The organism is Achromobacter insuavis (assembly GCF_902859645.1).
GTDB classification, from domain to species: domain Bacteria; phylum Pseudomonadota; class Gammaproteobacteria; order Burkholderiales; family Burkholderiaceae_B; genus Achromobacter; species Achromobacter insuavis.
In genome coordinates, this window is sequence record NZ_CADIJR010000051.1 from 1 (window position 1) to 45,765 (window position 45,765).

At 67.1% G+C, this 45,765-nt stretch carries 44 protein-coding genes and 1 tRNA gene; 22 read left to right on the forward strand and 23 right to left on the reverse strand.

The features are described 5' to 3' along the window. Positions 1-242, reverse strand: a 242-nt coding sequence (locus H0523_RS32415) for a hypothetical protein (protein ID WP_306670207.1), incomplete at its 3' end; no start/stop codon positions are given. Positions 243-373: 131 nt separating this feature from the next. On the opposite strand from H0523_RS32415, the gene H0523_RS32420 reads away from it, so the two are divergent. The 6 genes from H0523_RS32420 to H0523_RS21995 all read left to right on the forward strand — a co-directional run bounded on the left by H0523_RS32420 (position 374) and on the right by H0523_RS21995 (position 5,984). Then, the gene (locus tag H0523_RS32420) at positions 374-751 is read left to right on the forward strand and encodes a hypothetical protein (protein WP_306670208.1); all 378 of its coding nucleotides are present in this window, start codon (positions 374-376) and stop codon (positions 749-751) included. 3 nt (positions 752-754) lie between these two features. Beyond that, positions 755-1,576, forward strand: a complete 822-nt coding sequence (truA, locus tag H0523_RS21975; RefSeq protein ID WP_054432448.1) for a tRNA pseudouridine(38-40) synthase TruA — start codon at positions 755-757, stop codon at positions 1,574-1,576. Between the two features lie 36 nt (positions 1,577-1,612). Beyond that, on the forward strand, positions 1,613-2,707 hold the full coding sequence (locus H0523_RS21980; RefSeq protein ID WP_054432447.1) for a TRAP transporter substrate-binding protein: 1,095 nt from the start codon (positions 1,613-1,615) through the stop codon (positions 2,705-2,707). A 101-nt stretch (positions 2,708-2,808) separates the two neighbouring features. After that, complete coding sequence (locus H0523_RS21985) at positions 2,809-3,471, forward strand: phosphoribosylanthranilate isomerase (protein WP_082380352.1); 663 nt, start codon at positions 2,809-2,811, stop codon at positions 3,469-3,471. A 175-nt stretch (positions 3,472-3,646) separates the two neighbouring features. Further along, positions 3,647-3,723 (forward strand) — tRNA-Val (locus H0523_RS21990). A 245-nt stretch (positions 3,724-3,968) separates the two neighbouring features. Beyond that, positions 3,969-5,984 carry an acyltransferase family protein gene (locus tag H0523_RS21995; RefSeq protein ID WP_054432383.1) on the forward strand — a complete coding sequence of 672 codons (2,016 nt, stop codon included), beginning with the start codon at positions 3,969-3,971 and terminating at the stop codon, positions 5,982-5,984. Between the two features lie 84 nt (positions 5,985-6,068). Here the strand turns inward: H0523_RS21995 and H0523_RS22000 are convergent, their stop codons facing one another. Beyond that, positions 6,069-6,602 carry a phosphonate degradation HD-domain oxygenase gene (locus H0523_RS22000; RefSeq protein WP_054432382.1) on the reverse strand — a complete coding sequence of 178 codons (534 nt, stop codon included), beginning with the start codon at positions 6,600-6,602 and terminating at the stop codon, positions 6,069-6,071. 133 nt (positions 6,603-6,735) lie between these two features. On the opposite strand from H0523_RS22000, the gene H0523_RS22005 reads away from it, so the two are divergent. Beyond that, the gene (locus tag H0523_RS22005) at positions 6,736-7,449 is read left to right on the forward strand and encodes a tetratricopeptide repeat protein (RefSeq protein WP_054432381.1); all 714 of its coding nucleotides are present in this window, start codon (positions 6,736-6,738) and stop codon (positions 7,447-7,449) included. A gap of 118 nt (positions 7,450-7,567) precedes the next feature. Here H0523_RS22005 and H0523_RS22010 read toward each other — a convergent pair whose 3' ends face one another. After that, entirely contained in the window at positions 7,568-7,774 is a 207-nt protein-coding gene (locus tag H0523_RS22010; protein WP_054432380.1) for a hypothetical protein, read from the reverse strand. Between the two features lie 155 nt (positions 7,775-7,929). On the opposite strand from H0523_RS22010, the gene H0523_RS22015 reads away from it, so the two are divergent. Both H0523_RS22015 and H0523_RS22020 read left to right on the forward strand, forming a co-directional pair. Beyond that, complete coding sequence (locus tag H0523_RS22015; RefSeq protein ID WP_197286455.1) at positions 7,930-8,349, forward strand: YbaN family protein; 420 nt, start codon at positions 7,930-7,932, stop codon at positions 8,347-8,349. A 158-nt stretch (positions 8,350-8,507) separates the two neighbouring features. Beyond that, on the forward strand, positions 8,508-9,455 hold the full coding sequence (locus tag H0523_RS22020; RefSeq protein WP_054432379.1) for an alpha/beta hydrolase: 948 nt from the start codon (positions 8,508-8,510) through the stop codon (positions 9,453-9,455). A gap of 10 nt (positions 9,456-9,465) precedes the next feature. Here H0523_RS22020 and H0523_RS22025 read toward each other — a convergent pair whose 3' ends face one another. The 4 genes from H0523_RS22025 to H0523_RS22040 form a co-directional block, all read right to left on the reverse strand. Continuing rightward, entirely contained in the window at positions 9,466-11,247 is a 1,782-nt protein-coding gene (locus H0523_RS22025) for an IlvD/Edd family dehydratase (protein ID WP_054432378.1), read from the reverse strand. Between the two features lie 71 nt (positions 11,248-11,318). Next, positions 11,319-12,335 carry a TRAP transporter substrate-binding protein gene (locus H0523_RS22030; protein ID WP_054432377.1) on the reverse strand — a complete coding sequence of 339 codons (1,017 nt, stop codon included), beginning with the start codon at positions 12,333-12,335 and terminating at the stop codon, positions 11,319-11,321. Between the two features lie 58 nt (positions 12,336-12,393). Beyond that, entirely contained in the window at positions 12,394-13,674 is a 1,281-nt protein-coding gene (locus tag H0523_RS22035; protein ID WP_054432376.1) for a TRAP transporter large permease, read from the reverse strand. A gap of 30 nt (positions 13,675-13,704) precedes the next feature. Then, entirely contained in the window at positions 13,705-14,247 is a 543-nt protein-coding gene (locus H0523_RS22040) for a TRAP transporter small permease (protein ID WP_054432375.1), read from the reverse strand. 133 nt (positions 14,248-14,380) lie between these two features. On the opposite strand from H0523_RS22040, the gene gntR reads away from it, so the two are divergent. Then, complete coding sequence (gene gntR, locus H0523_RS22045; protein WP_054432374.1) at positions 14,381-15,406, forward strand: HTH-type transcriptional regulator GntR; 1,026 nt, start codon at positions 14,381-14,383, stop codon at positions 15,404-15,406. Between the two features lie 8 nt (positions 15,407-15,414). Here the strand turns inward: gntR and H0523_RS22050 are convergent, their stop codons facing one another. From H0523_RS22050 to H0523_RS22100, 11 genes are all read right to left on the reverse strand, one after another. After that, positions 15,415-16,311, reverse strand: coding sequence for a DMT family transporter (locus H0523_RS22050; protein WP_054432373.1), 897 nt, complete (start codon positions 16,309-16,311; stop codon positions 15,415-15,417). An 8-nt stretch (positions 16,312-16,319) separates the two neighbouring features. Beyond that, entirely contained in the window at positions 16,320-17,378 is a 1,059-nt protein-coding gene (locus H0523_RS22055; protein ID WP_054432372.1) for a histone deacetylase family protein, read from the reverse strand. 16 nt (positions 17,379-17,394) lie between these two features. Further along, entirely contained in the window at positions 17,395-17,715 is a 321-nt protein-coding gene (locus tag H0523_RS22060) for a cupin domain-containing protein (RefSeq protein WP_006394039.1), read from the reverse strand. A 27-nt stretch (positions 17,716-17,742) separates the two neighbouring features. Beyond that, the gene (locus tag H0523_RS22065) at positions 17,743-19,377 is read right to left on the reverse strand and encodes an ABC transporter ATP-binding protein (RefSeq protein WP_054432371.1); all 1,635 of its coding nucleotides are present in this window, start codon (positions 19,375-19,377) and stop codon (positions 17,743-17,745) included. 9 nt (positions 19,378-19,386) lie between these two features. Beyond that, a complete protein-coding gene (locus tag H0523_RS22070; RefSeq protein ID WP_054432370.1) occupies positions 19,387-20,226 on the reverse strand; it encodes an ABC transporter permease in 840 nt (279 codons plus the stop codon). After that, complete coding sequence (locus H0523_RS22075; RefSeq protein ID WP_025135337.1) at positions 20,223-21,230, reverse strand: ABC transporter permease; 1,008 nt, start codon at positions 21,228-21,230, stop codon at positions 20,223-20,225. The genes H0523_RS22070 and H0523_RS22075 overlap by 4 nt, the downstream gene beginning before the upstream one ends. A gap of 90 nt (positions 21,231-21,320) precedes the next feature. After that, on the reverse strand, positions 21,321-22,895 hold the full coding sequence (locus tag H0523_RS22080) for an ABC transporter substrate-binding protein (RefSeq protein WP_054432369.1): 1,575 nt from the start codon (positions 22,893-22,895) through the stop codon (positions 21,321-21,323). Between the two features lie 194 nt (positions 22,896-23,089). Continuing rightward, the gene (locus H0523_RS22085) at positions 23,090-24,589 is read right to left on the reverse strand and encodes an aldehyde dehydrogenase (RefSeq protein ID WP_054432368.1); all 1,500 of its coding nucleotides are present in this window, start codon (positions 24,587-24,589) and stop codon (positions 23,090-23,092) included. Between the two features lie 15 nt (positions 24,590-24,604). After that, positions 24,605-25,846, reverse strand: coding sequence for a Zn-dependent hydrolase (locus H0523_RS22090; RefSeq protein WP_054432367.1), 1,242 nt, complete (start codon positions 25,844-25,846; stop codon positions 24,605-24,607). 18 nt (positions 25,847-25,864) lie between these two features. Further along, positions 25,865-27,580, reverse strand: a complete 1,716-nt coding sequence (locus H0523_RS22095) for a thiamine pyrophosphate-binding protein (protein ID WP_054432366.1) — start codon at positions 27,578-27,580, stop codon at positions 25,865-25,867. Between the two features lie 96 nt (positions 27,581-27,676). Then, positions 27,677-28,411 (reverse strand): FadR/GntR family transcriptional regulator, encoded by a 735-nt coding sequence (locus H0523_RS22100; RefSeq protein WP_054432365.1) that lies wholly within the window; start codon positions 28,409-28,411, stop codon positions 27,677-27,679. A 298-nt stretch (positions 28,412-28,709) separates the two neighbouring features. Between H0523_RS22100 and H0523_RS22105 the strand changes: the two genes are divergently transcribed. Continuing rightward, the gene (locus tag H0523_RS22105) at positions 28,710-30,221 is read left to right on the forward strand and encodes a glycosyltransferase family 39 protein (protein ID WP_231689928.1); all 1,512 of its coding nucleotides are present in this window, start codon (positions 28,710-28,712) and stop codon (positions 30,219-30,221) included. A gap of 43 nt (positions 30,222-30,264) precedes the next feature. On the opposite strand, the gene H0523_RS22110 is transcribed toward H0523_RS22105, so the two are convergent. Both H0523_RS22110 and H0523_RS22115 read right to left on the reverse strand, forming a co-directional pair. Continuing rightward, a complete protein-coding gene (locus H0523_RS22110) occupies positions 30,265-30,564 on the reverse strand; it encodes a hypothetical protein (protein WP_231689927.1) in 300 nt (99 codons plus the stop codon). 51 nt (positions 30,565-30,615) lie between these two features. Then, the gene (locus H0523_RS22115) at positions 30,616-31,632 is read right to left on the reverse strand and encodes a MerR family transcriptional regulator (RefSeq protein ID WP_054432363.1); all 1,017 of its coding nucleotides are present in this window, start codon (positions 31,630-31,632) and stop codon (positions 30,616-30,618) included. 170 nt (positions 31,633-31,802) lie between these two features. On the opposite strand from H0523_RS22115, the gene hemN reads away from it, so the two are divergent. Next, positions 31,803-33,230, forward strand: a complete 1,428-nt coding sequence (hemN, locus tag H0523_RS22120) for an oxygen-independent coproporphyrinogen III oxidase (RefSeq protein ID WP_180180144.1) — start codon at positions 31,803-31,805, stop codon at positions 33,228-33,230. A gap of 55 nt (positions 33,231-33,285) precedes the next feature. Here the strand turns inward: hemN and H0523_RS22125 are convergent, their stop codons facing one another. Continuing rightward, positions 33,286-34,020 (reverse strand): response regulator transcription factor, encoded by a 735-nt coding sequence (locus tag H0523_RS22125; RefSeq protein ID WP_054432362.1) that lies wholly within the window; start codon positions 34,018-34,020, stop codon positions 33,286-33,288. A 290-nt stretch (positions 34,021-34,310) separates the two neighbouring features. Between H0523_RS22125 and rfbD the strand changes: the two genes are divergently transcribed. The 7 genes from rfbD (at position 34,311) to ptsP (ending at position 41,869) form a co-directional block, all read left to right on the forward strand. After that, positions 34,311-35,225 (forward strand): dTDP-4-dehydrorhamnose reductase, encoded by a 915-nt coding sequence (gene rfbD / locus H0523_RS22130; protein ID WP_054432489.1) that lies wholly within the window; start codon positions 34,311-34,313, stop codon positions 35,223-35,225. 368 nt (positions 35,226-35,593) lie between these two features. Further along, complete coding sequence (gene thrS, locus H0523_RS22135) at positions 35,594-37,546, forward strand: threonine--tRNA ligase (protein WP_054432361.1); 1,953 nt, start codon at positions 35,594-35,596, stop codon at positions 37,544-37,546. A gap of 20 nt (positions 37,547-37,566) precedes the next feature. Then, positions 37,567-38,118, forward strand: a complete 552-nt coding sequence (gene infC / locus H0523_RS22140) for a translation initiation factor IF-3 (protein WP_076410237.1) — start codon at positions 37,567-37,569, stop codon at positions 38,116-38,118. A gap of 163 nt (positions 38,119-38,281) precedes the next feature. Beyond that, positions 38,282-39,250 carry a glutathione synthase gene (gene gshB, locus H0523_RS22145; protein WP_054432360.1) on the forward strand — a complete coding sequence of 323 codons (969 nt, stop codon included), beginning with the start codon at positions 38,282-38,284 and terminating at the stop codon, positions 39,248-39,250. Between the two features lie 18 nt (positions 39,251-39,268). Further along, positions 39,269-39,670, forward strand: a complete 402-nt coding sequence (locus H0523_RS22150; protein WP_054432359.1) for a PTS sugar transporter subunit IIA — start codon at positions 39,269-39,271, stop codon at positions 39,668-39,670. A 110-nt stretch (positions 39,671-39,780) separates the two neighbouring features. Beyond that, positions 39,781-40,050: an HPr family phosphocarrier protein gene (locus H0523_RS22155; RefSeq protein ID WP_006387993.1), complete on the forward strand. Its 270-nt coding sequence runs from the start codon at positions 39,781-39,783 to the stop codon at positions 40,048-40,050. Positions 40,051-40,093: 43 nt separating this feature from the next. Then, the gene (gene ptsP, locus H0523_RS22160; protein ID WP_054432358.1) at positions 40,094-41,869 is read left to right on the forward strand and encodes a phosphoenolpyruvate--protein phosphotransferase; all 1,776 of its coding nucleotides are present in this window, start codon (positions 40,094-40,096) and stop codon (positions 41,867-41,869) included. Between the two features lie 140 nt (positions 41,870-42,009). Here ptsP and amt read toward each other — a convergent pair whose 3' ends face one another. Together amt and H0523_RS22170 are read right to left on the reverse strand one after the other, a co-directional pair. Next, positions 42,010-43,248 carry an ammonium transporter gene (gene amt / locus H0523_RS22165; RefSeq protein WP_054432357.1) on the reverse strand — a complete coding sequence of 413 codons (1,239 nt, stop codon included), beginning with the start codon at positions 43,246-43,248 and terminating at the stop codon, positions 42,010-42,012. Positions 43,249-43,279: 31 nt separating this feature from the next. Continuing rightward, complete coding sequence (locus H0523_RS22170) at positions 43,280-43,618, reverse strand: P-II family nitrogen regulator (RefSeq protein ID WP_006218735.1); 339 nt, start codon at positions 43,616-43,618, stop codon at positions 43,280-43,282. Between the two features lie 546 nt (positions 43,619-44,164). Here H0523_RS22170 and H0523_RS22175 point away from each other — a divergent pair. The 3 genes from H0523_RS22175 to H0523_RS22185 form a co-directional block, all read left to right on the forward strand. Beyond that, a complete protein-coding gene (locus H0523_RS22175) occupies positions 44,165-44,602 on the forward strand; it encodes a DUF5339 family protein (protein ID WP_054432356.1) in 438 nt (145 codons plus the stop codon). Positions 44,603-44,752: 150 nt separating this feature from the next. Beyond that, complete coding sequence (locus H0523_RS22180; protein WP_006394062.1) at positions 44,753-45,004, forward strand: accessory factor UbiK family protein; 252 nt, start codon at positions 44,753-44,755, stop codon at positions 45,002-45,004. Positions 45,005-45,090: 86 nt separating this feature from the next. Then, positions 45,091-45,765 (forward strand): magnesium chelatase domain-containing protein (locus tag H0523_RS22185; protein ID WP_180180145.1); only part of this gene is annotated, 675 nt, incomplete at its 3' end.

Genomic DNA, 45,765 nt, shown 5'->3' on the forward strand with positions numbered 1-45,765 from the left:
GGGTTCGCCGGGTGCAACAGGCGCAGCGGGTGCTGCGGGCGCGACCGGCACGCCGGGCGCGACGGGTACCGCCGGTGCGCCGGGGGCAGCAGGTGCAAGCGGTGCAGCAGGCGTCCCGGGCGCGGCAGGCGCAGGCGGGGCAGCAGGTGCTTCGGGCGCGGCAGGCGCAAGCGGGGTAGCAGGTGCTTCGGGTGCGGCAGGCGCAACGGGCGCAACGGGCGCAACAGGCGCAACAGGCGCAACAGGCGCTGCGGGCGCTACGGGTGCAGCGGGTGCGACCGGCGCCGCCGGGGCAACTGGCGCCACGGGAACCACAGGGGCCACGGGCGCAACCGGTGCCACGGGCGCGGCAGGCGCCCCGGGAGCGGCGGGCATGCCCGCCGCCTCGGGCGCTCCGGGCGCCAACGGCGCCGCCGGCGCCTCGACGGCCGCCACGCAACAAGACAAGGCCGCCGCGGATGCGGCGGCGAGCAACACCAAGGATAAGGATTTGACTTCTTCCATGCCGGCCTGGCTGGCCGACAATCTACTCGTCATCGTCACCGCCGTCCTGGCGCTGATCGCCTTCGCCATCGCCTGGGTGCTGCGGCGCGCGGGCGCGCGGCGCGGCGACGACGATGAGGAAACCTATGCCTACAACGAGCCGGCGCTGGACACGGCGGCGCTGAATCGCAAGCTCGATTCCATCAGCCTCGACCTGGATGAACCGCCCACGGACGAACCGCGCCCGGTCGGCGGTCCTCGGGTTTGAGCGATGTCTAGAGTTGCATTGGGGCTGGCCTATGACGGCTCCGCCTGGCAGGGTTGGCAGACCCAGCCGCACCGGCAGACGGTGCAGGACACGCTGGAAGCCGCGCTGGCGCAGTTTTGCGGGGTCGCGGAGGCGGTACCCACCATCTGCGCCGGCCGCACCGATACCGGCGTGCATGGCGCGATGCAGGTGATTCATCTGGACACGCCCCTCGAACGCCGCATGGAATCGTGGGTGCGTGGCGTCAACGCGTTCCTGCCGCCGACCATTTCCGTACAATGGGCCAAGGCGGTGTCGGACGATTTTCACGCCCGTTTCTCCGCCCGTGCCCGCACCTACGTCTATCTGCTGTGGCGCGGGCGCGTGCGGCCCGCGCTGTGGGCCGGCCGCGCCGGCTGGTGCCATCACCCGCTGGATGTCGAGGCGATGCGCGCGGCCGCGGGCGCGCTGCTGGGCGAGCACGATTTCTCCAGTTTCCGTTCCTCGCAGTGCCAGGCCAAGCATCCGGTGCGTGTCATGCACCGGCTCGATATCGAAGAGCGCGGCCCATTCCTGGTATTCACGCTGCGCGCCAACGCGTTCCTGCATCACATGGTGCGCAACATCATGGGGGCGCTGCTGCAGATCGGGCAGGGCCGCGAGTCGGTGGACTGGATGGCGCAGTTGTTGTCATGGCGCGACCGCCGACGCGGCGCGCCCACGTTTTCTCCCGATGGCCTGTATCTGTCGGCCATCGACTATCCGGACGAATTCGGCCTGGACGAATTGGATGGCGGGGCCGTGCTGCTGGCGCCCTTTACCCAAGCGCCGGGCAGCCCGTCCTAGCCGGACGCTTGCCGGCGCCCACTGGAGGCCTGTCTCATGCAACGCCGTGCGTTTTTGAAACGAACCGCCCTGGGGGCCGCGAGCGGCGCCGCGATCGCCGCGCCGGTCTACGCACAGGAAGCGCCCGCCGTGTCGTGGCGGCTGGCTTCCAGCTTTCCGAATGAGTCGCCGACCCTGTTCGCCGGCGCCGAGGACGTGGCGCGCTACGTCAGCGACGTCACCGACGGCAAGTTCCGCATCGAGATCTTCTCGGCCGGCGACCTGGTGGACGCTGGCCAGGTGCTGGACGCGGTCCAGCATCGCATCGTCGATTGCGGGCACACCGCATCGACGCGGTTCTTCGATACCGATCCAGCGCTGTGTTTCGATGCCGGCGTGCCGTTCGGCCTGAACACCCGGCAGATGAACGCCTGGATGCTCCAGGGCGAGGGACTGGCGCTGACGCGGGTGTTGTTCGACAAATACGGCATCCTGAATTTTCCCTGCGGGTTCACCGGCGCGCAGATGGGCGGCTGGTTCCGCGGCGAGGTCAAGACGCTGGACGACCTGCGCGGCCTGAAGATCAAGGCCGGCGGCTTCGCCCGCCAGGTGCTGGCCCGCATGGGCGCCGAGCCCGTCGACCTGCCTATCGCCGATACCTACGCGGCGCTGGAGCAGGGCGGCGTCGACGCGGTGGCCTGGATTGGCCCGCACGACGATGAGAGCCTGGCGCTCTACAAGGTCGCGCGCAACTACTACTTTCCCGGCTGGTGGGCGGGCACGCTGCAGCTGTCGCTCTATGTGAACCAGGCCGCGCACGACGAGTTGCCCAAGCCCTACCAGGCGGCGCTCGGGCTGGCCGCGCGCATGGCCACCGCCAACATGATCGCCAAGTACGACGCCGGCAACCCCGACGCGCTGCGCCGGCTGGTGCAGCGCGGCGCGCAGCTCAAGGCCTTTCCCCGGCCGATGCTGCAGGCCGCGCACGAGGCCGCGCTCAAGCTCTACCAGGAACTGAGCGCGAAAGACCCCATGTTCAAGAAGCTGTACGAGAGCATGACCGCCTTTCGCGACAAGGAAATCCCCTGGTTCCGCGTGGCCGAGGGCGGATTCGATTCGCTCATGGCCAACCTGGGGCAGCCGCAGGCGTGAAGCCTGGCGCGTCGCCCTCGCCGGCCGCGCGCCGGGGGACGCAAGCGCGGGGCGGGCTCGCCTTATACTGATTGCATCCGTCGCGCTGGGCGACGCAAGCGATGAATTCCATGCGCACACGCATCAAGATCTGCGGCCTGACCCGCGAAGAAGACATCGACGCCGCTGTCTCGGCCGGCGTCGATGCGATCGGCTTCGTCTTCTACCCCAAGAGCAAGCGCTACGTCACGCCGACCCGCGCCGCCCAATTGCGCCGCGCGGTGCCGGCATTCGTCGACGTGGTGGCGTTGTTCGTGAACCCCGAGCCGGCCGAGGTGCAGGCCGTGCTGGACGAGGTTGGTCCCGAGCTGCTGCAGTTCCACGGCGATGAGACGCCGCAGGCCTGCGCCCGCTATGGCCATCGCTACCTGCGCGCATTCCGCGCGGGCGCGCCGGGCCTGGCGACGGCCGAAGAACTGGCCTCGTATTGCCGCGCCTATGGCGAGGCGGCCGGCTGGCTGTTCGACAGCTACAGCGCGGGCTACGGCGGCAGCGGTCATGGCTTTGACTACAGCCTGCTCGCCGACGTGAAGGCCGATTCCGTGTCGCGCCCGCTCATCCTGTCGGGCGGCCTGACCCCGGACAATGTTGCCAGCGCGGTGCAATCCGTGCGTCCGTGGGCGGTCGATGTGAGCAGCGGCGTCGAGGTCGAGCAAGGAATAAAAAGTTCTGATAGAATCTCGTTCTTCGTTGCTGCGGTGCAAGCCGCAGACGCGAAGAGATAGGGAAGTTTGTGGTGCTTGGCCGGTGTGGGAAATGCGTTTTCAGCCCCGGTCGTTGCGGCAAAAGAATAATGTGAATGAAAGTTCGCAAAATTCTGGAACGCAACAAAAACAGCAAAAAATCTGAAAAGACGATTTGCAGAGTTTAAAAAAGCACTATATAATTCTTCTTCTTTGCAGGCGGTTAGCTCAGCTGGTTAGAGCGCCACGTTGACATCGTGGAGGTCGTTGGTTCGATTCCAATACCGCCTACCAAATTCCTGCAAAGTGAGTGCTTGATCGAGCTAATCAAGCATCACCTGAAAAGCCGCGACAGTCTATGACTTTCGCGGCTTTTTGCTTTGTGTCACGCGCAATGTGTGACACGCTGGAATCTGGCACACCATTCGCCACCAGTCTACGAATCAGCGATTCGTTGCAAGACACGGTTGCGGCAAGGGAGTGTCGTTACTTGACGACACAATGTAGAATCGCTGCCCTGAGAAGACAACCGTGCGGTGATGATGTTTAGCTATAGACGTGAACTTGATGGCATACGCGCCATTGCGGTACTTGCCGTGCTGCTGTTTCACGCGGGGTTTCATGCTTTTCCGGGCGGTTTTGTCGGTGTCGACATATTTTTCGTATTGTCTGGCTATCTGATAACGTCCATCCTCTCGGAGGAGGCCCGGTCGGGTGCGTTCTCGTTCAAGGCGTTCTATGAACGCAGGGTTCGACGCTTGTTGCCGCCCCTGGTGCCCGTATTGCTGCTGAGCACTACGGCGGGCTTTATCCTCCTTGGCAGTAAGCAGTTCGTTGACATGACCGAGAGCCTGCTGGCTTCTCTTGGTCTGGCTTCCAACTGGTATTTTCTTTCGAGCGTGGGCTACTTCGACGGTCCTGGCGAATTCACGCCGTTGCTCCATATGTGGTCGTTATCCATCGAGGAACAGTTCTACCTGGTATTTCCCTGCTTGTTGGTGTTAAGCCGTCATTGGAAGAGACAATGGTTGTTGCTCGCGTGCGGGGTGCTGCTGCTGCTTTCCATAGGACTATCGGAAATGCTGCTGCGCGTGAATCAAAAAGATGCCGCGTTCTACAACTCTTTCGGTCGATTCTGGGAGCTGCTGCTGGGTGCCTTTGTGGCATTGGCAAAGTGGTCCGAGCCACGGCGCCTTCTGGCCAACTTGCTGGAACTGATTGGCATCAGCATGATTTTCGCCGGAGTGCTGTTGTATGCACCGACCACGCCTTTTCCTGGTATTTTTGCTCTGTTACCCACTGTGGGTACGGTGCTGCTCATTGTTGCCGCGGGTCGGGGGCATATCGTCTCGCCACTGCTCAAATCGAACGCCGCAGTGGCCGTCGGATTGATTTCCTACGCATTGTATCTTTGGCATTGGCCGATTATTGTTTTCCTTAGGATTGTGAATCCCGTGGCGGGACCGAAAGCGATGGCTATCGCACTCGGCGCGACCTTCCTCTTGGCCACGGCTTCCTATTTCCTGATTGAAACGCCAATTCGTCGCAAGCGCGTTTTCACGAGTCGACGAGTGGTCTATGCCTCGGCGGCGACTGCGATCGCCATGATGGCGATTGTGGCAGTCGTCGCCAGCAGCGAAATGCTCAATCCGGTACGAGCTGTGGTGGCGGAGAAAGCACTTGGGGCCATGTATGACACGAGGCGATCGGCCGCCATTTCGACTCTCAAAGCAGCAGAAGAGTTCTACCAGAAGAATCTCAATCTGAATTACACGGGGCGTTCGGGACCCTACGACGCCAAAGCATTTGCCGGACGCCATACTTGCAGTTATGACGAGGGCAATACAATCTCACGCCTCTATGACTGCCTGGTCGGGCAAGCCCAAACGCATAATGTACTGGTGCTTGGGGACAGCATCGGGCGTGATACGTTGTGGGCCTTGCGGAGGGCCTATCCAGAACAGAGTTTCCTGATGCTGCACCAGTCCGGATGTCCGCCGAGTGATTGGCATCGAGCAGGCGATGCCATTGGCTGTTTTACGGGCGCGGCTGACTTGTTGGCCCGTGTCCGTGACAAGGTTCAGATTGATGGTGTGATCGTAGCATTCAGATATCGACCCTCTGACTGGGCCGAGGTGGAGGCTGGCTTGGATATGGCAAAAACGATCAGCCCGAACGTCATCCTGCTGGGGGTGTCGGCTGTTTTTACACAACCTGTAGCCAGTTTCCTCAAGTCTCTTCCGAAGGGAACGCCCGTCCCGCGGGCGATCAGCAAAAGCGATGCGAGTATGGTGGAGTGGGACTACAGCGCTATCGCCGAACAAGCAAAGCTAATGGCGGATCGGCATAGTGTTGCATTTGCAAACACTTCGTCTTTCTACTGCAAGGTGCAAGAGTGCGCGCTTTGGAAGGAAAACTCGTACAAGATGCCGATATATTGGGACAACCAGCATCTCACGGATTTCGGTATAGACGCCTTTGCCCAGTTTCTGGGCACACAGGCAGATATGGCGCATTTTTCTGCGCGGGTAGACATGACCAGAAGGGCTAACTAGCCTAGAAGGCCGCCGTCGTGCGTGGCTTTTTCCTTGCCTGTCCTCTTGATGGCGACGTGGGCGTTGAGCGGGGAGTCGGCGGGCTCAATCCGCCCGCAGGCAGCGCCCCGCCATTTCCATATAGTGTCCCAACCCTGGCGTCGACAAACCGACCACCTTGGCCAGGTCGTCATAGCGGCGCAGCCGCACCGCCGCCAGCGCGTGCAACTGGGTGGCGAAGGCGTCGGCCTGCGCCGGCGTGAAGACGCCGCCTTGCAGTTCCAGGCTTTGCACCGAGGCGGGCGACAAGGTGTCCAGATAGGCGGGTTCGATCGCGCCCAGGTAGCGCTTGGCGGCGACGTGCAGGCGCACCGGGGTGGTGACATCGTCGCCGAACAGGTGGGCCAGGGCGTCGGCGGCGACTTCCTGGTGACGCATGTCGGTGGTGATGCTTTCGGCGAGCATGAGGTGGCCGATGTCGTGCAGCAGCGCGGCGACGATCACGGCTTCCGGCTCGCCGGCCTGTTCGGCCAGCTGCGCGCATTGCAGCGCGTGCTCGGTCTGGCTGATGGCTTCGCCGCCGTAGTAGGCGGCGCCATGGTGGGCGAACAGGTTCTCGATGGTGGGCAGGGTGAGCATGGGATGCCTTCGTGGACAGGGACCGTCAGCGACGATATCGCCCCATGGTGACATCTAGATGACTAGAGCATATTCAGCGCGATCCGTGCGTGCCGGTTTCGGTGATAGTCTTGGGCCTCACCTGGGAGAATCGATGCGCGTCCTACCGTTCAAGCTTGCCGTCGTCAGCGCCTGCCTGTCGCTGGCGGGATGTCTGGCCACCGCGCCGGTCGAGCAGCGGCCGCGCGCGGACGAGATTCCAATGTATGGCGGCGCGGACCGTTCCGTGCCGGCCGTGCAGGCGGCGGACGACAAGCTGATCGCGGAGGCGACGAGCGCCTTCGGTTCGCGCGCCAATGCGGCGCAGGCGTGGGTGGAGCAGGGCTTCCGGTTCTACCAGGCCGACCAGCTGGGCATGGCCACGCGGCGGTTCAACCAGGCGTGGCTGCTGAACCCGGACAACCCAAGCGTCTATACGGGCTTCGCGGCGGTGCTGCACGACCAGGACAAATTCTGCGATGCGATGAAGATGATGGAGAAGGCGCTGAGCCTGAAGCCGCCGTCGTTCCAGGGCATCTATGCCGATGCCGGGCGCATCGCCGCGCGTTGCGCGGCGCAGGACACGACGCTGACCGGCCCCGAGCGCGCGGCCATGATCGCGCGTTCGGACGCGCTCTATCGCAATGGCGAGCGGGTGGAGCCGGACAAGGCCTATCTCTACAACTCGTGGGCCACGGCGTATTACTGGAACGGCCAGTATGCGGATGCCTGGACCATGATCGGCAAGGCGCGTCAGGCCGGCGGGCGCGGCAGTCCGCAATTCCTGGAGATGCTGCGGGCGAAGATGCCGGAGCCCGCGCAGCATTGACGGCGTCGCGTTGTGGCGCTTTGCGTCGTGGCGTGTCGCGTTGCGTCGCGTCGCGGCCAGCCGAACTGAACTGAGGTGAGGTGAGTTGGTCCCGCTCCATCCCGCCAAGGAAAGGCCGTTAGCTGCAGGTCAGGATATTGATCCAGGCGATGGCGCTGGCCAGCAGGCCCGCGGCCTGGATGCGTTCCGGCGTCTGGCGGCCGGCCTGCAATTGGGCCAGGGCTTTTTTCATGTGGGTCAGCGGCGTCATTTCCGGGGCGGCGGGCGTGGCGACGAGCGCGGTGCCGGGCCGCGGCGGCTTGGCGTGGGGCGTTTCTTGGGTCAAGGGTGTCTCCTGGGGCAATGCCGGTCGTGGCGCGAGGGGATCTGACCGAAGGCGGCGGCAAATGTTCCGGGTGCCTTGGTATCCGGAAGGCGGCCTGGGCCACGCGTCGGCGGGATCCACGGTACGCGCGCGCAACTGCTATCCTGCACCCCATCATGATGAGAGCACTGTGGCTGATCCTGGGTTGCGCGATGCTGGCGCTGGGCGTGATCGGCGCCTTCCTGCCGGTGATGCCGACGACGATTTTCCTGATCCTGGCGGTGGGCTGCTTTTCGCGTTCGTCGCCGCGGCTGGAGCGCTGGCTGCTGGACAGTCCGACCTACGGGCCGTCGCTGCGCGCCTGGCGCGAGCAGGGCGCGGTGTCGCGCAAGGGCAAGTGCTATGCGTCGCTTGGCATGGCGGTGGGCTATGGCCTGTTCTGGTGGGGCGCGAAGCCGTCGCTTTTGCTTGCATCTGGGGTGGGGCTGTTTTTCCTTGCAAGCGCGGCTTATGTGCTGACGCGTCCCAGTCCGCAACCGCTTGATTCCGAAACGAAAACCCGGGCGGAGCGGGACGATCCGGCGGCAGGCGCCTGAAGCCTGATCGAAAGGCCGCGACGCGCGTAACGCGTCGAAACCAACGTGACTCTGCCGCTTGCCTTGGCGGGCCTCTTTCTCTGCTTAAATGGCCTGCAGCGCGGCTGGGCCGGCGGGTGTATCGCCCGCGCGGCGCTGTGGGCCCGCGAGGAACAACCATGCATATCAAACGACGAGAACTCCTGTTCGCCGGCCTCTCGAGCGCCGCGCTGGGCATGATGACCGAGCCGGCGATGGCCATCGCCGCGCCCAGCGGCCAGCAGAGCATCGACCTGTGGCCGGACAATCGCGCGCCCGGCGGCCCCGGTCCGCAAGAGGCCGAGAAGGTCAGCGCCAAGGGCTCGGTCACGCGGGTGTCGCGGCCGCGGCTGGTGGTGTACCGGCCGGAGCGTCCCAACGGCAGCGCGATGCTGGTGATCGCCGGCGGCGGTTATGCCCATATCGAGCGCGGCACCGAGAGTACGCCCGCCAGCCTGTGGCTGCAGTCGCAGGGCGTGACCGCGTTCGAACTGGTGTATCGCCTGCCGGGCGAGCACTGGCCCGCGGTGGCGCCGCTGCAGGACGGCCAGCGCGCCATGCGCGTGATCCGCGCGTCGGCGCAGGCGTTCGGCCTGGACACCGGGCATATCGGCGTGCTGGGGTTTTCCGCGGGCGGGCATCTGGCGGGCATGACCGCCACCACCCCGGGCGTGGCGCGCTACCAGCCGGTCGATGAAGCCGACAAGCTGTCGTCGCGGCCCGACTTCGCCGGGCTGATCTATCCGGTGCTGACGTTCATGCCGCCGTTCGATCACACCCATGCCCGCCGTTCGATCGTCGGCGAGCACCCCTCCGCCGAGGAGAGCGCGGCGTTCTCGGTCGACCATCTGGCGACGGCGCAGATGCCGCCCACCTTCCTGGCGCAGGCCCAGGACGATCCGATCGCGCCGGTGGACAACAGCCTGCTGATGTTCGGCGCGCTGCGGCGCCTGGGCGTGCCGGCCGAGATGCATATCTTCGCGGCCGGCAAGCATGGCTGGGGCATGGGCAAGCCGGACTCGCTGGTGCATGCGTGGCCCGGCCTGTTCACACAGTGGGCCGCCTTCAATCAGTTTTTCAAGGCCTGACCCCTCGCGGTCAGTGCGAATGGCGCGGGTCGCCGCGGGTCTCGACCACCTTCAGGTACAGCGTCGCGGGCTCCAGGCAGCCGCCGGTGGACAGCTGTCCGACCAGTTGCCGGTAGAGCTCCTGCCACGGGGTCTGCGCCGGTGGCGGCTGGTAGGGCGGGTCCAGGCGGCGTCGCGCCAATTCGGCCTCGTCCACCAGCGCGACCACGCTGCGCTGGTTCAGGTCGACGCGGATGCGGTCGCCGGTGCGCAGCAGCGCCAGGCCGCCGCCCACCGCGGCCTCGGGCGACATGTTCAGGATCGACGGGCTGGCCGAGGTGCCGCTCTGGCGGCCGTCGCCCAGGCAGGGCAGCGAGTCGATGCCGCGCTTGATCAGGTGCGACGGCGGCGCCATGTTGACGACCTCGGCGCTACCCGGATAACCGACGGTGCCGGCGCCGCGGATCACCAGGATGCAGTGTTCGTCGATGTTGAGCGCGGGATCCTCGATGCGCGCATGGTAGTCCTCCGGGCCCTCGAACACGATGGCGCGCGCCTCGAACGCGTTCTCGTCGCCGGGCGCCGACAGATAGGCGCGGCGGAACGCCTCGCCCACCACCGACATCTTGATGACCGCGCTGTCGAAGAAGTTGCCCGACAGCACGATGAAGCCGGCGCGGTGCTTGAGCGGCGCGTCGCAGCCGCGGATGACATCCGCGTCGCGGGTCTTGGCGGTGGCCGCGATCTCGCCGATGGTCTTGCCGGACACGGTGGCGCAGCCGGCGTGCAGCCGGCCGGCGACGAGCAGTTCGTGCATCACGGCCGGGACGCCGCCAGCGCGGTGGAAGCCTTCGCCCAGGTGTTCGCCGGCGGGCACGCAGTTCACCAGCAGCGGCACGTCCTCGCCCAGCCGCTGCCAGTCGTCCAGGCTGAGATCGATGCCGGCGTGGCGCGCCATGGCGATCAGGTGCGGCGGACAGTTGCTGGAGGCCCCCAGCGCCGAGGCGACGACGATGGCGTTTTCGAACGCCTCGCGCGTCAGGATGCGTGACGGTCGCAGGTCCTCGCGCACCATGTCGCAGATGCGCATGCCGGTGGCGTAGGCCATCTGTCCGCGCTCGCGGTAGGGCGCGGGGATGCTGGCGCAGGTGGGCAGCGACATGCCGAGCGCCTCGGCCAGCGAATTCATGGACAGCGCCGTGCCCATGGTGTTGCAGTGGCCCACCGAGGGCGAGGAGGCCGTGGCCAGCGTCATGAAGCCTTCGTAGTCCAGCTTGCCCGCGGCCATGAGGTTGCGGGCATGCCAGATGACGGTGCCCGACCCGACCCGCTGGCCGTCGTGCCAGCCGTCCAGCATCGGCCCGCCCGACAGCACGATGGCGGGGATGTCGACGGTGGCGGCCGCCATCAGGCAGGCGGGCGTGGTCTTGTCACAGCCGGTGGTCAGCACCACGCCGTCCAGCGGATAGCCGTGCAGGATCTCGACCAGGCCCAGATAGGCCAGGTTGCGGTCCAGCGCGGCGGTGGGGCGCCGGCCCTGCTCGGCCAGCGGATGCACCGGGAACTCCATCGGGATGCCGCCGGCGTCGCGGATGCCGGCCTTGATGCGCTCGGCCAGCGTCAGGTGGTGGCGGTTGCACGGCGCCAGGTCGCTGCCGGTCTGGGCGATGCCGATGATGGGGCGGCCCGATTGCAGTTCCTGCCGCGTCAGGCCGTAGTTGAGATAGCGCTCGACGTAGATCGCCGTCATGTCGGCGTGGGCGGGATCGTCGAACCATTTCTGGCTGCGCAGCTTGCGGGGAGTGTCGCTCATGGGTGCCTCTCGTGCTTCCTGTGCTCTCGGTGCTTCGGCCGCCGGCGGCGCGCCGCCGGCCTTGGCCGGGCCTAATTGCGTGCCTTGCCGATCTCGGCGTTCAGTTGCTGGATGAGTTCCGGGCCCAGCTCCTGGGTGTACTTGTCGACCACGGGCTGCACTTTTTCGCGCATGCGGGCGACCTCTTCGGGCGAGACGGTGTTGATCTTCATGCCGGCCTGCTCCAGTGTGCCCATGGCCTTGAGCGAATCCGCGCGGCTGTCCTTGCGTTCGAAGTCGCGCGAGGCCTCGGCGGCCTGGCGCACCAGTTTCTGCTCGTCGGGCGAGAGCTTGTCCCACCACTTCTTGGAGGCCAGCACCACCCAGGGCGTGTAGACGTGGCGGGTGATGGTCAGATAGGGCTGCACTTCATAGAACTTGCTGCTCTGGATCGTGGTGATGGGATTCTCCTGGCCGTCAACGGTGCGGGTTTCGAGCGCCGTGAACAGTTCCGAGAACGGCATCGGCACGGCATTCGCGCCCAGGGTGTTGAATACGCCCAGCGCGATCTGGTTCTGCATCACGCGCAGCTTGATGCCCTGCATGTCCTCGGCGCGCACGATGGGGCGCTTGGAGTTGGTCATGTTGCGAAAGCCGTTTTCCCAATACACCAGGCCGATCAGGCCCCGGGCTTCGAGCTTCTTGAGCAGGTCCTGGCCCAGTTGGCCGTCGAGCACGGCGTCGGCTTCCTTCTCGCTGTTGAACAGGAACGGCAGGTCGAAGACGCCGAATTCCTTGACCATGCCGGCCAGCGGCGCGGTGGACCCGACCATCATTTCCTGCACGCCGCCGACCAGCGCGCTCTGCATCTGCTCGTCGGAGCCGAGGTTGGCCGAGCCGAAGGTCTTCATCTTGAGCTTGCCGCCGCTGAGCTTCTCCAGCTCCTGCGCCAGGTGGCGCGCGGCGCGGCCCTGCACGCTGTCGTCGTTCAGGCCGTAGCCGAAGCGGATCAGCCGCGGCTTGACGTCGGCGGCCGCGGCCACGCCGGCGAAGGCGCAGGACAGGGCCGCGGCCAGCAGGATGAGGCGGGTCTTGAAAGGCTTGTTCATGGTGTTCCTCCTTGGCTTCTTCTGTGTGGCGTCGTGCCGACGCCGCTGTTGGCGGGCCTCAGTGCATCCAGCTCGCGGGGACGGTGATCAGTTCCGGGAAGATCACCAGCAGTACCAGCAGCAGCGTGTAGGCCACGACATAGCGCCAGACGCCCTTGCAGATGGTTTCCATGTTGATGCGGGCGACGCCGCAGACCACGTTGAGCACCGTGCCGACCGGCGGCGTCAGCAGCCCGACGCAGCCCACCATGACGAACATGACGCCGAAATAGACGGGGTCGATGCCGGCCTGCGTGACCACCGGCATCAGCACCGGCGCCAGGATCAGGATGGTGGGCGTCAGGTCCATGACGGTGCCGACCAGCGTCAGCAGCACCAGCAGCGCGAACATCAGCAGCTTGGGCTGGTCCAGCACCGGCTCCAGCAGCGCGATCAGGTCCTGCGGCATGTCGGCCAGCGTGATCATGTAGGACGACACCATGGCGGCGGCCACCAGGAACATGACCACGGCGGTGGTGCGGGCGGCGTTGATGAACAGCGGCAGCAGGTGGCGCAGGCCGATCTCGCGGTAGACGAACAGGCTGACGATGAGCGCGTAGACGGCGGCGACCACCGCCGCCTCGGTCGGCGTGAAGATGCCGCCGCGCAGGCCGCCGATGATGATGACCGGCAGCATCAGCGCCCAGGCCGATTCGCGCAGCGCCCGCAGCCGGGCGCGCCAGGGCTGGCGCGGCATCGGCTTGATGGCGCCGTGCTTGCGCGCCACCCAGGTCCAGACCGCCACCAGCGTCAGGCCCATCATCAGGCCGGGCGCGATGCCGGCGAAGAACAGCTTGGTGATCGAGACGTTGGTGGCGACGCCGAAGATGATGAACGAGATCGACGGCGGGATGATCGGAGCGATGATGCCGCCGGCGGCGATCAGGCCCGAGGCCTGGCCGGCGTCGTAGCCTTTTTCGCGCAGCATCGGGATCAGCAGCGAGCCGAGCGCGGCCGCGTCGGCCACGGCCGAGCCGGACAGCGCCGCCAGCAGCACGCTGGCGAAGATGGCGACGTAGCCCAGTCCGCCCTGGATGTGGCCGACGAACATGCTGGCCAGGTTGACGATGCGGCGCGAAATGCCGCCCGCGTTCATCAGTTCGCCGGCCAGCATGAACAGCGGCACCGCCATCAGCGTGAAGCTGTTGGCGCCGGACAGCATGTTCTGCGCCAGGATCTGGGTATCGAAGAAATCGAGTTGGAACATCATGGCGATCGCGCTCAACAGCAGCGCGAACGCGATCGGCATGCCCAGGGCGATGAAGCCCAGCAGCACCAGCAGGAAGACGGTCAGGATCATGGGGCGGGTCCGAGCAGAGGGGCGGGCGGGTCAGACCAGCGGGTCTTCGGGACTGGATTCGGCGGGCAGGGGGCCGCCCGCCAGCACGCGGATCAGGTCGAACAGGGTCAGCAGGCCCATGGCGACGGCGGCATAGAGCGCGGCGGCGTTGAAGACGGCCAGCGGCATCGAGGTCACCGGCAGGCGCGTGTCGAGCCCGATCAGGGTCTGCGTCCAGCTGCCGTCGGCCATCAGCCACAGCACCCACAACACCAGCAGCTGGCAGAAGATGTGCGAGACGCGGCGCGCGGCGGGGCCGAAGCGTTCCACCAGCATCGTCACGCCGATGTGCTGGTGATCGCGCAACGCCAGCACCGAGCCCAGGAAGATCAGCCAGACGAAGGCAAGGCGCGAGACCTCGTCGGAGGCGTTGATGCCGGAGTTGAACAGGTAGCGCATGGCGACGTTGCCGAACAGCAGCACCACCATGACCACCAGACAGGCCACCATCAGCCAGGTCTGCAACCGGGCGCACCAGTCGGCCGCGCGCGCCAGCGCGCCGCCGCCAGGCCGCCCCTTGGGGGATCCTTGCATGCTTGTCTCCTCTTTTCCGTTTTCCGGAATTCTTATGGATATCGCGAGGGCAATGTTAGCGCTAACATTTTTGGTTTGGCAAGCCCTGATCTTTAGGTCAGACTACGTGCTCGCCAACCGCCCAGTCAGCTCGATGTCCATCCGCAAGCCCCGCAGCACCCGCGCCGGACGGGTGACCATGCAAGAGGTCGCCGACCGCGCCGGGGTCAGCGCGATCACGGTGTCGCGCGCCCTGCGCACGCCCGACAAGGTGGCCGAGGCGGTGCGCCTGCGCATCGCCGAGGTCTGCCGCGAACTGGGCTACGTGCCCAACCACGCCGCCAGCGCGCTGGCGTCGGCGCGGTCGCAGACCATCGTGGTGCTGATCCCGTCGCTGAGCAACGTGGTGTTCGTGGACATCATCACCGGCATCAAGGACGTGCTGGACGAGCAGGGCTATCACCTGCTGATCGGCGTCACGGGGTATTCGCCCGATGCCGAGGAGGCGCTGCTGCGCAAGTACCTGCAGCACCTGCCCGATGGCCTGATCCTGACCGGCATCGACCACAATCCCGGCGTCTGGGCGCTGTTGCGGGCGCAGGCCATGCCCACGGTCCACACCATCGAGACGCTGCCGGACAGCGAGGGCATGAGCGTCGGCTTCTCGCAGTTCGATTCTGGCTACGCCGCCGGCCGCCACCTGGTGGAGCGGGGCTATCGGCGCATCGGCATCGTCGGCGCCCAGCTCGACCCGCGCTCGCTGCGCCGTTGCGAAGGGTGCCGGCAGGCGTTGCGCGACGCCGGCCTGCATGATCCCGCGCTGGAGATCATGACGCCCGAGAAATCCTCGATCGCATTGGGGGCGACGTTGCTGGAAACGCTGCTGGCGCAGCATCCCGATTGCGACGCGGTGTTCTTCTGCAATGACGACCTGGCGCAAGGCGCGGTGTTCCAGTGCGGGCGGCTGGGCGTCAGCGTGCCCGGCCGGATGGCGCTGGTGGGCTTTCATGACTTCGCGGGAACGGCCTGGACCACGCCGCCGCTGTCGACCATCTCTACGCCGCGCTACGAGATTGGCCGGGAAGCGGCGCAACTGCTGATGCGGCACCTGGCCGGGCAGCCCATCGCGCAGCGCCACGTGGACCTGGGTTTCACGCTGGTGCAGCGCGAAACCTCCTGAGGCCGCTCCTAGCCGGCGCGGCGCAGCGCCAGGAACACGCCGGATGCCATGATCATGGCGATGCCGGTCAGCGCCAGCCCGTCGGGCGGACGCTGGAACCAGAAGGTGCTGAAAGCCACGGCCAGCAGCAGCTGGAAGTAGTTCAGCGGCGCCAGCGTGGCCGCCGCGACGCGCTGGAAGGCGGCGATCAGCAGGATCTGCGCCAGCCCGCTGCAGGCGCCCAGGCCCACGATCAAGGCCATGTCCGTCAGGTCCGGCCAGGGATCCGGCAGGAAGAACGGCGCGGGCAGCGCGGTGACGATCAGGCAGATGAAGGCGGTGTAGGCGTATTGCACCGGGCCGGCCACCTTGCCCGACAGCTTGCGGGTCAGCACCTGGAAGATGGCGTAGCTGACCGCCGAGACCGCCATCAGCAGGGTGCCCAGCGCCGGCAGGTCGGCGCCGGGCCGCACGATCAGCAGCATGCCGGCAAAGCCGGCCGCCACCGCCGTCCATTGCACCGGCCGCACCCGTTCGCCGAGCAGCCAGGGCGACAGCGCCACCATGATGAGCGGCGAGGTGAAGTAGATGGCCGTGGCTTCGGACAGCGGCATCCAGATCAGCGCCGTCATGAAGCAGGTCCCAACGGTGGCCAGCATCAGGCCGCGCAGGATCAGCAGGGGCTTTTGCGGCGCGCCGCGCAGGTCCGGCCAGCCGTGGCGCCACAGCAGTCCCAGCGCCAGCGTCGCCACCGCGATGTAGCGCATGATGTTCAGGAACGGCGCCGGATAGCGCATCAGCATCTGCTTGGAACCGGCGTCGAAGGTGGCGAAGGCCACCAGCGCCGCGAAGAACAGCAGGATGCCGGCCTGGCGCGAGCCGGCGGCCGGGATGGCGCCGGGCGCCGTGGCGGAGGAGGTGGCCATGGCGTGGCTCAGGCGCGGGCCAGGCCCTGCAGGAACGCGTCCAGCGCCGGGCCGATGGCCTGCACCATGTAGCCGCCTTCCTGCACCACCACCGTGGGCAGGCCCAGGCTGGCCACGCGCGCGCCGATGTCGCGGTAGGCGTCGATGTCCAGTTTCAGCACGCTGATGGGATCGTCCTTGTAGGTGTCGAAGCCCAGCGCCAGCACCAGCGCTTGCGGCCCGTAGCCGGCCAGCGCCGCCAGCGCGCTGTCCAGCGCCCGCAGGAATGGGTCGTTGCCGGCGCCATGCGGCAGCGGCAGGTTGAGATTGCGGCCCTCGCCGGCGCCGTGGCCGCGCTCGTGCGCGTAGCCGGTGTAGAACGGGTAGTAGCCGGTGGGGTCGGCGTGCAGCGATACCGTCATCACGTCGGCGCGCTGGTAGAAGATGTTCTGGGTGCCGTCGCCGTGATGCGCGTCCACGTCCAGCACCGCCACCTTGGTCCAGGTCTGCAGCAGCCGGGCGGCGGCGGCCGCGCTGCTGTTCAGATAGCAGAAGCCGCCGGCGCGGTCGCGGTGGGCGTGGTGGCCCGAGGGCCGGCACAGCGCATAGGCCGCGCCGCCGGTGGCGGCCACGTGTTCGGCCGCGGCCACCGCGCTGTGGGTCGAGCGCAGCGCCGAGCGCCAGGTATGCGGGCCGATGGGGCAGGACAGGTCGCTCAGGTAGTAGCCGGTCTGCGCCACGATCGACGGCGACGGGCAGGGGCCGCGCCCGGCCGCTTCGACGCGGCCGCTGTAGTAGGGCGACAGGTTCGGCAGCACTTCGGGGCCGGGATCCACGCCCGGCGCCTTGAGCGCCTGCCAGCGGGCGAATGCGGTTTCCAGGTAGTCCAGGTAGTCCGCGCTGTGGATGGCCTCCAGCGGCTGGCGGCCGTAGTCGGGCGGCGCCTCGACCGCGATGCCGCGGGCGGCCAGCGCCCCTTGCAGGCTGTGGGCGCGAGAGGGCAGGTCGGTGGGGGCGCTGATGCGGCCCAGCCGCATGAACTGCTGGGGGGTGTGCAGCAGTTGTTCTTCCGAGAAAAACGCCTTCATGGTGTTCCTTTGCGCGTCAGTGCGAGCAGCCGGCGGCCGGGGCCTGCCCCGGTTGCTTGATCTCGATCTCGACGAACACGAATTCGGTGTCGCCCGGGTTGATGACGTTGTGCTCCACGCCCACCGGCCGGTAGTAGGACACGCCGGTGGTGAGCTGGCTGGTGACCTGGCCGTTGGGCGTGTCCAGCAGCAGCGGGCCGGTGGTCTGCGGCACCACCACGTAGTTCATGCCGTGGCGGTGCCAGCCGGTTTCCCCGCCGGGCGGAAAGCGCCATTCGGTGACGGTGACCTGGTCGTTGTCGATCTGGACGGTGGGCACGGCGGGGGGGCGTTGCATGCAAGTCTCCTGGTTGTGATGGCCGCTTCAGGCCGCGGCCTGCGCCTGGGTCGGATCCCAGTGCTGGCCGGGCACGGCGGCGATGAGTTGTTGCGTGTAGGCGTGCTGCGGGTTGTCGAAAATCTGGCTGGGCGATCCGTATTCCACCACTTTGCCCCGGTGCATGACCAGCACCGAATTGCAGATCTGCGCGGCCACGCGCAGGTCGTGGGTGATGAACACCAGCGCGATCTTCAGGCGCTGCTGCAGGTCGTGCAGCAGTTGCAGCACCTGGGCCTGCACCGACACGTCCAGCGCCGACACCGATTCGTCGGCCACCAGCACCTTGGGTTCCAGCGCCAGGGCGCGGGCGATGCCGATGCGCTGGCGCTGGCCGCCCGAGAACTGGTTGGGGTAGCGGTCGAAGGCCGACGGGTCCAGGCCCACCAGCGACAGCAGCTCGCGCACGCGGGCCTCGGCCTGGGCGCGCGGCACGCCGTTGGCGACCGGGCCGTCGCTGATGATGCGGCCCACGGTATGGCGCGGGTTGAGCGAGGCGAAGGGATCCTGGAAGATCATCTGGATGTCCTTGCGCAGCGGCCGGAAGCGCGACTCCGGCATGGCGGCGATGTCCTGGCCATTGAAGATCAGCTGGCCGCCGTTGATGCCGACCAGCTTGAGCAGGCACTTGCCGATGGTCGACTTGCCTGAGCCGGACTCGCCGACGATGCCCAGCGTCTCGCCGCGGCGCACGCTGAAGCTGACGCCATCGACCGCGTGCACTTCGCGCTTGCCGCCCAGCCAGCCGTGGCCGATGACGTAGGTCTTCTTCAGGTCCTTCACCTCCAGCACCGGCCGTTCCTGCTCGGCGGCGGCGCGCTCCTGCCCGCGGCGGTGCGGCACCGCCGCGATCAGGCGCTGGGTGTAGGGATGGCGCGGGCGGTTCAGCACTTCCTCGGCGGGGCCCTGCTCGACCAGCACGCCTTTTTCCATCACCGCCACCCGGTGCGCGATCTCGGCGACCACGCCGAAGTCATGGGTGACGAACATCACGCCCATGCCCTTTTCCTTCTGGATGCGGGCGATCAGCGCCAGGATCTGCGCCTGGGTGGTGACGTCGAGCGCGGTGGTCGGCTCGTCGGCGATCAGCAGCGCCGGTTCCAGCGCCAGCGCCATCGCGATCATGACGCGCTGGCGCTGGCCGCCCGACAGGCGGAACGGATAGACGTGGTAGAGCGTGGCCGGGTCCGGCAGGCCGACGAAGGCCAGCAGTTCCAGCGTGCGCCGCATGCGTTCCGGACCGGGGTAGGCGTTGTGGACGCGCATGACCTCGTTGATCTGCTCGCCCACCGTCATCAGCGGGTTCAGGGCCGACAGCGGCTCCTGGAAGATCATGGCCATGTCCTTGCCGCGCATGCCTTGCAGCGTGGCCTCGTCCTGTTGCAACAGGTCGGCGCCGCGGAACAGGATGCGGCCCTGCTGCGGCGTCAGATAGTCGGGCAGCAGGCCCATGATGGCGTTGGCGCTCATGGACTTGCCCGAGCCGGATTCGCCGACGATGCAGAGGATCTCGCCGGCGTTGATGTCGTATGAGACGTCCTGCACCGCGAACGGGCGGTCGCCGCCGCGGGGCAGGGCGATGCTGAGGTTCTGGATGGAAAGCAGGGGCGCGGATGCGTTCATGCCGGTCTCCTATTCGCCGCGCTTGCGCAGTTGCGGGTTGAGGGCGTCGTTCAGGCCTTCGCCGATCAGATTGATGGCCAGCACGGTCAGCAGGATCGCCACGCCCGGCCACACGCTCATCCACCAGGCTTCGCGGATCATGGTGCGCGCGGCGCCGATCATGAAGCCCCAGCTCATCTCGTTGCGGTCGCCCAGCCCCAGAAAGGACAGCGACGATTCGGTCAGGATGGCGGTGGCCACCATGAACGAGGCCGAGACGATGATGGGCGACATGGCGTTCGGCAGGATCTGCGTGCCGACGATGCGCGCCGGCGTCTGGCCGATGACGATGGCCGCCTGCACGAACTCGCGCTGCTTGAGCGTCATGAATTCAGAGCGCACCAGGCGCGCCGCGGGCGGCCAGGACACCACTGCGATCGCGCCCATGATGGAATACATCGAGGGGCTCAGGATGGCCACCAGCACCACCGCCATCGCCAGTTGCGGAATGGTCTGGAAGAACTCGGTGAAGCGCATCAGCAGGTCATCGACGCGGCCGCCGCAGTAGCCGGCGACGGCGCCGACGACGATGCCGAACACCAGCGCCACCGCGGTCGACAGCAGGCCCACCATCAGCGAGACGCGCGCGCCCCACACCAGGCCGGCGGTGATGTCGCGGCCCAGCATGTCGGTGCCGAAGGGGTAGGCGGCGTCGGTGAAGGGCGGGATCAGCGGATCGGCCACCATCATCCAGGGCGAATCCTGGTACAGCAGCGGCGCGGCCAGCGCCACGATGACCACGGCCAGCACGATGGCCAGTCCGGCCACCGCGCCGTAGTTGCGCATATAGCGTCGGGCGAATTGCTTCATGCCGCGGCTCCTTGCTGCGCGCCCGCGCCGATGCGCGGATCGATCAGGCGGTACAGCACGTCGGTCAACAGATTGAACACCACCACCATGATCGAGGTCACCAGGAAAATGCCCAGCAGCAGCTGGTAGTCGCGCTGCAGCAGCGCATCGAACATCAGCCGGCCGATGCCCGGCCAGGCGAACACGGTTTCGGTCAGCACCGCGCCGCCGGCCATCTGGCCCAGCTGGATGCCGGCGAAGGTGATCACCGGCAGCAGCGCGTTGCGCAGCACGTGGGCGCGGATCACGCGGCTGGGGCTGACGCCCTTGGCGCGCGCGGTCTTGACGAAGTCCATGCCGATCACTTCCAGCATCGAGGCGCGCGTCAGGCGCACGTACACCGCCATGAAGAAGCAGCCCAGCGTCACCGTCGGCAGGATCAGGTGCTGCGCGATGTCGGCGGCGCGCGCCCAGCCCGTCAGGCCGGCGCCCACGGTTTCCATGCCGAACGCCGGCAGCCAGCCCAGCACCACCGAGAACAGCAGGATGCCCATCAACGACAGCCAGAACAGCGGCGTGGCGTACAGCAACAGGGCGCCGGTCATGACCGAGCTGTCGATCCAGCGGCGCTTGTTGCGGTAGCGCGCCTTGGCCGCGACCACGCCCAGCAGCACGCCCAGCACGATCGAGAAGACGAAGGCGCAGGACATCAGCAGGAAGGTGGCGGGCAGGCGTTCGACGATCAGGTCCAGCACCGGCACGTGGTTGCGGTAGGAAAAGCCCAGGTCCAGCTGGACCACGCCCTTCAGGTACAGGAACAGCTGCGTCAGCACCGGCTTGTCCAGCCCGAACGCGACGCGCAGTTGCTCGACGTAGGCGGCATCGCCCGCGCCGGCCTGCCCCGCCAGCACGGCGGCGGGGTCGCCGGGCGCCAGGCGGATCAGGAAGAAATTGATGATGACCACGCCCAGCACGACCACCAGGGCCTTGCCGATGCGCGAAACCAGGAAAGACAGGAATTTCATGCTCTGGGTCCTCCGTGGACGGGCGCGGACGTCCGTCGCGCGGCCGGGCGCCGCGGGCGGGCCGGATGGCGCGCCCGCGGCTTGCGGCGTTTACTTCTCGATGTAGACGTCGTCGAACGACTCGTTCAGGCCGATGGCCGTCTTGACGAGGTTCTTGACGTTGGCGCGATACAGCGTGGGGAACTCCATGTCCACCAGGAAGCCGTTGGCGACTTCATTGACCAGCGTGGTCTGCAGCTGCGTGTAGAGCGCCTGGCGCTTGGCCGGGTCGACCTCGGACGCGGCGGCTTCCCACTGCTTGTCGGTCTCGGGGTTGCTGTAGCCCTGCACGTTGGCGAACGGCGACCCCTTGACGATGTTCGACGAGATGTACAGGCGCTGCACGCCCAGCGCCGGATCGCCGTACTGGTAGGTGAAGTTGGTGGTCAGGTCGAAGTCCCAGTTGCCGGTGCGGCTGGCCCAGCCGCCGGCGTCGGTCGATTCCAGGTTGACCTTGAAGCCCAGCTGTTCGAGCGCCTGCTTGGTGTATTCGCCCAGGCGGTCCCAGGTCGAGCCGTAGGGGAAGCTCAACTGGCGGATGGTGTAGTCGCCGGGCTTGATGCCCGATTCCTTGATCAGCTCGCGCGCCTTCTTCATGTCGAATGGCATCGGCGGCATGTTCTTGTCATAGAACATCTCGGTCGTGACGAAGGGGCTGGTCGAGACCTTGCCCAGGCCGAAGAAGATGTTGTTGACCACCATGTTGCGGTTGATCGCGGCCATCACCGCCTGGCGCACCTTCAGGTTGTCGAAGGGCGGCTTGCGCATGTTGAAGATCAGGTAGGCCTGGGGCGAGAACATCTCCCAGCCGGCGGTGGTGTATTCCACCTTGGGCAGGGCGCGCAGGCGCTTGATGTCGACGTTGTCGACGTCGCCGCCGCGCAGCACGTCGACGCTGCCGCGCTCGAACGCCACCGCGCGCGAGGCCGCGTCCGGAATCACGTTGAACACCAGCTCGTCCAGGTAGGGCTTGCCCGGTTTCCAGTAGTCGGGGTTGCGCACCAGCTTGATGTACTCGCCGCGCTTCCATTCCTTGAACATGAACGGGCCGGTGCCGATCGGCTTCTGGTTGGCCGGGTTGGCCATGTAGTCGGTGCCGGCATAGATGTGCTTGGGCATGATCGGCGCGAAGCCCGGCTCGAACATCAGCATGAAGGCCGGGAACGGCGACTTCAGCTTGATGACCACGGTCTTCGGATCCGGCGCCTGCACCGAGTCGACGAACTTGTTCAGGATCACGCGGGCCCGCGCATGGGTCTTGGGCAGCATGTCCGCCAGCGTGAAGACCACGTCGTCGGCGGTGAACGGCTTGCCGTCGTGCCACTTGACGTTGTCCTGCAGGTGGAAGGTGTAGGTCAGGCCGTCGGCCGCCGCTTCCCACGACTTGGCCAGGCCGGGCTGCGGCTTGAGGTCGGTGGTGTAGGTCAGCAGGCTTTCATAGATCTTGCCGGCGACGAATTGCGTCGGCCCCTGCTGGTTGATGGCCGTGACGATCACGGGCGGCTCGGGCTGGACGATCATGTTGAGCGTGCCGCCCTTGGTCTGGGCCAGGGCCTGCGTGGCGGGCAAGGCGGCCGCCAGGACCAGGGCGCCGATGCTGAGGGAGAACCAAGTCTTCGATTTCACTGCGAGCCTCCGGGCTGGAAGAGGGTTGTCAGGTGGCCGCGCGTCACGCGGCGTGTGCCGGCTATGACAAGCAAACCTCGTGCCACCTGTTTCTCGGGGAACTGCGGGGTGGAGCTGCTACAACAATGCTTCGTATGGGTGCAGGCCGCGCGCCGCGCACCAATGCGGCGATAGGTGAGGTGCACGGCGCGGCCCTACAGGGTGATGTCGATCCAGGTGGTTTTCAGGTCGCTGTACTTGTCCAGCGCGTGCAGCGACTTGTCGCGGCCGAAGCCCGATTGCTTGACGCCGCCGAACGGCACGGTGATGTCGCCGTCGGCATAGCAATTGACCCAGACCAGGCCGGCGCGCAGGCGGCGCGACAGGCGGTGCGCGCGGCCCAGGTTGGCGGTCCACAGGCCGGCGCCCAGGCCGTACGAGGAATCGTTGGCCAATGCGATGGCTTCGTCTTCCGTATGGAAGCGCTGCGCCGCCAGCACCGGGCCGAAGATCTCTTCGCGGATCAGCGCGCTGGACGCATCGGCGCAATCGAAGATGGTGGGCTCGATGTAGAAGCCGCCGCTGTCGGTGCGCACCTGCCGTCCGCCGATGCGCAGCGTCGCGCCCTCGGCCTGGCCGGCCGCGATGCGCGCCATGACCGAGCGCGTCTGGCGCTCGTCGACCATGGCGCCCAGCGCCGTGGCCGGATCCAGCGGATTGCCCGGCCGCATCTCGGCGGCATGGCGGGCCACTTTTTCCAGAAAGGTGTCGTAGATGGCGTCGTGCACGTACAGGCGCGAGCCGGCGATGCAGACCTCGCCCTGGTTCGAGAAGATCGCCAGCGCGGCGATCAGCGCGGCGCGGTCCAGGTCGGGGCAGTCCTCGAACACGATGTGCGGCGACTTGCCGCCGCATTCCAGCCACACGCGCTTGAGGTTCGATTCGCCCGAATAGCTCATGAAGCGCTTGCCGGTGGCGGTGGAGCCGGTGAAGGCGACGCAGTCCACGTCCGGATGCAGGCCCAGCGCGCTGCCCGCGATGGGGCCGGTGCCGGGCACCACGTTGAAGACGCCCGCCGGGATGCCGGCCTGCTCGGCCAGCGCCGCCAGCCGCAATGCGCTCAACGACGACTGTTCGGCCGGCTTGAGGATCACGCTGTTGCCGGCGGCCAGCGCCGGCGCGACTTTCCACGCCGCCATCAGCAGCGGGTAGTTCCACGGCACCACGGCGGCCACCACGCCGAGCGGCTCGCGCGTGACCGTGGCCAGGGCATTGCCTCCCGTCGGCGCGATCTCGTCGTAGCGCTTGTCGATGGCCTCGCCGTACCAGGCATAGCAGTGCGCGGTCTCGGGCAGGTCGAAGGCCAGCGCGTCGCGGATCGGCTTGCCCATGTCCAGGGTCTCGATCAGCGCCAGCTCCTCGCTGTGCTCGGTGATGAGCTGCGCCAGCCGCACCAGGCGCGCCTTGCGTTCGCGCGGCGCCAGGCCGGACCAGACGCCGGCCTCGAAGGCGCGGCGGGCGGCCGCCACGGCGCGATCGACGTCGGCCTGGCCGCAGGCGGCCACATCGGCCAGCTTGCGGCCGTCGATCGGGCTGGTGGCCGCGAAGGTGGCGCCGTCGGCGGCGTCGGCGTAGGCGCCGTCGATATAGGCCTGGCCGCGCAACGTCAGCATTTCGGCGCGGGCTTGCCAGTAGTCGAGAGTATGCAGGGTCATGACGATGTCCTCGGTTCAGCGCGCGGCGTTGGCGCGGGCCACCATGGCGTCCAGCAGCACGTTGCAGCCGGCTTCCAGGTGCGCGGGCTGCGCGTCCTCGATTTCGTTGTGGCTGATGCCGTCCTTGCACGGCACGAAGATCATGGCGGTGGGCGCCACCGCGGCCATGTAGACGGCGTCGTGGCCGGCGCCGGTGACGATGTCCATCGCCGGCAGGCCGCGGCGCGCGGCGCCCTGGCGCACCTTTTCGATCAGGTCCGGATCGAACGGGGTGGGGCGGAAGTACTGCACGTCCTTCACTTCCACCTGCACGCCGTGCTTCTCGGCGATCTCGCGGCAGGCGTCGCGCCACAGCTGGTCCATGCGCGTGAGCGTGGCCTCGTCCTCATGGCGCAGGTCGGTGGTGAAGCGCACCTGGCCCGGGATCACGTTGCGCGAGCCGGGATGCGCGTGGATCTCGCCCACGGTGCCGCGCCCGTGCGGCTGGTGGGCGTTGGCGATGTTGACCACCGCCTGCAGCAGGTAGCTGGCGGCGAACAGCGCGTCGCGGCGGATGCCCATGGGCGTGGGGCCGGCGTGCATTTCCATGCCGGTCACGGTGACGTCGTACCAGCGCAGGCCGAGCGAGCCGGTCACCGCGCCGATCACTTTCTCTTCGTGTTCCAGGATCGGGCCCTGTTCGATGTGGGCCTCGAAATAGGCATCCACCGGGCGGCCGCCGACGGGCTCGGCGCCGGCGTAGCCGATGGCCTGCAGCTCGTCGCGCACCGCCAGGCCCTTGGCGTCGCGCGCGCTCAGCGCCGTCTCCAGCGAGAACTTGCCGGCGAACACGCCCGAGCCCATCATCACCGGCACGAAGCGCGAGCCTTCCTCGTTGGTCCAGATGGCCAGTTCCAGTGGCGCCTCGGTCTGCACGCCGGCGTCGTTCAGGGTGCGCATCACTTCGAGGCCGGCCAGCACGCCGAAGCAGCCGTCGAACTTGCCGCCAGTGGGCTGCGTGTCGATGTGGCTGCCGGTCATCACCGGCGCCAGCGCGTCGTTGCGGCCGGCGCGGCGGGCGAAGATATTGCCCACCTGGTCCACGCGGATCGTCAGGCCGGCGTCGCGCATCCAGCCGGTGACGAGGTCGCGGCCCTGGCCGTCGAGCGCGGTCAGGGCCAGGCGGCAGTTGCCGCCCTTGGGCGTGGCGCCGATCTCGGCCAGATCCATCAGGGATTGCCAGAGCCGGTTGCCGTTGACGGACAGGGATGAAGTCATGGTGGTCCTCGTTCGGTGTCAGTGGGTGGAGGCGGCGGCCTGGCGCGCCAGCGCCGCGTCGCGAATGGCGGTAAGGGTCTGGCCGGGGGCGATGCCGTCGGCGTCGTAGCGGATTTCCAGCAGCGCGGGGCGTTGTTCGCGCTCGGCGTAGGCCAGCGCGCGGTCGAACGCCGCGGCGAAATCCTCGGTGCGTTCGACGGCTTCGCCGTAGCCGCCGTAGCCGCGCACGATCTGGGTGAAATCGGGATTCTCGAAGTCCAGCGCGATCGGGCGGCCGGGGAACTCGCGTTCCTGGTGCGCGCGGATCGTGCCCCACATGCCATTGTTGAACACCAGCACCACGATGCCCAGCCGATACTGCTGGGCCACGCCCAGTTCCTGCAGATTCATCTGGAAGCAGCCGTCGCCGGCGTAGCAGACCACGGTCTTGCCGGGATGTTCGAGCTTGGCCGACACGGCCGCCGGCAGGCCGTAGCCCATCGACCCGACCGTCGGCGCCAGGCTGGTGCCCAGGCCGGTGAACTGGCGGTAGCGGTGCGGATACAGCGCGTAGTTGCCCGCGCCCACCGTGATGCAGGCGTCCGGCGCCAGGCGCTGGTTGACCAGCGCGGCCACGGCGTCCAGGCCCAGCGGGCCGGGCGAGGGCAGCGGCTTGAGCGAATCCAGGTATTCGGCGTGGGCCGCGCGCACCGCGGCGCCGCGCGGCGTGGCGTGGGCCGGTTGCAGCAGGGCAACCGCCTGCGCGAAGCCTGCGACGCTGGCGGCGATCGCCTGGGTCGGGGCATAGACGCGGCCCGGTTCCTGCGGATCGGGATGGACATGGATCAGCGCCTGTCGCGGCAAGGGGCTTTCGATAAGTTGGTAGCCCTCGGTGGTGGCTTCGCCCAGGCGCGTGCCCACCGCCAGGATCAGGTCGGCTGCCTGGATGCGGGCGCGCAGCGCCTCGGTCATGCCCCAGCCCATCTGGCCGGCGGCGTTGGGGTGGCGCTGGTCGAAGCATTCGAGTCGGCGCCAGGCGGTGGCCACCGGCAGTTCGAAGCGTTCGGCGAAGGCGGCGATCTGCTGGATCGCGTCGGCATTCCAGCCGCTGCCGCCCAACACCATCACGGGCCGTTCGGCCTGGTCGAGCAACTGGCGCAGGCGGTCCAGGTCGGGCTGGCCCGGGCTGGCGGCCACGCGCTGGTAGCGCGGCATGTCGGCCACCGTCGCCGTGCCCCACAGCGTGTCTTCCGGCAGCGCCAGCACCACCGGGCCGGGGCGACCGCTGGTGGCGGTGGCGTAGGCGCGCGCCACGAATTCCGGGATGCGGTCGGTGCGGTCGATCTGCGCCACCCACTTGGCCATCTGGCCGAACATGCGGCGGTAGTCGATCTCCTGGAAGGCTTCGCGTTCGTAGAAGTCGTTGCCGACCTGGCCGACGAACAGGATCATCGGCGTCGAATCCTGGAACGCGGTGTGCACGCCGATGCTGGCGTTGGTGGCGCCCGGGCCGCGGGTGACGAAGCAGACGCCGGGCTCGCCCGTCAGCTTGCCATGGGCCTCGGCCATGTAGGCGGCGCCGCTTTCCTGGCGGCACACCACCGGCTCGATGGCGCCGCGATGCTCGTTCAGCGCGTCGATGCAGGGCAGATAGCTCTCGCCCGGAATCATGAAGATGCGGCGCGTGCCGTGGATGCGCAGCTGCTGCATCAGGATCTGGCCGCCGTTGCGCGGCAGGGGGGATACAACCGTCATGCAAACACTCCCGGGATGGGCTGTCCGCGCCGGGCGCGGGCTTGGGGTTCATGGCAAGGGGGCGGTCGGCGCCGCCGGCGGGTTGGCGAGCGGGGCCTAGATGTCGGGGCGGATGCTCCCGTCGTCGTCGCCGAAGTCTTCCCGCAGGCGGGCCAGGATGCCGATCAGGTGCGCATGCATGGCATGGCGCGCGCGGATCGGATCGCGCGCCAGGATGGCGGTCAGGATGCGCTGGTGCTCGGCGTGGGCGACCGCCCACACCTTGGTGTTGACGAAGTAATCCTGCATGCGGCTGAACACCGGGCTGGCCAGGCTCAGGTTCCACAGGTGGGCCACCGAGGCCGCCAGCGCCGCGTTGCCGCAGGCGGCGGCGATGGCGCTGTGGAATTCCCGGTCGTGCCAGCCCGGCGCGTCGGTCAGCGACATCGCCTCGTGGGCCGCGCGGATGGCGGCGATCTGTGCCGGCGAGCCTTGTTGCGCGGCCAGCGCGGCGCATTCGGGTTCGATCAGCATGCGCGCCTCGAGCAGGTCGAAGGGGCCGATCTCGTCCTGCGGGGCCGCCGGCGCGGCGGCCGTGGCGGCGGGCGCGGCCTCGCGGGTGGCGGTGACGAACACGCCGGTGCCCACGCGCACTTCGACATAGCCTTCGATCTCCAGCGCAATCAGGGCTTCCCGGATCGAGGCCCGGCTGACCTGCAATTGCTCGGCCAGCTCGCGCTCGGACGGCAGGCGACCGCCGCGCGGAAAATCGCCCGCGCGGATCCGTCCGGCGATCTGGTCGGCGATCATGCGATAGAGGCGGGTGACGGCAACGGCTTGGAAGGTGTTCATCGTGGACTTGCGGTACGTATGGTCTGGTGGTCAGGCCACCAATATAGGCAGCGTCTCCTTGAAATAAAAGTAAAAATCGCTTTATCAAGGGAAAACGATCAGAGGGATTCCCCCTCTTCCTATCCAGTGGTCAGGCCAGCTAGGCGACCCTTTTCCAAGCGCCGCGCTTTACAGTTTTCGAACAATTGCCGGACAAATTCATCGACGTCGTGACATGTTCCGGACCCGATAATCCCTGCGTCCCGGAAACCGGGAGGAGAGGGCGGGGCTTTGCGTACGCCATGACAGGGAGTGTGGCGTGCGACGGAATGGCAACGAGGCCTGGAAACCGGATCCATGGCGGGTCGGGATCGGCATGCTGGCGTTCGCGGCCGCCTGGCTCTGGCTGCTGGACCGGGCCGTGCTGGCCCCGCCGACCGACAACATCGAGCAACTCATCTGGGTACGCAGCCTGGAGTGGGGCTACTACAAGCATCCGCCGCTGCCGACCTGGCTGCTGTGGCCGGTGGCGCAACTGATGGGCGGGACCGCCTGGGCCACCTATGTCATGGGCGCGGCCTGTGCGCTGGGGGCGTTCGCGCTGATGTGGCGACTGCTGCGCGACATGCGCGGCGAGGCCCATGCCGCGACCGCCGCGCTGGCGGGCCTGTGCGTCACCTTCTATAACGGCCGGCTGTATTTCTACAACCACGAGATCGTCCTGATCCCGCTGGTGGCCGGCTGCGCGCTGGCTTGCTGGAAGGCCTACACGACCCGCAAGATCGGTTGGTGGATCGTGCTGGGCGGGTGCCTGGGGCTGGGCGCGCTGGCCAAATACCAGATCGCGGTCGCCGGGTTGGCGGTGCTGGTGTTCTGGTGCATCCGCAAGGCCTGGCGCGATCCCATGCACGTATTCGGCCTGCAGGTGGCGGGCCTGACCGCGCTGGCGGTGTTCGCGCCGCACCTGGTCTGGCTGATCCAGCACGATTTCGAGCCGTTGAACTACGCCATGTCATCGTCGCTGGCGGCCGGCCTGCCGTGGCTCGCGCGGGGGCATGAGGTCGCCCGCTGGTGGGCCGACCAATTGCTGAACCGGGCCCTGCCGGCCTGGCTGTTCCTGGCGGTGCTGTGGTTGCTGGGCCACCGCGAACGGCGGCGCCTTGCCGTCTCACTCAACGCGACTTCGACCGCGACCTCTACCGCCTGCCCCACCAGCGGCGACGCAGGGCGCACCCTGCTGCTGTCGTTCGGCCTGACGCCGCTGGTGTTCGTCAGCGTCTTGGCGCTGATCTCGGGATCGCACATCCAGCTGCATTGGGGCACGCCGTTCCTGCTGTTCATCGTGCCGGCCGCGATGGAATGGGCGCGCGCGGCCTGGAGCGAACCGTTCCGGCCGCGCCGGGCGATGCTGGTGTTCATCGTCATCCAGCTGATGTTGATGCTGCGGGTGGAGCTGACGGCGCCCAATGGCCTGGCGCTGCTGCGGCGTCCGACCGACTGGCGCTACTTCGATGCGCAGGCGCTGGCCGACGCGCTGCATGGCCGCGCCGTTGCCGCGCTGGGCGGGCCGGTCCGGGTCATTTCCGGTCCCTGGGAAGAATCGGGCGCGTTGTCGTTGCGGCTGCCCGAAAGGCCGCTGGTGCTGATCCACGGGCAACTGCGATTCAGTCCGTGGGTCGACGCCACCCTGGTGGCCGATTGCGGCGCGCTGGAGTTGAGCAAGGCGCGGGTGTCGCCCGAGGGGTTCGAGCCGGTGGGAGCGGGATTTCCCAATCTGCACTGGCGCGTCAGGCCGCCTGTCGCGGCTTGCGGCGCCGGCCCCGCGCGCTAGCGGGGGCCGGAAGCGGCGCGGCAACGGCCACGCCGGCTGGGCCCTATGCGCCGTCGCTGTCCGGTTCGGGCGTCTGGGTGAAGGCCCGCACCAGGCGCGCGATGCCCTCCAGTTCGTCGTGCGCGCCGAGCGCCCATTCGGGTTTTTCGAAGGGGCTGTCCGACGGCGTGTTGTCCAGGTTGGCCTTCAGGTCGTCCAGCAGTTCCAGCGCCATGTCGGTGGCCTGGGGGCTGCCGCGGGTGGACAGGGCGATGGCGATCGCCATCGCCTGGCGCAGGGCGAGCAGGCGGCCGTCGAGTTCGGTTTCCACGAGGATGTCCTTGTAATGGAGGAATCCCGCCATTTTACGGGGCGCCGGCAGGCGCTGGCGCCCCGCGGATTCAGGCGCGATGCCTCAATGGGACGTCATCGCCTGGCGCAGGAACGCCAGGATGTCCGGCGTGACCCAGGTGCCCGCCAGCAGCTCGGGTTCCCGGGCCATGGCGTGGCGGAATTTCTCGTGCGTGGCGGGGTTGTCGCCCGCGTACGAACGGAACAGTTCCAGCCAGCGCCGCGCCAAGGCCCGCGACGCGGGCGCCTCGGGCGCCTCGCCGTTGGCGATGGCGCGATGCACCTGCGCCACCAGCGGCATCCATTCCTTCACGCGCTTGCCGTAGTGGGCGCGCAGATGGGCGATTTCATCGGCGTCCAGGTACTTTTCGTACAGGCGCATCTTGGTCTCGGCGAACGCCGCGACGATGAAGTCGATCATGGCCGGCGTGACGCCCTGGCCCTGCTGCAGCGCCGGTTCGCTACTGAACATATGGTCCAGCCGCGCCGCCAGTTCCGGGTTCGACGCCGTGTCGTGCTCGAGCTGCAGCATCCAGCGGCGCGCCAGGTCCTGGGCCCGTTCGTCGGCGGGCGCCATGCCCGCGGCAAGCGCGGCGGCGGCTTCGCGCGCCAGCGCGGCCCAGCGTTCCTGGACCCCGCTATCGGGAGCGAAGTAGGGCAGGGTGCGCAGTTCGTGGTCGGTAAAGTACTTGTCGTACATGGTCATCAGCTCCAAAGTTTGCAACCAGTCGGCAAGGTCGGGCGTGGCGCCGCTCGCGTGCTGCGTCCGCAGGCGCAGCAGCCGGTCGCGCAACCTCGCGGTTTGCGCCAGCTGGTGTTCCAGCATGTGGATCTGCTGGTCGATCACGCCAGCCAGCGACACGTCCGGCCTTGCCAGGAGATCTCCGATGTCCGCCAGCGGCAGGCCCAGGCGACGCAGCGCCTGGATCTGGTGCAGCCGCGCGATGTCGTCGCGGTTGTACAAGCGGTAGCCGGCATCGGAGCGTACCGACGCGACCAGCAGCCCGATGCTGTCGTAGTGGTGCAGCGTGCGCACCGTGAGGCCGGCGCGCCTGGCCAATTCACCCACTTTCAACAACATGCAAAGCTCCTGTTCGAATCGTGACGGGGCTGATGGTGGAACCTGACGCGACGTGAGGGTCAAGCGCCTTGCGCGCAAGCTTATCGCGGGTTGCGTCCCCGCTTGGAATGGGGCGGCGCGTTTGCGCAAGATCAAGGCGGGTGGGGCGGCACAGGCGAATAATTCGAGGTATGCAAGCCGCCCTACGCCCAGCCTCCGCCGACCCCGCGGCTTCCGCCGCCGAACCCTTCTTTCCGCCGCAGTTGCTGGCGCGCCTGGACAAGAACGGGCCACGCTATACCTCCTATCCCACGGCCGACCGCTATCACGGCGATTTTGGCGTCGAGCAATACCGCCAGGCCCTGCGCCAGCGCCGCGATTCCTGTACCACCGAGCCGCTGTCGCTCTACGTGCACATCCCGTTCTGCGATTCGGTCTGCTACTACTGCGCCTGTAACAAGGTCGTGACCCGCCATCACGACCGCGCCGCCCGCTACCTGGACGCGCTGGCGCGGGAAATCGCGCTGCACGTGGCCGAGCTGGGCCCGGGCGTGCCGGTCTCGCAGCTGCATTTCGGCGGCGGCACGCCGACCTTCCTGTCCGACGAGGAACTCGACCGCCTGATGGCGGACCTGCGCGGCGCCTTCCGCTTCGAGCCCGACGCCGAAATCTCCATCGAGGTGGATCCCCGCACCGCCACGCCGCAGCGGCTGGAACGGCTGCGCAAGCTGGGCTTCAACCGGCTCAGTTTCGGGGTGCAGGATTTCGACGCCAAGGTGCAGGTGGCGGTCCATCGCGTGCAGTCTTTCGAGGACGTGCGCGACCTGATGCAAAGCGCCCGCGCGCTGGGCTACGCCTCGATCAACGTCGACCTGATCTACGGCCTGCCGCTGCAGACCACCGAATCCTTCGCCCGCACCATCGCGCAGGTCAGCGCGCTGCGGCCCGACCGCATCGCGCTCTACGCCTACGCGCACCTGCCGGAACGCTTCAAGCCGCAGCGCCGCATCAATCCGCTGGACCTGCCCGACCGCGCCACGCGCGTCGGCCTCTTGAGCGCCGCCATCGAGGGCTTCCTCAAGCAGGGCTACACCTACATCGGCATGGACCATTTCGCGCTCAATACCGACGCCCTGGCCATCGCCAAGCAGCGCGGCGAGCTGCACCGCAATTTCCAGGGCTACAGCACCCAGCCCGATCGCGACCTGGTGGCGCTGGGCATATCGGCCATCGGCCGCATCGGCAATACCTACAGCCAGAACGCCAAGGACCTGGACGGCTACTACGCCGCCATCGAATCCGACCGCTTTGCCACCGAGAAGGGCCTGGCGCTCAGCGCCGACGACTTGGCGCGGCGGGAGGTCATCATGGACATCATGTGCCAGGGGCGGGTGGATTTCGCCCGGGTCGAGGCGCGCCATGGCCTGCGTTTCGGCGACTACTTCGGGCCGGAGCTGTCGCAGGTGGCCAACCTGGCCGAACTCGGCCTGGTCAACCTGCGGGCCGGCGAACTGCGCGTGACCGGCCTGGGCTGGTATTTCGTCAGGGCCGTGGCCATGGCGTTCGACGGCTATCTGCGCACGGTCAGCACCGGCGCCAGCTATTCGCGCATCATCTGAGGCGCGCGCCGCCTCGCCGTGAAGATGTGGCCGACCGCGTCGGCCACATCGTTGTCTATTCGGCGAACTTTTCCCGCAGATACAAGGCCAGCGACAGGTCATCCGACAGCTGCAGCTTGCGCATGGCGCGGCGCTTGTGGGTGCTGACGGTCTTCTTGCTGCGCTTGAGGCGCGTGGCGATCTGCGTGACCGACATGCCCTGGCTGATGTGGCGCAGGACCTCGACCTCGGACGTCGTCAGCAGGGCGTGCGGCGGCCGTGGCGACAGCGGCCGGATCTTGCCATCCTGCACCGACAGAAACGGGTTCTTCTTGCTGAGGACGCCGTGGATCATCTCGGGCAGCAGCAGCATGCCCCATTGTTTGGCCAGGTAGCCGTTGGCGCCGGCGCGGAAGGCGGCGTACTGGGTCTCCTGGCGGTTGCCGGCCGAGAACGTGATGATCGCAAGATTGGGGTGATAGCGCCGCAGCCGGCGCAGGTAGTTGACGCCGTCCCAGGGTTCCTGGGGCAGGTAGAAGTCGACCAGGGCGATGTCGCACGGCGTGGTCGCGAGCTTGTCGAGCAGCCGGCGCGCGGAGGTCTCCTGGTGGATGACGCGAAAGCCGGGGCGGGCGTCGAGGTAGGCGCCCAGGCCCAGCGCCACCACCGGGTGATCGTCCAGGATGGCCACCCGGATGACGGGGGGCGGGCGTGACAGCAGCAGGTGCTTGCGGGAATTGGGGCGGTCACCTGCATCGGGGGATCGCGGCTCGGACGAGACGACGGTGTCCGGCGCTGAGGGAGTATTCATCTAGGCTCCACAGAATGGAAAGGCACACATCGGTGCGGAGAGGTGGGCGCCCGAGGGCGGGGCCGCGCACACGCCGTAACCAGTCCGAAATTCGAGTGCGAAGCTTATGGTCTTACGGCGCCATACAGACGAAAACTAAGCGAGAATCAGACAAAGCGACGCCCCGGGTGGCGTCGCGCGACGTTAAATCGCGGCGCGCGATCGTTGTCCGCAAGGCATAAAATCGCAGGATTTCCGGGCCGGCCGTTGAACGGCCCATGGCGCAGGACTGGCAAGGCGGCGGACGACGGATGTCCAAGAAAATTCTGGTGATCGGCAGGGACGGGCAGCTCGGCTTCGAGCTGCGGCGCAGCCTCGCGCCGCTGGGCGTGGTGACGGCGGTCGGGCGGACCGACTGCGACCTGACCTATCCCCTGCAGATCGCGCGGCTGGTGCGGCGCGAAAAGCCCGACGTCATCGTCAACGCCGCCGCCTACACCGCGGTCGAGCGAGCGGAAGAGGACGGGGTGCGCGCCATGCGCATCAATGCCGAGGCCGCGGGCGAACTGGCCGCGCTGGCGGCCGACCGTGGCGCGCTCATCGTCCACTATTCCTCCGACTACGTGTTCGACGGCGCCAAGGCGGGCAGCTACGACGAGCAGGACGCGCCCGCGCCGCTGAATGTCTATGGTCGCAGCAAACTGGCCGGCGAGCAGGCGGTGCGGGCGCTGAACCCGGCCCACCTGGTATTTCGCACGTCGTGGGTCTACGGCGTGTTCGGCAACAGCTTCCTGAAGACCATGCTGATGGCGCTGCGCCAGCCGGAAGCGCTGCGCGTGGTGAGCGACCAGCGCGGCGCGCCCACCGGCGCCGCGTATATCGCCGATGCCACCGCGCAGGTCCTGGCGCGCTATCTGGCGCGGCCGGCCGAGGCGGCGTTTCCCTTCGGCCTGTATCACCTGGCGGCCACCGGCGACGCCAGCTGGCACGAATACGCCTGCTTCATCGCGCAGCAGGCCCGGCGCGCGGGCCTGGCGGTGACGCTGACGCCGGGCGACATCCGGGCCGTGGCGTCCGACCAATACCCCACCTCGGCGCGCCGGCCCCTGAATTCACGCTTGGACAGCCGGCTGCTGGAGCGCACCTTCGGGCTGCGCGCGCCGCACTGGGAAGAGGGTGTGATGCACGCCCTGGCCGCGATCGCCGACAGTCGCAACCTGGCCTGACGGGCGCCACCGTCCCGTCATTCGCCGCCCGCGGGCCGGGTTCGCTCCGTCATCCGCCCCTTTTGTAGCGTAAATGTCACGAAATGGGCCCAAAGGGTGCTACAATCGGCAACGATAAGCACGCCATTTGTCCCGGCGCTGCGCACCGCAAGTCAATCCCGAAGGCCCGAGCACCATGTTTTTCCCGCTGGCACGAACTACGACCCGGAACTTTCGCCCTATGTCGCGTTAGTTTTTCGTGCGTCGGGTTTCACCGTGTCAGGTCAGCGGTAAGACTCAGCAAGACAACCAAATGAACGCGGCTACCAGCCGCGTTTGTCGTTTCTGAATTTCGTTTTTTCTCCCAAGAACCCCAGGAAGCACTCCCGATGGTACAGATCACATTGCCCGATGGTTCGCAGCGCCAATACCCGGGGCCGGTCACGGTCGCCGAAGTGGCGCAATCGATCGGCGCGGGATTGGCCAAAGCCGCCTTGGGCGGCCGCGTGACCTTTGACGGCGCCGACTCCACGCTGGTCGACACCAGCTACCGCATCGAGGGCGACGCCCGCCTGGCCATCGTGACTGCCAAGGACGCCGACGGCCTGGACATGATCCGCCATTCGACGGCCCACCTGCTGGCCTACGCCGTCAAGGAGCTGTTCCCGGATGCCCAGGTCACCATCGGCCCGGTGATCGACAACGGCTTCTACTACGACTTCTCGTACAAGCGCCCGTTCACGCCCGAAGACCTGACGGCCATCGAGAAGAAGATGGCCGAGCTGGCCAAGAAGGACGAAATCGTGACGCGCGAAGTCTGGTCGCGCGACGACGCCGTCGAGTTCTTCAAGGGCATCGGTGAAAAGTACAAGGCCGAGATCATCGCCTCGATTCCGTCGAACGAGCCGCTCAGCCTGTATCGCGAAGGCGAGTTCATCGACCTGTGCCGCGGCCCGCACGTGCCGTCCACGGGCAAGCTCAAGGTCTTCAAGCTGATGAAGGTGGCCGGCGCCTACTGGCGCGGCGACAGCAAGAACGAGATGCTTCAGCGCATCTACGGCACGGCCTGGGCCACCAAGGAAGAACAGGAAGCCTACCTGCACATGCTGGAAGAGGCCGAGCGCCGCGACCACCGCAAGATCGGCCGCGAACTCGACCTGTTCCACTTCCAGGACGAAGCGCCGGGCCTGATCTTCTGGCACCCCAAGGGCTGGGCCCTGTGGCAGCAGGTGGAGCAGTACATGCGCTCCGTCTACCGCGACAACGGCTACCAGGAAGTGAAGGCGCCGCAGATCCTCGACATCTCGCTCTGGAAGAAGACGGGCCACTGGGACAACTACCGTGAAAACATGTTCACGACGGAGTCCGAGAACCGCGTCTATGGCCTCAAGCCGATGAACTGCCCGGGCCACGTGCAGATCTTCAACGCCGGCCTGCACTCGTACCGCGAGCTGCCGCTGCGCTACGGCGAATTCGGCCAGTGTCATCGCAACGAACCGTCCGGCTCGCTGCACGGCATGATGCGCGTGCGCGGCTTCACGCAGGACGACGGCCACATCTTCTGTACCGAAGAACAGCTCCAGGACGAGTGCGCCGACTTCACGGCCCTGCTGCAGAAGGTCTACCGCGACTTCGGCTTCACCGAAGTGCTGTACAAGGTCGCCACGCGCCCTGAAAAGCGCATCGGCTCGGACGAGGTCTGGGACACGGCCGAACAGGCCCTGATGGAAAGCCTGCGCCGCACCGGCTGCGAATTCGAGATCTCCCCGGGAGAGGGCGCGTTCTACGGCCCCAAGGTCGAATACACGCTGAAGGACGCCATCGGCCGCCACTGGCAGTGCGGCACGATCCAGGTCGACTTCTCCATGCCCGTGCGCCTGGGCGCCGAGTACGTGGACCAGAACGACCAGCGCCGTCCGCCCGTGATGCTGCACCGCGCCATCCTGGGTTCGCTCGAGCGTTTCATCGGCATGTTGATCGAAAACCACGCCGGCGCGATGCCGCCCTGGCTGGCTCCGGTGCAGGCCGTGGTGTGCTGCATTTCCGAACCTTCGGCCGATTATGCGGCTGAAATCACGCAAAGCCTGAAAAAACAAGGCTTTAGAGTAGAGTCCGATTTGCGCGGTGAAAAAATCACTCGTAAAATTCGGGAGCACAGCCTGCAGAAGGTGCCGTACATCCTCGTCGTCGGCGACAAGGAGAAGCAAAACGGTACCGTCGCCGTACGCGGTCTGGGTGGTCTGGACCTCGGCGCCATCGCGTTCGACGACTTCGTCGCCCGCCTGTCCGAAGACGTATCCACCCGCCGCGACGTCAATCAACCCGATGGCAGCGCTGCTTAACATTTGTAGGAGCTTTCAACATCGCCACTGAAAAAGCCAATCGCATCAACGGTGAAATCCGCGTCCCCGAGGTGCGCCTGATAGGTCTGGACGGAGAACAGCTGGGCATCGTCAAGATTGCCGACGCGTTCCGTCTTTCCGAGCAAAACGACGTGGATCTGGTGGAAATCGCGCCGAACGCCGAACCGCCGGTCTGCCGTTTGATGGACTACGGTAAGTTCAAGTACCAAGAGCAGAAGCGCCAAGCCGAAGCTCGTTCGAAGCAGAAGGTCATCCAGGTCAAGGAAGTCAAATTCCGTCCGGCCACCGACGAGGGCGACTACCAGGTCAAGCTGCGCAACCTGCGCCGCTTCCTCGAGGAAGGCGACAAGGCCAAGGTGACGCTGCGGTTCCGTGGCCGTGAAATGGCCCACCAGGAACTGGGCATGCGGGTACTTGAGCGTGTGCGCGACGATCTGCTGGAATTGGCCCAGGTCGAAGCCATGCCGAAGCTCGAAGGCCGTCAGATGGTCATGGTGCTGGCGCCCAAGAAGAAGGCTGCCCCCGCGGGCAAGCCGGAATCGGCGGCTTAAAGCTCCTGCCGGCCTTCCTGCCCGGGAAGGCCTGGCCGCTCTTCCCCGCGACCCGCCGTCCAGCCTATGTTCGGCGGGTTCGCTTATTGGGCGGCTCTGCGCTACGATGTCATAGATAGCCGCCTTCCCGAAAGGGAAGGCGGCGTACGTTCGGGGTGTCGCGATGCATGTTTTGTTCGTTTTGGATCCCTTGCCGCTCTTGAAAGCGTACAAGGACAGTTCTGTCGCCATGATGCGCGCCCTGGTGGCGCGCGGCCATACGCTCAGCGTGGCCATGCAGGGCGATCTGTACATCGAGACCGGCACGGTCAAGGCCGTCACCACGCCCATCGAGCTGGTGGAAGGCGCGGACCTGCACGGCCATGACTGGTGGCGCGAATCGGCGTCCCGGGACCTGCCGCTGGCCGATTTCGGCGCGGTGGTGATGCGCAAAGACCCGCCTTTCGACATGGAATACGTGTATTCCACCCACCTGCTCGAGTACGCCCAGGCGCAGGGCGCCAAGGTGTTCAACAGCGGCGCGGCGATCCGCAACCATCCCGAAAAGCTGGCCATCACCGAGATCAGCGAGTTCACCGCGCCGACGCTGGTGACGCGCAACATGGCGCGCCTGAAGGCGTTCCACGACACGCACCACGACGTCATCGTCAAGCCGCTGGACGGCATGGGCGGCACCGGCGTGTTCCGCCTGCAGCCCAAGGACCCGAACCTCAACGCCATCCTGGAAACGCTCACCGACAACGGCGCGCGCACCATCATGGCGCAGCGTTACATTCCCGAGATCGTCAAGGGCGACAAGCGCATCCTGCTGATCGGCGGTGAACCCGTGCCGTATTCGCTGGCGCGCATCCCGCTGGCCGGCGAAACCCGTGGCAACCTGGCCGCCGGCGGCCGGGGCGTGGCGCAGCCGCTGTCGCCGCGCGACCGCGAGATCGCCGAGGCCGTGGCCCCCAAGCTGGCCGCGCGCGGCCTGCTGCTGGTCGGCCTGGACGTCATCGGCGACTACGTCACCGAAGTCAATGTCACCAGCCCCACCTGTTTCGTGGAAATCGCCGAACAGACCGGCTTCGACGTGGCCGGCATGTTCGTGCAGGCGCTCGAGAAAGCGGTTGCCGCCGGCGCCGCGGCCTGACCTTCCTGGGACTTTGTCATGACCACGGGTATCGTCATCGTCGTGCATGCGCCCCTGGGCGCCGCCATGCGCGAATGCGCCAGCCACGTCATGGGCAACCTCGACGGCATGCTGGCGATCCACGACATCCAGCCCGAGGACCGGCCGGACGATCTGGCGCCGGCGGTGCTCAAGGACATCCTCGAGCAGGACCACGGCGGCGGCGTGCTGGTGCTGACCGATCTGATCGGCGCCACGCCCGCCAATATCTCCAAGCGGGCCGTGGCCGACGCCCAGGCGCAGGGCATCCAGTGCTGCGTGCTGGCGGGCCTGAACACGCCGATGCTGTTGCGCGCGCTGACCTACCGTAACCTTTCGCTGGCCGAGACCCGTGAAAAGGCGCTGGCGGGCGGGGTGCAAGGGGTATTGCGGGTAGACTGACGGACAGGAACTCGTCCGGTTATTTCGGCTAATATTTCAAGCCGACGAGCGGTTCGACAATTTGCTGCAATCACCAACTGCGGTGTGATGCCGTGGTCATAATATTCACTATGCCTAATACAGACATTGTCATCAGCAATAAACTGGGTTTGCATGCGCGGGCGGCCGCCAAACTGACGCAACTGGCGAGCAAGTTCTCGAGCGAGATCTTCATCTCGCGCGGCGCGCAGCGCGTGAACGCCAAGAGCATCATGGGGGTCATGATGCTGGCCGCCGGCCTGGGCGTGACGGTCAAGCTGGAGGCCTCGGGCAGCGATGCCGAGCAGGCGCTCTCCGAAATTGAAACTCTGTTCGATAGCAAATTCGGTGAACAGGAATAGCAGCGTTTCCGAATCCGCCGGCCCTGACGATGTCGGGGCCGGCATGTCCGCGGCCGGTGCCGCGGTTCAGGCGCATGACGGGGCTGGCTCTGCCAGCCCCGTTATTTGTTTGTACGGCAAGGGCGTGGCGCGCGGCTACGCCATCGGCCGCGCGGTGGTCATGGGCGCGGCGGCGCTGGAAGTCGCGCACTACCGCATTTCGCCCGAGGACGTGCCGGCCGAAAGCCGCCGCCTGACCGAGGCGCTGGCCTCGGCGCAGCAGGAACTGCGGCTGCTGGCCGATACCCTGCCGGCCGACGCGCCGCGCGAGCTGGGCGCCATGCTGAACGTGCACAGCCTGCTGCTGGGCGACCCGCTGCTGGCCGAGCAGACGCTGGCGCTGATCGCCGAGCGGCACTACAACGCCGAATGGGCGCTGACCACGCAGGGCCAGATCCTGGGCCAGCAGTTCGACGCCATGGAAGACGAGTACCTGCGCGAGCGCGGCGCCGATGTGCGCCAGGTGATCGAGCGGGTGCTGCACGTGCTGTCGGGCACCTCGGCCACTTTGCCGGACATGTCGCACATGGGCGGCGACGACGCGCTGGTGGTGGTGGCGCACGATATTTCGCCCGCCGACATGCTGCGCCTGCGCGGCGGCCGTTTCGCCGCCTTCGTCACCGACCTGGGCGGCCCGACCTCGCATACCGCCATCGTGGCGCGCAGCATGGGCGTGCCGGCGGTGGTGGCCATGGGCAATGTGCGCGAGCTGGTGCGCGACGGCGACATGCTGATCATCGACGGCGCCGCCGGCGCGGTGGTGGTCAACCCGTCGGACCGCATCCTGCAGGAATACCGCCGCCGCCAGGCCGTCTACGCCGACGAGCGCGCCGAGCTGAGCCTGCTGCGCGACGAGCCGTCGGTCACCCTGGACGGCATCGACATCGTCCTGCACGCCAACATCGAGCTGCCGGAAGAGGCGGCGCTGGCGCTGGCCTCCGGCGCGCACGGCATCGGCCTGTTCCGCAGCGAATTCCTGTTCATGGGGCGTCCGGACCTGCCGGGCGAGGAAGAACAATACGAGGCCTACGCGTCGGTCGTGAAGGTGATGGCGGGCCGTCCGGTCACCATCCGCACGCTCGACATCGGCTCGGACAAGACGCTGGACGGCGAGGCCACCGTGGCCACCAATCCGGCGCTGGGGCAGCGCGCCATCCGCTACTGTCTGGCGCGTCCGGAGATGTTCGCGACGCAGCTGCGCGCCATCCTGCGGGCCTCGGCCCATGGGCCGGTGCGCCTGCTGATCCCGATGATCGCCCACATGCACGAAGTGATGGCGACGCGGGCGGCCATCGAGTCCGCCCGGCGCGAACTGGATGCGCGCGGGCAGGCCTATGCGCCGCACATGGAAGTCGGCGCCATGGTCGAGGTGCCCGCCATCGCGATCGCCATCGAACCGTTCGCGCAGGCGCTGGACTTCCTGTCGATCGGCACCAATGACCTGATCCAGTACACCCTGGCCATCGACCGCGGCGACCACGACGTGGCGGCGCTGTACGATCCGCTGCATCCCGCGGTGCTGCGGCTGGTAGCCCACACCATCAACGCGGGCGAGCGGGCTGGCAAGCCGGTCGCGGTCTGCGGTGAAATGGCCGGCGATTCGCGCATGACGCGATTGCTGCTGGGGCTGGGCCTGACCGAGTTTTCCATGCATCCGCAGCAACTGCTGGACGTGAAGCGGGAAGTGCGGCGGGCCCACACCAATGCGCTGCGCGTGAAGGTGGCCAGCGCCCTGAACCGGGCCTTGCCCGTGGACCTGGACACGCTCGATCTGGCCTGATCGACGCCGGAGCCTGCCTCCGGCAAACGGAAAAGCCCGTCGCATGCGACGGGCTTTTTTTTGGGCCTGGTCGAAAAAAAGCCCCCTCTCCGAGGGGGCTTTCCGCATTCCCGCCCGGTGCCGGGCGGGAGGGCGACGGATCAGCTGTGGTAGGCCGATTCGCCGTGGCTGGTGACGTCCAGCCCTTCGCGTTCCTGGTCTTCCGGCACGCGCAGGCCGCACAGGGCGTTGGCGATCTTGTAGGCGATCCAGGCGACCACGCCGGACCAGACGATGGTCAGCAGCACGCCTTCGAGCTGCACCCACAGCTGGCCCAGGATCATGCCGGGTTCCGCCAGGCCCGGGCCGCCAAGGACCTGGGCGTTGAAGATGCCGGTCAGCAGGGCGCCGACAATGCCGCCCACGCCGTGCACGCCGAATACGTCCAGCGCGTCATCGGCGCGCAGCAGGCGCTTCAGGCCATTGACGCCCCACACGCAGACCACGCCGGCAATCACGCCGATGATCAGCGCGCCCACCGGGCCGACCAGGCCGGCCGCCGGGGTGATGCCCACCAGGCCGGCGATGGCGCCGGAGGCGGCGCCCAGCATCGAGGGCTTGCCCTTGATGGCCCATTCCGTGAACAGCCAGGCCAGCACGGCGCCAGCGGTGGCGATCATGGTGTTGAAGAAGGCCAGGGTGGCGTTCTCGTTGGCGGCCAGGGCGGAGCCGGCGTTGAAGCCGAACCAGCCCACCCACAGCAGGGCGGCGCCGACGAAGGTCATCGGCAGGTTGTGCGGCTGCATGGCTTCACGGCCATAACCGACACGCTTGCCGACCACATAGGCGCCCACCAGGCCAGCCACGCCGGCGTTGATGTGCACCACCGTGCCGCCGGCAAAGTCCAGCGCGCCCTTGGCGTTGAGCAGGCCCGGCGCGGTTTCCGAGGCGAACCAGACCATGTGCGCGATGGGGATGTAGGCGAAGGTGAACCAGATCACCGTGAACACCAGCACCGCCGAGAAGCGGGCGCGTTCGGCGAAGCTGCCGACGATCAGCGCGCAGGTGATGCCTGCGAACGTGGCCTGGAACGAGGCGAACAGCAGCTCGGTCAGCGAGTTCGACATGGCGTACTTGCCGTCGGCCGGATTGAACATGCCGGAGAAGAAGGCGCGCGAGAGGCCGCCGAAGAACGCGTTGCCTTCGGTGAAGGCGAGCGAATAACCGTAGATGAACCAGAGGACCAGGCCCAGCACGAACGTGCACAACACTTGCAGCAGCACCGACAGCACGTTCTTGCTGCGTACCAGGCCGCCATAGAACATCGCCAGACCGGGTACGGCCATCATCAATACGAGGAGGGTAGAGACGAGCAACCAGGAGATATCTGCTTTATCCATTTTCAGGCTCCAATGAGTCTTTCTTATTTGTCTACAGCGCAGCTTCGCCGGCTTCACCCGTCCGGATGCGGATCACTTGTTCAAGGGGGGCGGCGAAGATCTTGCCGTCGCCGATCTTGCCGGTGCGGGCGGCTTGTTCGATGGCTTCGATGACCTGGTCGACCAGGTGGTCGGGCACGGCGGCCTCGACACGCAGCTTGGGCAGGAAGTCGACGGCGTATTCCGCGCCGCGATACAGCTCGGTGTGGCCTTTCTGGCGCCCGAACCCTTTCACTTCGGTAACGGTGAGGCCCTGGACGCCGATTCCGGATAGAGCCACCCGCACTTCGTCGAGCTTGAAGGGCTTGATGATGGCGATGATGAGTTTCATGGCATTTCCTCTCATGGTTGCACGTTGGCATCGTCAATCAAGCAAATTCCATGCCATGCAGGCCGGTGCCCGGAAAGCGGAAACGCAGGCGCGTTTGTTGTGCCTGGCTGCACCAATATAGTGCGTCATGCACCAAACGTCAGCCTCAAACCGGTGCATGACGGGGCGGAGTGAGGAATGCAACGGAATATGTTTCACCGCCGCCATTTGTTGCCAGTTGATGCCGGCGCGGTAGCCCTTTGTCGCGTTTGCCGGATGCATGGAGGCCTTGGACGCTTTCTGCCCGACAGGCCGCTGAACGTTGCTGGCCGGGCTTCGGGCGATGGCGGACGTGGATGTCAGGCGATTGAAAGCGGTCCGGACAGACCGTCAAAACGGGGGCGGGGCGTGATACGAGGGTTTACACGCATAAGCTTGTTGCCAAAGGTAGGCTGAAGAAGAATCAAGTCCAGCTCATGGCGGTATCTGGGCCTGACCGGGCCGCGGCAAAAGACACCGGCGCCGCGGCTCTCTGAACGAAGACAAAAAGCAAGAAAGGAAAGAGGAATGATGACGATCCAACGCAAGACCTTTGCCGTGCTGGCGCTGACCGCCGCGCTGGCCGCCCTGGCCGGCTGCAACAAGAGCGACGAAAAGGCCGCGCCGCCCGCGGCATCGACCACGCCGGCGCCGTCGACCACCACGCCGGGCACGCCGCCCGCGGCCACCACGCCGCCGGCTTCCACGCCCGCGCCGTCCAGCTCGGCTCCGGCCGCCGGCGCCACCGCCGGCCTGCCCGCCGAATGCGATGCCTACCTGACCAAGGTCAGTGCATGCATGGACAAGCTCGGCGCATCCAATCCCGCGGCGGCCAGCTTCAAGCAGCAGCTCGACGCGGCCAAGACCCAGTGGGCCACGATCAGCGACAAGACGCAGCTGGCGGCCCAGTGCAAGCAATCGGCCGACCTGTTCGCGCAGTCGGCGACGCAGATGGGTTGCCAGTAACGATGTTGGTAGGGGGCTGCCCCCAAGGCGGCCCGGTTTTCTCCTGTGCTTTGATGGGCGGTCACCGCATGCGGCCCGCCCTTTTTTTGCCCGCAGCCCGGCCTGTGGAAAGCACTACACTTGAGGCACCAAGAACATCGTGAGGCCGCTATGAACAATCGCACCCAGTGGATGGAAGACATCCAGAAGAACATTTCCGACCTGATCGCCCGCAGCCCCGCCGCGGACGTCGAGCGCAATGTCCGCGCCATGATGACGCAGGCGTTCTCGAAGCTCGACCTGGTCACGCGCGAGGAATTCGATGTGCAGGCCGATCTGCTGGCGCGCACGCGCGCCCGCGTCGACCAACTGGCCGCCACCGTCGAGCAGCTGGAGTCGCGGCTGTCCGCCCTGGATAAGTAATCCGCGCGGGACCTTTTTGCCACGGCCGCCTGCGCGGCCGTTTTTGTTTTCGCCATACTCGTCTTCGATTGTTATCGGAGACTGCCTTGACGCTAGCCGTAATCGCCAGCCGCACCCTCAGCGGCCTGCATGCCCACGCGGTGCGTGTCGAAACCCACCTGGGGCCGGGCCTGCCCAGCTTCAACGTGGTCGGCCTGCCCGACACCGAGGTGCGCGAAAGCCGCGAGCGGGTGCGCGCGGCTATCATCAACAGCGGCTTCAATTTCCCCGCGGGCCGCATCACGGTCAACCTGTCTCCCGCCGATATTCCCAAGGAGTCGGGCCGCTTCGACCTGCCGATTGCCGTGGGCCTGCTGCTGGCGGCGGGGCAGTTGGCGCCGCCGGGCGAGGGCGCGGCGACAGCGGGCGCCGCCGTCGAGACCGCGCCGGATCCGTTGCTGGCCGGCCTGGTGCTCGCCGGGGAGTTGTCGCTGACCGGCGCGCTGGTGCCGGTCGCGGCCGCCCTGGTGATCGCGCTGAGCGTGGCGCGCGAGTCGCCCGGCGCCACCCTGATCCTGCCCGCTGGCAGCGCCGGTCAGGCGGCCTGGGTCGAGGGGCTGCGGGTGCTGTCCGCGCGCAGCCTGGCGGACGTGGCGGCGCACGTGGCGGGCCATTGCCGCCTGCCGGACGCGTTGCCCGACGCCTGGCCCGAGGCGCCGCCGATGCCCTGCCTGGCGGACGTGCGCGGGCAACCCGGGGCGCGGCGCGCGCTGGAGGTCGCG

What these genes read in the sequence shown, in the direction of transcription:
- H0523_RS32420 (WP_306670208.1), top strand. Translation starts at nt 374, where the DNA reads ATGCCCGCCGCCTCGGGCGCTCCGGGCGCCAACGGCGCCGCCGGCGCC.
- truA (WP_054432448.1), top strand. Translation starts at nt 755, where the DNA reads ATGTCTAGAGTTGCATTGGGGCTGGCCTATGACGGCTCCGCCTGGCAG.
- H0523_RS21980 (WP_054432447.1), top strand. Translation starts at nt 1,613, where the DNA reads ATGCAACGCCGTGCGTTTTTGAAACGAACCGCCCTGGGGGCCGCGAGC.
- H0523_RS21985 (WP_082380352.1), top strand. Translation starts at nt 2,809, where the DNA reads ATGAATTCCATGCGCACACGCATCAAGATCTGCGGCCTGACCCGCGAA.
- H0523_RS21995 (WP_054432383.1), top strand. Translation starts at nt 3,969, where the DNA reads ATGATGTTTAGCTATAGACGTGAACTTGATGGCATACGCGCCATTGCG.
- H0523_RS22000 (WP_054432382.1), bottom strand. Translation starts at nt 6,602, where the DNA reads ATGCTCACCCTGCCCACCATCGAGAACCTGTTCGCCCACCATGGCGCC.
- H0523_RS22005 (WP_054432381.1), top strand. Translation starts at nt 6,736, where the DNA reads ATGCGCGTCCTACCGTTCAAGCTTGCCGTCGTCAGCGCCTGCCTGTCG.
- H0523_RS22015 (WP_197286455.1), top strand. Translation starts at nt 7,930, where the DNA reads ATGATGAGAGCACTGTGGCTGATCCTGGGTTGCGCGATGCTGGCGCTG.
- H0523_RS22020 (WP_054432379.1), top strand. Translation starts at nt 8,508, where the DNA reads ATGCATATCAAACGACGAGAACTCCTGTTCGCCGGCCTCTCGAGCGCC.
- H0523_RS22025 (WP_054432378.1), bottom strand. Translation starts at nt 11,247, where the DNA reads ATGAGCGACACTCCCCGCAAGCTGCGCAGCCAGAAATGGTTCGACGAT.
- H0523_RS22030 (WP_054432377.1), bottom strand. Translation starts at nt 12,335, where the DNA reads ATGAACAAGCCTTTCAAGACCCGCCTCATCCTGCTGGCCGCGGCCCTG.
- H0523_RS22035 (WP_054432376.1), bottom strand. Translation starts at nt 13,674, where the DNA reads ATGATCCTGACCGTCTTCCTGCTGGTGCTGCTGGGCTTCATCGCCCTG.
- H0523_RS22040 (WP_054432375.1), bottom strand. Translation starts at nt 14,247, where the DNA reads ATGCAAGGATCCCCCAAGGGGCGGCCTGGCGGCGGCGCGCTGGCGCGC.
- gntR (WP_054432374.1), top strand. Translation starts at nt 14,381, where the DNA reads ATGTCCATCCGCAAGCCCCGCAGCACCCGCGCCGGACGGGTGACCATG.
- H0523_RS22050 (WP_054432373.1), bottom strand. Translation starts at nt 16,311, where the DNA reads ATGGCCACCTCCTCCGCCACGGCGCCCGGCGCCATCCCGGCCGCCGGC.
- H0523_RS22055 (WP_054432372.1), bottom strand. Translation starts at nt 17,378, where the DNA reads ATGAAGGCGTTTTTCTCGGAAGAACAACTGCTGCACACCCCCCAGCAG.
- H0523_RS22060 (WP_006394039.1), bottom strand. Translation starts at nt 17,715, where the DNA reads ATGCAACGCCCCCCCGCCGTGCCCACCGTCCAGATCGACAACGACCAG.
- H0523_RS22065 (WP_054432371.1), bottom strand. Translation starts at nt 19,377, where the DNA reads ATGAACGCATCCGCGCCCCTGCTTTCCATCCAGAACCTCAGCATCGCC.
- H0523_RS22070 (WP_054432370.1), bottom strand. Translation starts at nt 20,226, where the DNA reads ATGAAGCAATTCGCCCGACGCTATATGCGCAACTACGGCGCGGTGGCC.
- H0523_RS22075 (WP_025135337.1), bottom strand. Translation starts at nt 21,230, where the DNA reads ATGAAATTCCTGTCTTTCCTGGTTTCGCGCATCGGCAAGGCCCTGGTG.
- H0523_RS22085 (WP_054432368.1), bottom strand. Translation starts at nt 24,589, where the DNA reads ATGACCCTGCATACTCTCGACTACTGGCAAGCCCGCGCCGAAATGCTG.
- H0523_RS22090 (WP_054432367.1), bottom strand. Translation starts at nt 25,846, where the DNA reads ATGACTTCATCCCTGTCCGTCAACGGCAACCGGCTCTGGCAATCCCTG.
- H0523_RS22095 (WP_054432366.1), bottom strand. Translation starts at nt 27,580, where the DNA reads ATGACGGTTGTATCCCCCCTGCCGCGCAACGGCGGCCAGATCCTGATG.
- H0523_RS22100 (WP_054432365.1), bottom strand. Translation starts at nt 28,411, where the DNA reads ATGAACACCTTCCAAGCCGTTGCCGTCACCCGCCTCTATCGCATGATC.
- H0523_RS22110 (WP_231689927.1), bottom strand. Translation starts at nt 30,564, where the DNA reads ATGGCGGGATTCCTCCATTACAAGGACATCCTCGTGGAAACCGAACTC.
- H0523_RS22115 (WP_054432363.1), bottom strand. Translation starts at nt 31,632, where the DNA reads ATGTTGTTGAAAGTGGGTGAATTGGCCAGGCGCGCCGGCCTCACGGTG.
- hemN (WP_180180144.1), top strand. Translation starts at nt 31,803, where the DNA reads ATGCAAGCCGCCCTACGCCCAGCCTCCGCCGACCCCGCGGCTTCCGCC.
- H0523_RS22125 (WP_054432362.1), bottom strand. Translation starts at nt 34,020, where the DNA reads ATGAATACTCCCTCAGCGCCGGACACCGTCGTCTCGTCCGAGCCGCGA.
- rfbD (WP_054432489.1), top strand. Translation starts at nt 34,311, where the DNA reads ATGTCCAAGAAAATTCTGGTGATCGGCAGGGACGGGCAGCTCGGCTTC.
- thrS (WP_054432361.1), top strand. Translation starts at nt 35,594, where the DNA reads ATGGTACAGATCACATTGCCCGATGGTTCGCAGCGCCAATACCCGGGG.
- gshB (WP_054432360.1), top strand. Translation starts at nt 38,282, where the DNA reads ATGCATGTTTTGTTCGTTTTGGATCCCTTGCCGCTCTTGAAAGCGTAC.
- H0523_RS22150 (WP_054432359.1), top strand. Translation starts at nt 39,269, where the DNA reads ATGACCACGGGTATCGTCATCGTCGTGCATGCGCCCCTGGGCGCCGCC.
- H0523_RS22155 (WP_006387993.1), top strand. Translation starts at nt 39,781, where the DNA reads ATGCCTAATACAGACATTGTCATCAGCAATAAACTGGGTTTGCATGCG.
- ptsP (WP_054432358.1), top strand. Translation starts at nt 40,094, where the DNA reads ATGTCCGCGGCCGGTGCCGCGGTTCAGGCGCATGACGGGGCTGGCTCT.
- amt (WP_054432357.1), bottom strand. Translation starts at nt 43,248, where the DNA reads ATGGATAAAGCAGATATCTCCTGGTTGCTCGTCTCTACCCTCCTCGTA.
- H0523_RS22170 (WP_006218735.1), bottom strand. Translation starts at nt 43,618, where the DNA reads ATGAAACTCATCATCGCCATCATCAAGCCCTTCAAGCTCGACGAAGTG.
- H0523_RS22175 (WP_054432356.1), top strand. Translation starts at nt 44,165, where the DNA reads ATGATGACGATCCAACGCAAGACCTTTGCCGTGCTGGCGCTGACCGCC.
- H0523_RS22180 (WP_006394062.1), top strand. Translation starts at nt 44,753, where the DNA reads ATGAACAATCGCACCCAGTGGATGGAAGACATCCAGAAGAACATTTCC.